Consider the following 57,434-nt stretch of genomic DNA (forward strand, 5'->3'; position numbering starts at 1 on the left):
CCGGTGGAGCGGATGATGCGGGACGCGAAGATCACCCAGATCTACGAGGGCACCAACCAGGTCCAGCGGATCGTGATGGCCCGCAACCTGCCGTAACGGACGGTCCGACAGGCCCCGACGGCCGGCCGGTTCAGCCGACCGGCCGTCCGGGCCGGCCCGTCGTGCCGATGCTAAGTTCCGGAGAATGAGCGAGAAGGAAGAGCAGGACCTGCCCATGAACGACGGGCCCTCGAAGCCGGCCATGCGCGAGGCGCTGGTGGCCGCGGCCTTCGAGCTCTTCCTGGAGCGCGGCTTCGAGCAGACGACGGTCGACGACATCGTCTCGCTCGCCGGCGTCGGCCGGCGCTCCTTCTTCCGCTACTTCCCGGCGAAGGAGGACGTGGTCTTCCCCGACCACGAACGCAGCCTCGCCGAGATGACCGAGTTCCTGGAGTCCGGCACCGGCGAGGAGGACCCGGTCAAGCACGCCTGCGCGGCGGCCCGCCTGGTCCTGCGGATGTACGCCGAGCAGCCCTCCTTCTCCGTCCAGCGCTACCGCCTCACCCGCAAGGTCCCCGGTCTGCGCGCGTACGAGCTGTCGGTGGTCTGGCGCTACGAGCACACCCTCGCCGCCTACCTGCGCGGCCGCTTCGCCGACCGCCCGGACGGCCCGCTGCGCGCCGATGTGATCGCCGCCGCCGTGGTCGCCGCGCACAACCACGCCCTGCGCACCTGGCTGCGCTCGGGCGGCGAGAGCGACTGGGTGGCCGAGGTGGACGCGGCGATGGCCTTCGTCACCTCCACCTGGAGCGACCGCCCGGCCGACGCCGCCCCGGAGGGCGAGGAGGCGGCCGATGACGTGGTGGTGCTGGTCGCCAGCCGCCGGGCCCCGCTCTGGCGGATGGTCCAGGGCATCGAGAGCGCCATCGGCGACACCCGCCGGGCCTGACGACGGCCACGGCCCCGGTCACGCCTCACAACTCACCTATCCAATCAGCCTCTTGATGGACCATCAGCACCATCTTCCGCTCGCCGCCGCCCGGTTGGGGCGACCGCCGACCCGGCGAACACGGTGAAGCCGGCGGAGGCGGACGCACGGGTGTGTTCTCCCCGGCGGTCCGCCGTTCCCTAAGGTGGTGCCACCCCGTCCGCGGGCGAGGGTCACGTCAGGTGACCGTCGACCCCGGCCCGAGAACACCTGGGTGAAGCTGTACGGCCAGGGGTGCCGGGGTGTGCCGGGGCGTGAGAGAGGAAAAGCGAACAGTGAGCCAGAACGAGGGCACTGCCGTGGAGTCGCTGTGGCCCGCCCCGGCGGCCCGGCTCCCGGGGGCGACCGGTCCGATGCTGCGCCAGGAGCGGGCCGAGCGGACGCGGGAGCAGATCCTGCACTGCGCGGCACGGATCTTCGCCGAACGCGGGTACCAGCAGACCAGCATCAAGGACGTCGCGGACGAGGTCGCGATGACCAAGGGCGCCGTCTACTTCCACTTCCCCAACAAGCAGGCCCTCGCCATCGCGGTGGTCGACGAGCTGTACTCGCGCTGGCCGGTGACGCTGGAGGCGGTCCGCGGCAAGGGGCTGTCCCCGCTGGACACCGCGATCGAGATGTTCAACGCGGCCAGCGTCGCGTTCCTGGACGACCCGATCATGCAGGCCGGAACCAGGCTGCAGAACGAGCGCGGCGCCGTCGACGTCGAACTGCCGCTGCCCTACGTCGACTGGACCAACCTGATCGCGACCCTGATGCACGAGGCCCGGGACCAAGGCCAGTTGGCCCCGCACATGGATCCGGACGTCGCGGCCCGGGTCGCCGTCGCGGCCTTCTTCGGCGCCCAGCACATCTCCCACAACCTGCACGGCCGCGCCGACTTCATCGAGCGCTGGCGCGAGGTGCGCGACACCCTCTTCCCCGCACTGCGCGCCCGCCCCTCGGCGTGACGGAAGCGCTGCGGTGCGTCACGGGCGGCCACTGCGGCCGCCGGAAGCCCCGGAAGTCCCGGAAAACAAAGAGAACCCCAGATCAACTGGGGTTCTCTCGTCGGTGTCCGAGGGGGGACTTGAACCCCCACGCCCGATAAAGGGCACTAGCACCTCAAGCTAGCGCGTCTGCCATTCCGCCACCCGGACCAGGTGTCGTCCTCGCGGCTTCCGATCTCTCGTCCGTCGCGCTGACAGATGTAACTGTAGCAAAGATCGGCTTGGGCTCCCAAAACGGCTCCGGAGCGGACGGCCGGGCTGGTGGCGGGGGCAAGGGGCGGCCTGTGGCGGGGGTGTGACCAGCGGGTTTCGAGGGCGTGCAGGGGGTGGATCGGGATCGAGGGCTGGGGGAGGATGGGCGGACGTGCTCGTACGGCCCGGGAGCAGATCCCGGGGGTGGCGCGCTGGTGCGTCGGTGCGGGCCCAAGACGAGGAGTGACCGTGAGCGAGCGGAGCGAGTCGGCGGCGCCGAAGGTGACGGCTGAGTCGGAGGTCGCCGAGATCTGTCGCGATCTGATCCGGATCGACACCAGCAACTACGGGGACGGCTCCGGCCCGGGCGAGCGCAAGGCGGCCGAGTACGTGGCCGAGCAGCTCGCCGAGTTCGGGATCGAGCCGCAGATCTTCGAGTCGGCCAAGGGGCGGGCCTCGACCGTCGTCCGGATCGAGGGCGAGGACCGGTCCCGCCCGGGCCTGCTGATCCACGGCCACACCGACGTGGTGCCGGCCAACGCCGCGGACTGGACGTACGACCCCTTCGGCGGCGAGATCGCCGACGGCTGCGTCTGGGGCCGCGGCGCGGTCGACATGAAGGACATGGACGCGATGACCCTCGCGGTCGTCCGCGACCGGCTGCGCACCGGCCGCAAGCCCCCTCGCGACCTGGTGCTCGCCTTCCTCGCGGACGAGGAGGCGGGCGGCACGTACGGCGCCCGCTTCCTGGTGGACAAGCACCCGGAGCTGTTCGAGGGCGTGACCGAGGGCATCGGCGAGGTCGGCGGCTTCTCCTTCACCGTCAACGACCAGGCCCGGTTCTACCTGGTGGAGACGGCCGAGAAGGGCATGCACTGGATGCGCCTGACGGTCGAGGGCCGGGCCGGCCACGGCTCGATGGCGAACGACGACAACGCGATCACCGAGCTGTGCGAGGCCGTCGCCCGGCTCGGCCGCCACAAGTTCCCGCTGCGGATCACCCCCAGCGTGCGGGCCTTCCTCGACGAGCTGTCGGACGTGCTCGGGTACCGGCTGGACCCGGAGGACATGGACGAGGTGGTCCGGGTGCTCGGCGGCATCGCCAAGATGATCGGCACCACGTTCCGCAACACCGCCCAGCCGACCATGCTCGGCGCCGGCTACAAGGTGAACGTGATCCCCGGTCAGGCCACCGCGCACGTGGACGGGCGCTTTCTGCCCGGCTACGAGGAGGAGTTCCTCGCCGAGCTGGACAGCGTGCTCGGCCCGCGCGTGAAGCGGGAGAGCCTGCACTCGGACCGGGCGATCGAGACCGACTTCGACGGCGCGCTGGTCGAGGCGATGCAGACCGCGCTGCGCGCGGAGGACCCGATCGCCCGCGCGGTGCCGTACTGCCTGTCGGGCGGGACGGACGCCAAGTCCTTCCAGGACCTCGGCATCCGCTGCTTCGGCTTCGCGCCGCTGCAGCTGCCGCCGGAGCTGGACTTCGCCGGGATGTTCCACGGCGTGGACGAGCGGGTGCCGGTGGACGGGCTGAAGTTCGGCGTCCGGGTGCTGGACCGCTTCATCGACGCCTGCTGAACCGCCTCGGCCCACTGATCAGGCGACTGGGTCGGCCCGCTCCCGGAGTGCCGGGGGCGGGCCGACCGCATTGTCGGAGCGCATGATTGTGGGACGGGTGGAAAGCGATCAACAGAAACGATTCTTCCCGTAATTCCGCGCCGGTCGTCTGTGCGAAGCATCACCGTTGAGGGTGAATGGGAAATCCACTCCGTACCCCGTTTGCCGCAGCGTCGTTCATCCCTGTGCAGCCCGCCGAACGGGTTGCGTTGTCCATACAGGAGGAATGATGAAGGTCAAGAAGATCGCCGCTGTCGCCGCCGCCACCGGTGGCCTGGTGCTCGCCGCCGCCGGTGTCGCGTCCGCTCACGGCGGTGCCGGTGCCGAGGGTGTGGCCGCGGGTTCCCCGGGTGTCGTCTCGGGCAACCAGATCCAGGTCCCGGTCCACGTGCCGCTGAACCTGTGCGGCAACACCGTCAGCGTGATCGGCGTGCTGAACCCGGCGTTCGGCAACCACTGCGCCAACGTCTGAGTCGGTCTCCGGGCCGCTGAGGCCCGTTGAGCCGGGCTCGGTACGGCCCCCGGGCGGCGGACGCGCCGCACCGGGGGCCTTCGCGTGCCCGTGCTCCATGCAGGGGCATGGCGGATCAGGGGCATGGCGGATCGGGGGCATGGCGGAGGGCTCGACAACATTCGAACACTCTGATCGCTCGATCGGGTGAAGCTGCGTCGTTCGGCTCAACCTCCCCGTTTGCCTCTCGTTAACTCCTGTGCAGTCAAAGGCCTTGCGCGATTTCCGGATATACGGAAATTCCGACTTTCATATGGGTTCATGCCAAGGTCGCCACGCCGTCTCGAATACGTCAGGGGAAAACATGAGGAATGTAGCCAAGAAGGGGATCCTCACTGCCGTGGCCACCGGCAGCGTGCTGGCCTCGACCGCCGGCTACGCCTACGCGGCCGCCGAGGCGCAGGGGGGAGCCGCGGGATCACCGGGTGTCGCCTCGGGCAACTCGGTACAGGTGCCGGTCGAGGTGCCGATCAACGCCTGTGGCAACACGGTCGATGTGATCGGAGCGCTGAACCCGTCGTTCGGCAACCACTGCGCCAACGTCAGCGGCGGTCGCCACGCCGCCCCGCGGCCGGGCCAGGGCGGCCACTCCGGTGACAGTGCGGGCTCCACCGCGGGTGCCACCCGCGGCTCCTCCGCCTCGGGGGCCTCCGCCGGCGGGACCGCGGCCGGTTCGCCCGGCGTGATCGCCGGCAACAGCGTCCAGGCTCCGGTGCACGTCCCGGTCAATGCCTGCGGCAATTCCGTGAACGTGGTCGGCGTCGGCAACCCGGCCTTCGGCAACGACTGCGTCACCGCGACCCATGCCGCCCCGAAGCCGACCGACGACTGCCCCGAGGGTCACACCCCCTCCGCCCCGCCGTCGACCGGTGGCGACACCGGCACCGGCAACCCGCGCAACGGCGGCTCGTCCGCCGGCGCCACCCCGAGCGCCCCGGTCGCCCAGCCGTCGAGCAACGGCGGCACCCAGGCGGTGCCGGCCGCCGCCCGCACCAACGCCCCGGCCGCTCCCGCCGCGCAGAACGTCGCCGCGAACAGCGAGCTCGCCCACACCGGCGCCGGTGACGTCGAGATGCTCGGCGCCGCCGGGCTCGCGCTGCTGATCGGCGGCGGCGTGCTCTACCGCCGCGCCCGCGCCGGCGCCCGCTGAGTCGGCGCCCGCTGAGTCGGCTCGCGCTGAGTCGGCTCGCGCGACCCCGCGAGCTGAGCACACGAGTTGCGTCCGTGAGCTGAGCCCGCGGGCCGAACCCACCCGCTGTGCCCCCCCGACCGCTCAGCGGCCCCCGTGGGTGAAGCGACCCGCCGACGAACAGAAGCACCCGCGGCCGCCCGGTGATCGGGTGGCCGCGGGTGCGTGAAAGCCCGGCGTGCGTTCGACTCGGGACGAGGCGCCGCCGCCCGTCACCAGCTCCGGACCTGCCGGATGATCCGCCGCTTCAACCGGACAGTCCGGCTGCCGTCGGGGAACAACCTCAGCCGGTCGAGCTCCCAGTGCCCGTACTCGGCGTGCTCGGTGAGCAGTTGGCGTGCCGCGTTGCGCGTGGTGCCACGCGGCATGCGCAGCGACTGGTACTCGTACTCCGGCTGCCGGACCGGCTTCGGTGGGGTCAAAACGCTCCTCCTGAGGATCACCTACGCGCAAGCCTACGGCCTGCCCAGGACACTCGGCCCGGGTATTTCCGGCCGACCTCCCGCTCCGGTGCGGCGGTTCGACGGCTCCCGCCCCGGACGCTCGTCTGACAGTGCATCAGTTCTGTTGCTGCTGTGGAGGGGATACCCCGGTACCGGCGCGCGACGCGGCACCCGGACGGCCCCGCCGGATCGGCTGTGCGCCCTCTGCGCCCGCCCCGCGCCGGTTCTGCCGGTGGACAGAACACTTTAAATCGGACATCGGGGAGGAAGTTGCGGTGAAATCGCGGGTGTAGGTGACAACCGCTGTGCGTACCGGCGCCGCGGGGAGATAGCGTCTGCACCATGTCTGATGCCGCGCAGCCCACCATTGCCGAGGTACGCGCCGCCGCTGAGGCGGTCAAGGCCGCCATCGACCGTCATCTGGAAGCGGTGTCAAGCCCCAACGCAGCTGATGATCCCGCCGTGACGGCTGCCTACGAGCAGCTCGCCACGGCGGCCATCGCCTACGACCAACTCCTCTACGAGGTCTACGACGAGGTCACCCCCTTCGAGATCCCGGGTGACGAGGGGCCGGGCGGCTACCACGGCCCGGAACAGCCCGAGGCGATCAGCGTGCTGATCCGCCGGGACTACCACGTGGTCGACCCCGAGCGGCTGCGCGCGCAGGCCGAACGGCTGGACGAGTCGCTGACCCCGGGCGGCGCCGGCGGCGTGAACGCCGCGATCGGCGTGCTGTTCGGCGAGTACGAGCCGGACGAGATCGCCGCCCGCAGCGAGGAGTTCGGCCTGGAGGAGGCGGACTCGACGCTCTGGGTCGCGGCGACCGAGCCGACCGATCCGGGGGAGTGGCTGCCGGAGCCCTTCGAGCACGCCGACCCGCAGCTGCTGATCTGCCGGTTCGACGTGAGCGAGGTCTACGACGACGAGGACCCGGACGACTGACATCGGACGGATGTGCGAAGGGCGGGCCCGGGAATCCGGGCCCGCCCTTCGCACATCCGCCGTCGGACCGGGCCGACCGGCGGGCGGATCAGTCCTCGACGACCGCGTTCTCCGCGAGGAGCGCCCTCAGCCGGGTGGTGCGCGGCTGCGCCGGGCGCTCGGCGACGGCCTGGGCGAGCGCCGGGCCCGCCGCGTGGACCACCGACAGGTGCCGCTCGCCGCGCCCGAACGCCGTGTAGACCCACTGCCGGGAGAGCGCCGGCCCGGCGTCCTCCGGGACCACGACCACCGCGGCGGGCCAGCGGCGGCCCAGCGCCTGGTGGACGGTCAGCGCCCAGCCGTGCCGCAGCCGGCCGGCTTCCGCGGGCGGGACGGTCCGGCGGGAGCCGTCCGGGTACTCCAGGTGCAGTCCGGTGGCGTCGCCGTCCAGCACCCGGGCCGGCCGGGTGATCCCCGGGGCGGGGGACTCCACCACCCGGTCGCCCGGGTCGAACCCGCCGAACCGGCCGGGGCCGGGGTTCAGCCGGGCCTTCGCGGCGGCGTTCAGGGCGCGGGTGCCGGCCGGGCCGCCGTGGCCGGGGGTGAGCAGCACCACCTGCTCGGCGGGGATGCCGAGCGCGCGCGGGATGGAGTCGGTGAGCAGCTGCACGGCGCGGTGGACGGCCTCGCCGCTGTCCTTGGCGGTAAGGATGACCACCTCCTTCTCCGGCGCCTCGACCGGCTGCAGCTCGCCGACGCCGACGCCGGAGACCAGCTCGCCGATCGGGCCGAAGTCGGGGGTGCGGGAGGCGACGGCCGGGCAGGCCTTGGCGGCCAGCAGGTCGGCGAAGAACCGGCCGGGGCCGGCCGACCAGAGCTGCCCGGGATCCCCGCTGAGCACCAGTCGGGTGCCGTCGGCGAGCGACTCCAGGACGGTGGCGGCCAGTTCGACGTCCAGCAGCGGCGCGTCCAGCACGACCAGCAGGTCCAGGGCGAGCGTGCCGTCGGCCGCGCGGCCGGGGCCGGCCGTACCGGACAGCAGCTCGGCGAGGGTCACCACCGGGGTCTCGGCCGCGGCGAGGGCGTCGAAGGAGTCCCGGCCCTGGTCGGTCCAGGTGGCGCCCCAGGCGCGCAGCCCGAGCCCCGTCGCGGCGGCGAGCAGCGCGGCCGGTTCGGCCCGGGCGGCCTCACCGCCGGTGTGCAGCACCAGGGCGCTCTCGGCGACGGCCCGGATCAGGGCGGTCGCGGAGGAGGACGGCGCCGCTTCGGCGGCGGCCGCCCAGGCGGCGGGGCCGGCGAAGGCGGGCGCCTCAGCCTCCGTGCCCGACTCCGTGCCCGACTCCGTGCCCGACTCCGTGCCCGACTCCGTGCCTGACTCCGTGCCCGACTCCGCCTCCGTCGACGGCTCCTCGGTGTCCGGCTCTTCGGTGTCCTGCTCGTCGACGTCCTCGCCCGGCACGAAGGTGGCCATCAGCTGGAGCAGCTTCTCGGCGAGGCTGTCCTCCGCCATCGCCAGCCCCTCCAGCGCGAGCAGCGTCCGGGTCGGCGGCTCGTCCTCGTCGCCGCCGGCCGTCTGCGCCTCGGGCCCGCTCAGCTCCTCCTGGAAGGGCAGCACCCGCCCGTCGGCGACGGCGTGCTGGACCGCGGCGGCCGGCTCCGGCATCCGGAGCCGTTCGAGCCCGGCGGCCACCTCGGACAGCTCCTGGGCGGAGTGCCCGCGCAGCGCCGCCTGCTCCAGCAGCCAGACCACCAGGGCCTGGGCCCGGCGGGCGTCGTCCGGACCGGCCTCGGCACCGAGCAGCCCGCGGGCGAAGTGGTCCGCGTGCTCGGGGCGCACCCCGGGCAGTCCGAGGACCGCCCACGGATCCGTGCGCAGCCGCTCGGCGGCGCCGTCGCCGAAGGCGGCCACCGCGGCGGCGGCCAGGTCGGCGGGGGCGCCACCGGCGGTCAGCACCTCGACGGTCTCCTGGAGCACGTCCTCGCTCGGCGCGGCGGTCCGCATCGGCGGGGCGGCCGGGGTCGCCGGCGCGGCCGCCGGAGGAGCCGTCGGCACCTCACCGGCGTCGGGTCGGGCCCCCCCGGGTCCAGAGCCCTCGGGCGCCGACTCCGACTCCACCGGCTCGGCCCCCGCCGGATCGGCGGCCTTCGGCGCGGAGGGCCCGAGCCGGTGCGCTCCCGGCTTCGCCTCCTGCTGCTCGATCCGGCGGATCCGCGCCACGATGTCCGCGATCGCCGCCTTGTCGGGCGCCGCCGCAGCCTCCTCCGGAGCGCCGTTGCCCGTGCCACTCATCGTCGTCCGCTCCAAAGCTCACTCCACTGCACGTTCTGCACCGCATGTCCTGCACTGCACGTTCCGCTCGACCACCCGACCCCGGGCCTACAGCTCCGTCCACCCCTGGTCCGGGTAGCGGTGCACCGGCGACGAGATGTCGTCCAGCGCGCCGCGGATCTCACCCGGAAGCGTAAGCGCCTCCACTGACAGTGCCGCCTGCAGCTGTGCCACCGTGCGCGCCCCGACCAGCGCGCTCGCCACCCCGGGACGGTCCCGGACCCAGGCCAGCGCGACCGCGAGCGGGCTGCTGGCGAGCCCGTCCGCGGCGGTGGCGACGGCGTCGACGATCCGCCGGGAGCGTTCCCCCAGGTAGGGCTGGACGAACCCGGACAGGTAGGGCGAGGCGCCGCGCGAGTCCTGCGGGACGGCGTGCCGGTACTTGCCGGTGAGCACCCCGCGGCCGAGCGGCGAGCCGGCCAGGATCCCGACCCCGGCGTCGAGGGCGGCGGGCAGCGCCTCGCGCTCGATGCCGCGCTGGAGCAGCGAGTACTCCAACTGGGCCGCGGCCAGCGGCATCCGGTCGTGGTGGGCGCGCTGCCAGGTGGCCGCCTTGGCGAGCTGCCAGCCGCTGAAGTCGCAGACCGCGGCGTAGCGGGCGCGGCCGGAGGAGACGGCGATGTCGAGGGCGCTGAGGGTCTCCTCGACCGGGGTCGCCGGGTCGAACGCGTGCACCTGCCACAGGTCGACGTAGTCGGTGCCGAGCCGGTGCAGCGAGGCGTCGAGGGCGGCGAGCAGGTGGCCGCGGGAGCAGTCGAACCGGCGGGCGGACTCCGGGACGCTGCCCGCCTTGGTGGCGATGACGAGTTCGGAGCGGGGGACGAGGTTGTCGGTGAGGCGGGAGATCAGGTACTCGGCGCCGCCGTCGGCGTACACGTCGGCGGTGTCGACCAGGTTGCCGCCGGCGTCGACGAACTCCTTGAGCTGCTCGGCGGCTTCGTGCTCGTCGGTGTCACGGCCCCAGGTCATGGTGCCGAGACCGAGGCGGGAGACCTGCAGGCCGGTACGGCCGAGGTGACGCTTTTCCATCGGACGGGCCCTCCACTGGCCGGTGGTACCGGTAGCCCCGGTAGCCCCGGTGAACGCGCAGGTGGGGAGTGCGCTCCCCACGTCGGCTGAGCGTAGCGGCCGGTCCCCGGGCAGGGGCGCAGACCCGCAGAACGATCAATGCGGCCGGTGTGACCCAGACCACCACTACCCGTCAGTAGCATGACCTGCGCGGACGCGGTTACGCTCGCCAGCAGGCCCGCCCGACGTGCTGGCCCGCCCGCCCGACCGGCCACGACGCCTGCCCGACTGGCCACCGGGCCCACCCGACTGGAAGGTTCGGCACATGCGACTCGGCATCAACCTCGGCTACTGGGGACTCGGCATGGACGCCGACAACATCGCCGTGGCCCAGGAGGCGGACCGGCTCGGCTACTCGGTCTGCTGGGCGGCGGAGGCGTACGGCTCGGACGCCGCGACGGTGCTGAGCTTCGTCGCCGCGAAGACCGAGCGGATCGACGTCGGTTCGGCCATCTTCCAGATCCCGGCCCGCACCCCGGCGATGACCGCGATGACCGCGGCGACCCTGGACACCCTCTCCGGCGGCCGCTTCCGGCTCGGCCTCGGCGTCTCCGGCCCGCAGGTCTCCGAGGGCTGGTACGGCGTGAAGTTCGACAAGCCGCTCGCCCGCACCCGCGAGTACGTGGAGATCATCCGCAAGGCGATGTCCCGCGAGCGCCTGGTGCACGAGGGCGCGCACTGGACCCTGCCGCTGCCCGGCGGGCCGGGCAAGCCGATCAAGCTGACCGTCCACCCGGTGCGCGAGCAGATCCCGCTGTACATCGCCGCGATCGGCCCGAAGAACCTGGAGCTGACCGGCGAGATCGCCGACGGCTGGCTCGGCATCTTCTTCTCGCCCGAGCACTCCGCGCTGTCCCTCGACGCGCTCACGGCCGGCCGGGCCAAGGCGGGGAAGACGCTGGACGGCTTCGACCTCTGCCCGACCGTGAACATCGCGGTCGGCGAGGACATCAAGGCCGGGGTCGACGGCCTGCGCTCCTACGCCGCGCTCTACATCGGCGGCATGGGCAGCAAGGAGAAGAACTTCTACAACCAGCTGACCCGGCGCATGGGTTACGAGCAGGCGGCCGACGAGATCCAGGAGAAGTACCTGGCCAAGGACTACGCGGGCGCCGCGGCCGCCGTCCCGCACGACCTGATCGACGCCACCTCGCTGATCGGCGACACCGCCCGGATCGCCGACCGGATGCAGGCCTACGCCGACGCCGGCGTCACCACGCTGACCCTGGCCCCGTCCGGCTTCACCCTGGACGACCGGATCCAGTCGCTGCGCACCGGCGTCGAGGCGCTGGAGCGGGCCGGACTCGCCTGATCCGCCGGAGGGGGCCGAGCGGCACTACAGCCAGTCGTGCCGTTTGAACACCCGGTGCAGCACCACGCAGACCAGCGCCATCAGCGACAGCACCGCCGGGTACCCCCAGGGCTCGTGGAGTTCGGGCATGTCGTCGAAGTTCATCCCGTACACGCCCGCGATCATGGTCGGTACGGCGGCCAGCGCCGCCCAGGCCGAGATCTTCCGCATGTCGTTGTTCTGCTGCACGCTCACCTGCGCCAGGTTGGCGCCGAGGATGTCGGACAGCAGTCGGTCCATGCCGTCCACCTGGTCGTTCACCCGGGCCAGGTGGTCGGCGACGTCCCGCAGGTAGGGGGCGGTCTCCGGCTGGACGAAGGGGACGCCGCGCTCCAGCCGCAGCATCGGCTCCAGCAGCGGGGAGACGGCCCGGCGGACGGTCATCACCTGGCGCTTGCAGCCGTAGATCCGCCCGGCGGTGTCGCGGCCGACCCGGCCGGGGGCGAAGACGTCCGCCTCCAGTTCGTCCAGGTCGACCTGGAGCGCGGTGGCCACCGCGACGTAGCCGTCCACCACCGTGTCGCAGACCGAGTGCAGCACCGAGCTGGGCCCGTAGCGCAGCAGTTCGGGTTGCTGTTCGAGCCGGGCCCGCAGGCCGCTGAGCGGAGTGTCCTCGCCGTGCCGGACGGTCATCACGAAGTCCGGGCCGAGGAAGACCATCACCTCGCCGCAGGTGACGGCGCGGGTGTCGGCGTGGTGGCCGAGGGTCTTGAGGGCGACGAACAGCGAGCCCTGGTAGGCCTCGACCTTGGGGCGCTGGTGGGCGCTGACGGCGTCCTCGACGGCCAGCGGGTGCAGCGCGAACTCCTTGCCGACCCGGTCGAGTTCCTCGGTCGTCGGTTCGAAGAGGCCCATCCAGACGAAGGCGCCGGGCCCGGCCTCGCGGGCGGTGGTGAGCGAGTCGGTCAGGTCCTCGGAGGCCCCGAGCCGGCGGCCGTCCCGGTACGCGGCGCAGTGGACGATCATGCGGGCCATTGTCACCCGGGGGCGCCCGCCGGGCCGGGAGCCGGGCCCGCAGGCGGAGGCGAGCCCCCGGCGGCGGGCTCCGCGCGCCGAACCCTGCGCAGGAACCGGGCACGGGCCGCACGTACGGGCCGCACGTACGAGCCCCGCGCAGCAGCCCCGGCCACCGGTCGCCGAACCGCACTCCACGGCGGAGTCCGGAGGCCGTAGGCTAAGCCCCATGCCCACCCTGCTGCTCGTCCGTCACGGCCGCTCGACCGCGAACACCGCCGGGATCCTGGCCGGTTGGACCCCCGGCGTGGACCTGGACGACACCGGGCGCGCGCAGGCCGCCGCGCTGGCCGGGCGGCTGGCCGGGGTCCCGCTGGCCCGCGCCGTCAGCAGTCCGCTGGAGCGCTGTCGGCAGACCCTGGAGCCGCTGCTCGCGGCCCGCCCCGAGCTGGGCGCGCCCGCCGAGGACGAGCGGCTGGGGGAGTGCCACTACGGCGAGTGGACCGGCCGCCCGCTGGCCGAGCTGGCCAAGGAACCGCTCTGGCGCACGGTGCAGGACCACGCCGCCGGGGCGGCCTTCCCGGGCGGCGAGTCGCTGCGCGAGCTGAGCCACCGTACGGTCGACGCGGTCCGGGAGTGGAACGCGAAGATCGCCGCCGAGCACGGCGAGGACGCGGTCTGGCTGGCCTGCTCGCACGGGGACGTGATCAAGGCGGTGGTGGCCGACGCGCTCGGCCTGCACCTGGACCACTTCCAGCGGATCAGCGTCGAGCCCTGCTCGGTCACCGCCATCCGCTACACCCCGCACCGGCCCTTCGTGCTCAGAATGGGCGACACCGGCGACCTCTCCTCGCTGGCGCCCAAGCCGTCCGCCGCCCCGGCCACCCCGGCCGGCGATGCGGTGGTCGGCGGCACGGCCTGAGCGGCGCCCTCCGCCGGGCACGCCCCGCCCGACACCCCCGGGCCGCCCCGCACACCCCGCCCGGACGGCGCGCGACACCGCCCGGGCCCGCGGGTGCCACCCCCTCCGCGGCCACCGGCTCGGCTCCCCGACCGGGGCCCGGAGGTCGTAGGGTGACTGGTGAGTGCCCCGCAGTTCGACCACCCGCCCAGCTGGACAACCCCGCGATCCCCCATGGCGGATCCGCACCGACCGACACGATCCGGAGCTAGAGCGTGCCCCGTCAGGTCTTCTTCTACGACCAGCCCGAACGGTTCGTGGCCGGCACCGTCGGCCAGCCCGGCGCCCGGGCGTTCTACCTGCAGGCCAGCGCCCGGGGCCGGATCACCAGCGTGCTGCTGGAGAAGAACCAGGTCGCCGCCCTCGCCGAGCGGATCGAGGAGGTCCTGGACGAGGCGCTGCGGCGCAGCGGGGGCGACGCCGCCATCCCGGCCGCCGCGCCCAAGGACCTGCTCGACACCGCCCCGCTGGACCTCCCGCTGGAGCAGGAGTTCCGGGTCGGCACCATGGCCCTGGCGTGGGACAGCGTGGACGCCTGCCTGGTGGTCGAGGCGCAGGCGCTGGTGGAGGTGGACGAGGAGGAGGACGGCGAGGAGCCGGTCTTCCAGGACGACGAGAACGGCCCGGACATGCTGCGGGTGCGGCTCTCCGGCGCGATGGCCCGGGTGTTCGCCAAGCGCGCGCTGGACCTGGTCGCGGCCGGCCGCAAGCCCTGCCCCTTCTGCAACCTGCCGCTGGACCCGGAGGGCCACCTGTGCCCGCGCGCGAACGGCTACCGGCGCTGAACACCGAGACCCCGCCGCAGGCCGACCCGGCCGCGGCCGCCGCCCTCGCCGCCGACGTGCCCACCGCCCTCGCCCTGCTGCGCCGGGGCGGGCTGACCGTGCACGGCCGCCTCACCGAGGCCTCCAACGCCGCGCTGTACTGCAGCGTCGAGCACGACGGGCTGAGCGCCCAGGCCGTCTACAAGCCGGTGGCCGGGGAGCGCCCGCTGTGGGACTTCCCGGACGGCACGCTGGCCGGGCGCGAGGTCGCTGCGTACGAGGTGTCCGCGGCGACCGGCTGGGGGCTGATCCCGCCGACCGTGCTGCGCGAGGGGCCGCACGGGCCGGGCATGGTGCAGCTGTGGGTCGAGCCGGACCCGGAGGCCGAGCCGCTGCTGGCGCTCCAGGACCCGGCGGGCCCGGAGGAGGGCTGGCTGCCGATCGTCCGGGCCGAGGTCGAGGGCGGCCGCACCGCGCTGCTGGTCCACCACGACGACCGGCGGCTGCGCCGCCTCGCCGTGCTGGACGCGGTGCTCAACAACGCGGACCGCAAGGGCGGCCACCTGATCCCGGCCGCCGACGGCCGGGTGTACGGCATCGACCACGGCGTCACGTTCAACACCGAGGGCAAACTGCGCACCCTGCTCTGGGGTTGGGCGGGCGACCCGCTGCCCGCCGAGGCGCTGGAGGTGCTGGCCGGGCTGGCCGACCAGCTGGAGGGGGCGCTGGCCGAGCGGCTGGCCCCGCACCTGACCGCCGCCGAACTGGACGCCACCCGCGCCCGGGTGGCCGGGCTGCGCGGTTCGGGCAAGCACCCGCTGCCGTCGCAGGACTGGCCCGCGATCCCCTGGCCGCCGGTGTAGCCGGCGTTCCGCCGGGGCGGTCCCGGACGGGGCGGCGGCCGGTGGTCTGGACCTGTCGCCGGAACAGGTCGCACACTGCTCCGATGGACGTGCGACGGACCACCCCCACCCCCCGAACCGCGCCGGACCTGCCGTTGCACCGCCTGCAGGTCCCACTTCCCCACGTACTGCCCTTCGCGATCGGCAGTTTCGACGCGATCGGCCCGCTCTCCCGGGCCAACTTCCCCCACCGCCACTCCTTCCACGAGATCGTCCTGGTCACCGGCGGCCACGGCGCCCATGTCCTGGACCTGGTCCACCGGCCGCTGGCGCCACCGCAGTTGTGCGTGATCACACCCGGCCAGGTGCACCACTGGGCGGACCCGGAAGGGCTCGCCGGCCGGGTCGTCCTGTTCAACGAGGACTTCCTGCTGGGCCACCCGCAAGACCTCGCCGCGCTGCGCGCCCTGGCCACCCGCCCCGCCATCGGGCTCGGCGAACAGGCCGGTGCCATCGCCGGGTTGCTCGCCGACATGGAGCAGGAGTACCTGGCCAGGGCGCCCGGCTACCAGGGCGTGCTGCGGGCCAGCCTGCACATCCTGATCGTCCGGGCGCTGCGCGCCTGCACCCCGGACGACCGGCCGGCGGTGCCCACCCGGCCGGCCGAACTGGCCGCCGCCTTCACCCGGTTGATCGCCAAGCCGGGCGGCGTGCGGCACTCGGTCGCCTCCACCGCCCAGGAACTCGGCGTCTCCCCGGGGCACTTGCAGACCCTGGTCAAGCAGGCGACCGGCCGCACTCCGGGTGGACTGATCCGTCGGCAGCAGACCCTGGAGGCCAAACGGCTGCTCGCCTGCACGGATTTGACGATCCGTCAGGTCGCCAAGGAGGCGGGCTTCGCGGATCCGGCGTACTTCTGTCGCTTCTTCCGCCGGGAGACCGGGATGACCCCGGGGGAGTTCCGCGCCCGGGTCGACGGAAATCACCACGATCCCCGGATCATGTCCATCGCCGTCGCTCCGGACGGTCCGTAACGTAACTGCTGGCCACCGGCGGTCGGGCCAGCGCGCGGACGGCGGCCGGTTCGGCCCTTGTCATGCCCCCACCATGGCAAGGGCCACCCCCACCCCCACCCCCACCCCCAGTGAAGGATCCACCGGAAGGAGACGGCGCATGCCCCCGTCCGACGGCATGATCAGCCGCAAGACCGTCCTGAAGGCCGCCGCCGCGCTCGGAGTCGCGCCGCTGCTGGTCGGCGGCGGGGTCGCCCTGGCCAGGGAGCAGGCCGGCACCGGCCGCGCCCCCGGCCTGACCCCCGAGTGCCACGACGGAGACGACCCCACCATCGAGCAGACCGAGGGGCCGTACTTCAAGCCCGACTCCCCGCTGCGCAGCTCGATGGCGGACGACGGCCCGGGCACCCGGCTGACCGTCAGCGGATACGTCTTCGGCCGCGCCTGCCGGCCCGTCTCCGGTGTGCTGCTGGACTTCTGGCAGGCCGACGACGGCGGGAACTACGACAACGTCGGCTACACCTTCCGCGGCCACCAGTTCACCGACGCCAACGGCGCGTACCGGCTGGACACCATCGTCCCCGGCCTCTACCCGGGCCGCACCCGGCACCTGCACGTCAAGCTCCAGGCCCCCGGCCGCCCGATCCTGACCACCCAGCTCTACTTCCCGGGCGAGCCGCGCAACAACACCGACACCATCTACGACGCCCGGCTGTTGATGAACGTCCAGCAGAACGGGCCCGGCGAGACCGCCACTTACGACTTCGTCCTGGACGTGCCCCAGACCCCGGGCACCCCGAGCCCGACGCCCACGCCCACCGCCACCCCGACCGGCGGGCCCACCACGCCGCCGGGCGGCAGTTGGACGGCCGGTCGGGCGTACAACGCGGGCGACCGCGTCAGCTACTCCGGCGCCTCCTACGTCTGTCTCCAGGCGCACACCGCCATGGCGGGCTGGGAGCCGCCGAACGTGCCGGCCCTCTGGCAGCGGTCGTAGCGGCTCCGGCCGCGATCCCGGGGGGCCGGGCGCCCGGTCGGCGGCAGGGTCGACCGGGCGCTCACCCGTGTCCGTATCCGAATGGATCGAGCCATAAGCCCGGAACGGAATGCGCTCTATCAGTCAGGAAGCGGTCGGGCAACGACAGGAAGCGAATCCAGTCGATCTTTGTTACTGGTTAGGCTTTCAAATGTTCTCAAGGTTAAAGTCGATCCCATGCATGCCTGGCCCGCCTCCGAGGTTCCCGCCCTGCCTGGTCAGGGGCTTCCCCTCCGTATCTTCGACACCGCAGCGGGTGCGGTCCGCGAGGTGGTGCCGCAGGACGGCCCCGCCCGGATCTACGTCTGCGGCATCACTCCCTACGACGCGACCCACATGGGCCACGCCGCCACCTACAACGCCTTCGACCTGGTGCAGCGGGTCTGGAAGGACGCCGGCCACGACGTCCTCTACATCCAGAACGTGACCGACGTGGACGACCCGCTGCTGCAGCGCGCCGTCGAGACCGGCCAGGACTGGGTGGCCCTCGCCGAGCGCGAGACGGCCCTGTTCCGCGAGGACATGACCGCCCTGCGGCTGCTCCCGCCGGCCCACTACGTCGGCGCCGTCGAGTCGATCCCGTGGATCGTCCCGATCGTCCAGAAGCTGCTGGCCTCCGGCGCCGCCTACAAGGTGGACGAGGACATCTACTACTCGGTCGACGCCGACCCGCACTTCGGCGAGGTCTCCGGCCTCAGCCGCGAGGCCATGCGCCCGGTCTTCGCCGAGCGCGGCGGCGACCCGGACCGCCCCGGCAAGCGCAACCCGCTGGACGCCCTGCTCTGGTTGGCCGCCCGCCCGGGCGAGCCCGCCTGGGACACCGAGCTCGGCCACGGCCGCCCCGGCTGGCACATCGAGTGCGTCGCCATCGCCCTGCAGTACCTGGGCATGACCTTCGACATCCAGGGCGGCGGCAGCGACCTGTCCTTCCCGCACCACGAGATGGGCGCCTCGCACGCCCAGACCGCCACCGGCTCCCACCCGTACGCCAAGGCGTACGTGCACGCCGGCATGGTCGGGCTGGACGGCCAGAAGATGTCCAAGTCCCGCGGCAACCTGGTCTTCGTCTCGGCCCTGCGCCGCGAGGGCGTCGACCCGGCGGCGATCCGCCTGGCGCTGCTCTCGCACCACTACCGCGCGGACTGGGAGTGGACCAAGGCCGTCCTGGACGAGGCCGTCGAGCGCCTCGCCCGCTGGCGGGCCGCCGTCTCCCGGCCGGACGGCCCGGCCGCCGAGCAGCTGCTCGCCGAGGTCCGCACGGCGCTGGCGGACGACCTGGACGCGCCCGCCGCGCTGGCCGCCGTCGACCGCTGGGTCGGCCGGCAGGAGACCGCGGGCGGCACCGACACCGGCGCGCCCGGCCTGGTGTCCCGCACCGTGGACGCCCTGCTCGGCGTCGCGCTGTAGGCCTGGTCGAGCACAGCAACGCCGAAGGGGCGCCGGGACTTCGAGTCCCGGCGCCCCTTCGGCGTTCCATGGTCCGCGCGGACCGGGGCGGGGCCGGTGGGGACCAGGGCAGGCCCTACTCCTCCTCGGCCCCCTCCTGGGTCTCCCGGGTCGTGCCCGGTCCCTCCGGCTCGGCCGGCCGCTCGGCCGTCGCGTGCCCGGACACCGGCTTCTCGCCGGTCGGGCCGACGTTCTCCCGGCGGCGCAGGTAGCGCTCGAACTCGCGCGCGATCGCGTCCCCGGAGGCCTCCGGCAGTTCCGCGGTGTCCTGCGCCTCCTCCAGCTGCTGGACGTACTCGGCCACCTCGCTGTCCTCGGCGGCCAGCTGGTCCACGCCCAACTGCCAGGCCCGGGCGTCCTCGCCGAGCTCGCCCGGCGGGATGCGCAGGTCCAGCAGGTCCTCCAGCTTGTTGAGCAGCGCCAGCGTGGCCTTGGGGTTGGGCGGCTGGGCGACGTAGTGCGGCACCGCGGCCCACAGCGTCACGGCCGGCACCCCGGCGTGGGTGCAGGCCTCCTGCAGCACCCCGACGATCCCGGTCGGGCCCTCGTAGCGGCTCTCCTCCAAGTCCAGCCGACGGGCCAGGTCCGGGTCCGAGGTGACCCCGCTGACCGGCACCGGGCGGCTGTGCGGGGTGTCGCCGAGCAGTGCGCCCAGGATCACCACCAGCTCGACGCCCAGCTCGTGGGCGAAGGCGAGCAGCTCGTTGCAGAACGAGCGCCAGCGCATGCTGGGCTCGATCCCGCGGACCAGCACGACGTCCCTGGTCACCGGCTCGGTCACCCGGACCACCGAGAGCCTGGTGGTCGGCCAGGTGATCCGGCGGACGCCGCCGTCCAGCCAGACCGTCGGACGGTTGACCTGGAAGTCGTAGTAGTCCTCGGCGTCCAGGGCGGCGAACACCTTGCCGCCCCAGGTGTCGTCCAGGTGCGCCAGGGCCGCGGAGGCGGCGTCGCCCGCGTCGTTCCACCCCTCGAAGGCGCAGACCATCACCGGGTCGATCAACTCGGGAACATCTTCCAACTCGATCACCCAGCGTCTCCCTCCGGTCGGCGGTCGGACCGGCACCGCCTCGGCTGGCCTGCCGGGGCAACGACGGGCCGGCACCCGCCTGTCGAACCTCTCGTCTCCCATGGAACGGCTCGCTCCATGGTCCCTACCTGCCCAGCCTACGGGCTTTGATGCGCATGGCGGCCGGGCACCGGGACAGTCTGGGGGAGCGGGCTGCCGTGATCCAGCGGATATCCGGCCCGCGACGGCTGACGCGGTGTCAGGCCGCCCGGGGTGGACGCACGGTGCCTGACCGGCCACGCGGGGTCAGGGGGCGGGCCGGGTGCGGCGGCGTGATGATGGGGGGCGGGGGCCGGGCGGAAGGGGCCGACCGATGAACCGACGGCTGTGGATCGGCGCGGGTGCGGGTGCGGCGGCGCTGGCCGGGGCCGCGCTGCTGGCGGCGGACCGGGCCGGGCGCCGGCTGCCGGTCGAGCACGTCACCGAGGGCGGGCTGGAACTCGCCCAGCCGCCCGGCGCGGTCTGGGAGGTGCTGACCGACATCGACCTGTACCCGGCCTGGCGCCCGGGCCTCACCCACGTCGAGCGGCTGCCCGCCGGGGCCGGCGGCCGCCCGCGGTGGCGCGAGTACGACCGGCACGGGCACACCACCTACGAGGTGGTGGCCAGCGAGGCCCCGCACCGTCTGGTGACCGGCATCGCCGACCCGGACCTGCCCTACGGCGGCACCTGGACGTACCGGCTCACCCCGGCCGGGCCCGGCTGCTCGCTGACCGTCACCGAGCACGGCGAGGTCCGCAAGCCGCTGTACCGGGCCGTCGCCCACTACCTGGCCGGCGAGGACGCCACCGTGCACCGCTACCTGGGCGCCCTGGCCCACCGGATGGCGGCCTGAGCGCCGCGGAAGGCGCTGGGGGCCGCTAGGAGGCGTCCACCCAGCCCTGCCGGTACGCTGCCCAGTTCTCCGGCGTCGCGGCGAAGTCCACGTACAGCGCGACCCCGAAGTCGGCCCGGCCCAGGTCCTGCCGGCCCAGGCCCAGCCGGACGCCGCGGACGGCCGCCGGGACGGTCTCGGCGTCGCCGTGGTGGCCGGGCTTGTCGTCCCAGAAGAACGGCAGCCCGATCAGCAGGTCGACGTCCGTCGGGGTGGCCTCCAGCGCCAGCTCGGTCTGCTGCGCGACGTAGCCGCCGTACAGCGGTTGGGTCGGCATCGAGGTGTCATAGGTCATCACCGCGATCTGGTCGACCCGGCGGGCGGTCGCGCGGAAGTACTCCTGGTCCCACCACTTGCCGTGGCCGGTGAGCAGGATGCCGGCCGTGTGCAGGCCGGGCACCGGGTCGATCTGCGGGGCCGCGACCGACAGCTTCGCACCGCGGGCGGCCGTCACCGGGCGGACCTGGTCGAGCAGGGTCAGCCAGCCGGCGCTGCCCGGGCGGATCGGCTCCATGTCGAAGTGCACGCCGTCGAAGCCCTGGTCCAGCACCTGGCCGGCCGCGGCGGTGACCCGGTCCCGGGTGGGCGCGTCGTCGAGGTCCAGGGCGTCCCGCTCCGGCTTCACCTCGTCGCCCAGCCAGCCCTGCAGCCGCACCCCCGGCAGCGCCCGGTGGGCGGCCTCGGTGAACCAGCGGGCCCGCGGGTGGACGGACGGCGGCAGCGAGCCGTCGTGCTCCAGCGGGCCGGTGTGCACGTACAGGTCGCGCACGCCGGTGCCGGCCAGCTGCCGGGCCAGCGCGGCGATGTCGGCGTCGGTCTTGCGGCCGTCCACCCAGGCGTGGCCGAGCCAGACGGCGTCCCGGCCCCGGGTGCGGGCCTCGGCGGACGGTTCACCCGAGTAGTGCAGTCGGATCGCGATGAACACGGAGCCCAGCGCGGCGACCGGCACGGCCGCCGCCAGCACCAGCGCGAGCAGGGCCCGGCGCCACCAGGACCAGCGCCTCCAGCGGTCGCGCAGCGCCCGGAACGGAGCCGTCGTGGCCCGCCCGATCCGCCGCGCGCCGGTCCCGAATCGGGCCACGCGGTTGCTCCCCCCTTGCGGTCGAGCGCTCAGGATACGGAATGCACGGCAGGCCGGGCCGCGGGCCGGATACCCTGGCCACGTGTGGGCCCGAGCAAGCGGGCCCGCAAAGCCGACAGCCGTCGCACCAGGGAGACGCCCCATGGCCACTGCAGCCGACCCGTCCATCACTCAGCAGAGCCGCGCGAACGCGCTGCGTGAAGCGCTCGCCACCCGGGTGGTGGTGGCCGACGGTGCGATGGGCACCATGCTCCAGGCGCAGGACCCGACGCTGGAGGACTTCCAGAACCTCGAAGGCTGCAACGAGGTCCTCAACATCACCCGGCCGGACATCGTCCGCTCCGTGCACGAGGCCTACTTCGCGGTGGGCGTGGACTGCGTCGAGACCAACACCTTCGGTGCCAACTTCTCCGCCCTGGGCGAGTACGAGATCGCCGAGCGCATCTTCGAGCTGTCCGAGGCCGGCGCCCGGATCGCCCGCGAGGTGGCCGACGCCCACGCCGCCGACGGCCGCACCCGCTGGGTGCTCGGCTCGATCGGCCCCGGCACCAAGCTGCCGACCCTCGGCCACGCCCCGTACGAGACGCTGCGCGACGGCTTCCAGCAGAACGCGGCCGGCCTGATCGCGGGCGGCGCCGACGCGCTGCTGGTCGAGACCAGCCAGGACCTGCTGCAGACCAAGGCCGCGATCCTCGGCTCCAAGCGCGCGCTGGCCGAGGCCGGGCTGGACCTCCCGGTGCTGGTGCAGGTCACGGTGGAGACCACCGGCACCATGCTGCTCGGCTCCGAGATCGGCGCCGCGCTCACCGCGCTGGAGCCGCTCGGCGTCGACTACATCGGCCTCAACTGCGCCACCGGCCCGGCCGAGATGAGCGAGCACCTGCGCTACCTGGCCAAGAACGCGAGGATCGGCCTGTCCTGCATGCCGAACGCGGGCCTGCCGGTGCTCGGCAAGGACGGCGCCCACTACCCGCTCTCCCCGGCCGAACTGGCCGAGGCGCACGACGTGTTCACCCGGGAGTACGGCCTCTCGCTGGTCGGCGGCTGCTGCGGCACCACGCCCGAGCACCTGCGCCAGGTGGTCGAGCGGGTCCAGGGCCGTCCGATCGTGCGGCGCGAGCCGCAGCCGGAGCCCGCGGCCTCCTCGCTGTACCAGGCGGTGCCGTTCCGCCAGGACACCTCGTACCTGGCGATCGGCGAGCGCACCAACGCCAACGGCTCGAAGAAGTTCCGCGAGTCGATGCTGGCGGGCGACTGGCAGGCCTGCGTGGAGATCGCCCGGGACCAGATCCGGGACGGCTCCCACCTGCTGGACCTGTGCGTCGACTACGTCGGCCGCGACGGCGTCGCCGACATGAAGGAGATCGCGGGCCGGCTGGCCACCGCCTCCACCCTGCCGATCGTGCTGGACTCCACCGAGCCGCCCGTGCTGCGGGCCGGCCTGGAGGCGCTCGGCGGCCGCGCGGTGCTCAACTCGGTCAACTACGAGGACGGCAACGCCCCCGACTCGCGCTTCGGGCAGATCGCCTCGCTGGCCCGCGAGCACGGCGCCGGCCTGATCGCGCTGACCATCGACGAGCAGGGCCAGGCCCGCACCGCCGAGCTGAAGGTCGAGATCGCCGAGCGGCTGATCGCCGAACTCACCGCCGACTACGGCATCGACGAGGGCTCGATCCTGGTCGACTGCCTCACCTTCACCCTGGCCACCGGTCAGGAGGAGTCCCGCCGGGACGGCATCGAGACCATCGAGGCGATCCGCGAACTCAAGCGCCGCCACCCGAAGGTGCAGACCACCCTCGGCCTGTCGAACATCTCCTTCGGCCTCAACCCGGCCGCCCGCGTGGTGCTCAACTCGGTGTTCCTGCACGAGTGCGTGGAGGCCGGCCTGGACTCGGCGATCGTGCACGCCTCCAAGATCCTGCCGATCTCCCGGATCCCCGAGGACCAGCGCGAGGCCGCGCTGGACCTCGTGTACGACCGCCGCCGGGACGGCTACGACCCGCTGCAGCGCCTGCTGGAGCTGTTCGAGGGCGTGTCCACCGCCTCGGTCAAGGCCTCCAAGGCGCAGGAGCTGGCCGCGCTCCCGCTGGACGAGCGGCTGCAGCGCCGGATCATCGACGGCGAGCGCAACGGCCTGGAGGCCGACCTGGACGAGGCCCTGGCCGCGCGCCCGGCGCTGGAGATCATCAACGACACCCTGCTGTCCGGCATGAAGGTGGTCGGCGAGCTGTTCGGCTCCGGCCAGATGCAGCTGCCGTTCGTGCTCCAGTCCGCCGAGGTGATGAAGACCGCGGTGGCCCACCTGGAGCCGCACATGGAGAAGTCCGACAGCGAGGGCAAGGGCACCATCGTGCTGGCCACCGTCAAGGGCGACGTCCACGACATCGGCAAGAACCTGGTCGACATCATCCTGTCCAACAACGGCTACAACGTGGTCAACCTGGGCATCAAGCAGCCGGTCTCGGCGATCCTGGACGCCGCGCAGGAGCACAAGGCGGACGTGATCGGGATGTCCGGCCTGCTGGTGAAGTCCACCGTGATCATGAAGGAGAACCTGGAGGAGCTGAACCAGCGCAAGCTGGCCGCCAGCTTCCCGGTGATCCTCGGCGGCGCCGCCCTGACCCGCGCCTACGTCGAGCAGGACCTGCACGAGATCTACGAGGGCGAGGTCCGCTACGCCCGGGACGCCTTCGAGGGCCTGCGGCTGATGGACGCGCTGATCGCGGTCAAGCGCGGCGTGCCCGGCGCGACCCTGCCGGAGCTCAAGCAGCGCCGGCACGCCAGGGTCGAGGTGGCGGAGCCGGAGCCCGAGGTCAACCTCGGCCAGATCCGCTCGGACGTCGCGCTGGACAACGCGCTGCCCAGCCCGCCGTTCTGGGGCGACCGGATCGTCAAGGGCATCCCGTTCGCCGACTACGCCTCCTGGCTGGACGAGGACGCTCTGTTCAAGGGCCAGTGGGGCCTCAAGGCCGCGCGCAGCGGCGAAGGCCCGTCCTACGAGGAACTGGTGGAGACCGAGGGCCGGCCGCGGCTGCGGGCCTGGCTGGACCGGCTGCAGACCGAGGGCTGGCTGGAGGCGGCCGTGGTCTACGGCTACTACCCGGCCAACTCCAAGGGCGACGACCTGATCGTCTTCCACGAGGACGGCACCGAGCGGACCCGCTTCACCTTCCCCCGCCAGCGGCGTGGCCGCCGGCTCTGCCTGGCGGACTTCTTCCGCCCGGAGGAGTCCGGCGAGCGGGACGTGGTCGGCCTCCAGGTGGTCACCATGGGCAACCGGATCTCGGAGGCGGCCAACGAGCTGTTCGCCGGGAACTCCTACCGCGACTACCTGGAGCTGCACGGCCTCTCGGTTCAACTGGCCGAGGCGCTGGCCGAGTTCTGGCACGCCCGGGTCCGCTTCGAGCTGGGCTTCTCCGGCGAGGACCCGCAGGACGTCAAGGACATGTTCGCGCTCAAGTACCGGGGCGCCCGCTTCTCGCTCGGCTACGGGGCCTGCCCCGAGCTGGAGGACCGCGCCAAGATCGCCGAGCTGCTCAAGCCGGAGCGGATCGGCGTGGTGCTCTCCGAGGAGTTCCAGCTCCACCCGGAGCAGTCCACCGACGCGATCGTGATCCACCACCCCGAGGCGAAGTACTTCAACGCGCGGTAACCCTGACGCCCTTCTCCGTTCGCTCTTTCCGGGCGAAGCGGGCGTAAGCTGGATGATCCTGAACGGGCCGGTCCGCTCACCAGCGGGTCGGCCCGTGCCATCCCCGGGAACGTCCTGGGCGCAGCCGGAAGGACCCGCCATGACCACCAGTTCCACCGCCGTCCAGGCGCTCGACCACGGGTACGACCGAGGCCTGCAGGCGGTGCTGCTGGACATGGACGGGACGCTGGTGGACACCGAGGACTTCTGGTGGCAGGCCGAGGTCACGCTCTTCGCCGAGCTGGGCCACCGGCTGGACGAGCAGGACCGGGCGCACGTCGTCGGCGGCCCGATGACCCGGGTGATGGACTACCTGGTCGCCCGCACCGGGGTGGACATCGCTCCGGCCGACCTGGGCGTGCTGGTCAACCAGCGCTTCGTCGACCTGCTGGCCGGCGGGGTGCCGCTGATGCCGGGTGCCGAGCGGCTGCTCAACACCCTTGCCGCGCACGGGGTTCCGGCCGCACTGGTGTCCGCCTCGCACCGGCACGTGATCGACATCGTGCTGCGCTCGCTGGGCGCCGAGCGCTTCGCCTTCACCATCGGCGGGGACGAGGTGCCGCGCACCAAGCCCTTCCCGGACCCGTACCTGGAGGCGGCCCGCCGGTTGGGCGCGGAGCCGGCCCGCTGCGTGGTGGTCGAGGACACCCCGACCGGGGTGCGGGCGGGCGAGGCGGCGGGTTGCCCGGTGATCGCGGTGCCCTCGGTGGCGCCGATCGAGGAGGCCCCCGGACGGCTGGTGCTGTCCTCGCTGGAGCAGGTCGATCTCGAACTGCTGCGATCCCTGGTCGCCTCGCGGGTCTAACGGAGCGGGACCGAGAGCCGCCTCGTGGATGTGATTGTCATCTCATTGCCTTTCGCCCCTACCGGCCGGTAAGCGCCCGGGCGGGGCCTCCGCCGGCGGTCGGACGGGGAGAAAACGGGCATTGGCTGACAACTCGTCGGGCGCGCCGTGATGCCCCCAACGACCGTGTCCCAAACGTCATCTGCACGGGTATCGGTCGTGCGTGTTCGATATGGCACGCTACTCGGGTTCGCGACACCCCCGAAGGACGCTCCCTGTGAAGACTTCAGCTGAACGCCTGGCAGCACTCGGCTGCGCCGGTCTGGTCGCCGTGACGGTGGCCGGTTGCGGATCGGTCACCGACGCCGTCAAGGGGGGCAGCGGCGGCAAGTCGATCACCATGGGAACCGTCCAGCTGACCGGCGTGCTGGACCCCGCGGCCGTCTACGACTCCGGCTCCTGGCTGGTGCTGCGCAACAGCTTCCAGTCGCTGCTGACCTTCCCGGCCGCCGCCAGCACGCCCACCCCGGACGCGGCGAAGTCCTGCGACTTCTCCGGCGGCGAGGCCACCGAGTACCGCTGCACCCTGCGGCCCGGCCTGAAGTTCTCCAACGGCCACCCGCTGACCGCCGAGGACGTGGTGTTCTCGATCCAGCGGACCAAGAAGATCAACGACCCGAACGGCCCGGCCGGCCTGCTCGCCTCGATCAAGAGCGTCGAGGCCAAGGGCGACAGCGAGGTGGTCTTCCACCTGTCGACCCCCGACGCCACCCTGCCGGCCAAGCTGGCCTCCCCGGCCGGCGCCATCGTCGACCACCAGGTCTACCCGGCCGACAAGGCGCTCGCCAACGACAAGGTCGTCGGCTCCGGCCCCTACCGCCTCGACTCGGTCGAGATGGCCGGCGAGAAGCAGGTGGGCAAGGTCGTGCTGGTCCCCAACGACAAGTACGGCGGCGACGCCAAGCTGCGGAACGACAAGTTCACCGTCCGGTACTTCGACAAGCCCGCCGACCTCAAGGCCGCGCTGGACAAGGGCGACGTCGACGTCACCGACAACAGCCTGGAGCCCAACACCGCCGCCCAGATCCGCTCCGACCAGCAGGGCGGCAAGACCGACCTCCAGGTGGTCGAGGGCGACAGCAACGACACCCGCTCGCTGGTCTTCAACACCAAGGACCCGGTCCTGAGCAACGTCGGCGTCCGCCAGGCCGCCGCCGCGCTGCTCGACCGCAAGGCGCTCGCCCGCGACGTCTTCGCCCGCACCGTCCAGCCGCTGTACGCGATGGTCCCGGCCGGCGTCACCGGCCACACCACCGCCTTCTTCGACCGCTGGGGCGACCAGGACGTGGCCAAGGCCAAGAAGGCCCTGACCGACAACAAGGTCCAGACCCCGGTCAAGCTCACCCTCACCTGGTCCCGCTCGCGGGCCGGCAACGGCGAGGCCGAGACCATCAAGAAGCAGCTGGAGACCGGCGGCCTCTTCCAGGTGACGGTCCAGCAGGAGTCCGACTGGGACACCTACAAGAAGGGCTGGACCGAGGGCAAGTACCAGGCGTACATCGTCGGTTGGTTCGCCGACTACCCGGACCCGGACAACTACATCGCCCCGCTGCTGGTCGACGGCGGCATCTACCACACCGGCTGGGACGACCCGCGGATCAGCCAGAAGCTGATCCCGGACGGCCTCAAGCAGGCCGACCGCAGCGCCGCCTCGGCCGGCTACGCGCAGATCCAGCAGCTCGTCGCCGAGTCGGTGCCGCTGGTCCCGCTGTACCAGAACAAGTCCTTCTACGCGGCCCGCCCGGACATCACCGGCGTCGAGTCCACCGTCGACACCACCGGCTTCTTCCGCTTCTGGGAGATCAGCCGCAGCGGCAAGTAGCCCGCCACGCACGGCGGCCCGCCCGCTCCCCCTCGTACCACCGGGGGAGCGGGCGGGCCGCCGTCGTGTCGCCGCCCGCCGCCGGGCCGCCGACTACAGCGCGCCCGGCCGCACCAGGCCGCTCTCGTAGGCGTACACCGCCGCCTGCACCCGGTCGCGCAGCTGGAGCTTGGTCAGCACATGGCCGACGTGGGTCTTCACGGTCGTCTCGCTGACGAACAGCTCGGCCGCGATCTCCGCGTTCGACAGCCCGCGCGCCACCAGCTTGAGTACCTCCAACTCCCGCTCGGTCAGCGCGCTCAGCGCCTGCGGCGGCGCCTCCTCGCCGGACGGCAGCTTGGTGGCGTACATGTCCAGCAGTCGGCGGGTGATGCTCGGCGCCAGCATTGCCGCGCCGTCCGCGACCACCCGGATCGCCTGCACCAGCTCCTCCGCCGGGACGTCCTTCAGCAGGAAGCCGCTGGCACCCGCGCGCAACGCCTCCACCACGTACTCGTCCAGGTCGAAGGTGGTCAGCACCAGCACCTTGGCCGGACCGTCCCGCCCCGGACCGGCGATCCGGCGGGTCGCCTCGACGCCGTCCATCCGCGGCATCCGGATGTCCATCAGTACCACGTCGGGCTGCAGCGCCCGGACCTGGTCCAGCGCCTGCTGGCCGTCGCCGGCCTCACCGACCACCACGAGGTCGGACTCGGCCTCCAGGATCATCCGGAAACCGGTGCGCAGCAGCGGCTGGTCGTCGACCAGCAGCACTCGGATCGTCACCTAGGACTCCTCGCTCATCGGATCCCCCGTGGGATCGCTCTCATCCGACGTACAGGCCGGCACGGGCAGCGGGTACGGCGGCGGGGTGCCGCCGAACTCCGGGCAGCTGGCCTGGTGGTCGCACCAGTCGCAGAGCCGGTTGCGGGTCGCCGGGAAGTCCCCGGTGGCCACCGCCTCGGCGATCCGCTCCCACAGCGCCTGCAGCTTGCGCTCCACCGCGAGCAGGTCGGCCTCGTCCGGGTCGTAGCTGACCACGTCCCCGCCGCCGCCCAGGTACACCAGCTGGAGGCGCTTGGGGATCACGCCCTTCCAGCGCCACACCACCAGTGCGTAGAACTTCATCTGGAACATCGCCTTGCCCTCGAAGTCCCGCGAGGGCGCCCGGCCGGTCTTGTAGTCCACCAGCCGGACCTCGCCGGTCGGGGCGACGTCCACCCGGTCGATGTAGCCGCGCAGCAGCAGCCCCGACTCCAGGGCCGTCTCCACGTACAGCTCCCGCTCCACCGGGTGCAGCCGGGTCGGGTCCTCCAGCCGGAACCACTGGCCGACCAGCTTCTCGGCGTCCGCCAGCCAGCGGGTCAGCGCCGCGCCGTCCGGGTCGTCGGGGAAGAGCGTGCCCAGCTCCGGGCGCTCGCCCAGCAGCCGCTCCCACTGCGGGCGCAGCAGGCCCAGCGCCCGCTCCGGCGTCCGCTCGGCCGCCGGGCTGTCGAACAGCCGCTCCAGCACCGCGTGCACCAGGGTGCCCCGGGTCGCCGCCGAGCTCGGCGGCTCCGGCAGCCGGTCGATCACCCGCAGTCGGTACAGCAGGGGACAGGTGAGGAAGTCCCCCGCTCGGGACGGGGACAGCCCGGTCGGGGGCGCCGCCGGGCGCGCCGGGGCCCCGGCGACGCTGCTGGTGTCGGTCTGCTGCATGGCTACGACCCTATTGCCCTTTCCTGTCATCCCGCTGCCACCGTGCTGCCGCGGCGGCTTTCCCCGGAGTCCGGCCGAAGTCCGCCCGAAGCCCGCCCGGGGCCGGTCCGGGAGCGGCCCAGTGGGTATGAAGCCTGACAGAGGGGCGCGCGCCGCCAAGTGGCCGCGATCACGTAGCGTGGGCGCACCGGGGAGACACGACGGGCGGACGACCGAAGGGATCACGGTGAGCGACACCAGGGGGCAGCAGACCTCCGACCAGCCACCGCAGGACGGCGGACGCCCGAGCGGGCGTCCGCCGGAGCGCGGCGGCGGCCTCCTGATGGGGCGCCCCTTCGGCGTGCCCATCTACGTCACCCCGTCCTGGTTCGTCATCGCCGCCCTGATCACCTGGGTGTTCGGCGGGCAGCTCGGCGACGTGCTGCCCGAACTCGGCAGCGGCGAGCGCTACCTGCTCGCCTTCTTCTTCGCGGTGGCCTTCTACGCCTCCGTCCTGGTGCACGAACTCGCCCACACCCTGGTCGCGCTGCGCTACCGGCTCGGGGTTCGGCGGATCCAGCTGCAGTTCTTCGGTGGGGTCTCCGAGATCGAGAACGAGGCCGAGAGTCCCTGGCGCGAGTTCTGGCTGGCCTTCGTCGGCCCGCTGCTGTCGCTGGTGCTCGGCGGCGTCTTCTACCTCGCGCTGCGGGCCGTCGAACTGTCCAGCGTCCCCGGGGTGCTGCTGACCGGCCTGATGGTCTCCAACCTGGTGGTCGCCGCCTTCAACCTGCTGCCCGGGCTGCCCCTGGACGGCGGCCGGATGCTGCGCGCCGTGGTCTGGGCGATCACCGGCAAGGCGATGACCGGCACCGTGGCGGCCGCCTGGATCGGCCGGGCGCTGGCCGTCGCGGTGCTGTTCGGCCTGCCGCTGGTCAGCGCCTCCCGCGGGGCCGAGCGCACCACCACCGACACCCTGGTGGACGCGGTGCTGGCCGCCGTGCTGGCCGCGATCATCTGGAACGGCGCCACCGGGAGCCTGCGCAACGCCCGGCTCAAGGAGGCGCTGCCCGCCCTGCGGCTGCGCGAGCTCGCCCGGCGCACCGTCGAGGTCACCGCCGACACCCCGCTCGGCGAGGCGATGCGGCGCGCCCGCGAGGCCCAGGCCGGCGCCGTCGTGGTGGTGGACGGGCGGGGCGACCCGATCGCCATCGTCCGCGAGTCCGCGGTACGGGCCGTACCGGAGCACCGGCGCCCCTGGGTGGCCGTCGGCCCGCTCGCCCGCGACCTCGAACCCGGGCTGCGGCTGGACGCCGACCTCGGCGGCGAGGACCTGCTGCGGGCCGTCCAGGCCACCCCGGCGGGGGAGTACCTGGTGGTCGAGGCGGACGGCCGGGTCTACGGCGTGGCCGCGCTCAGCGACATCGAGCAGCGCCTCACCGCGGCCGTCTCCGGACGGTGAGCGGCCCGCTGAGCAGCCCCTGGTGAGGCGGGACGGCCCGCTTCCCTTAGGATTGGCCGCATGTCCGAACCGACCGGTGCCGCCCGCCGACGCGGGCCCTTCCAGGTCGGGGACCAGGTCCAGCTGACCGACCCCAAGGGTCGCCACTACACGTTCACGCTCCAGGCCGGGAACCAGTTCCACACCCACAAGGGTGCGTTCCCGCACGACGAGCTGATCGGCGCTCCTGAAGGCACGGTCGTGCGCACCACGGGGAACGTCCCGTACCTCGCGCTGCGCCCCCTGCTCCCCGACTACGTCCTGTCCATGCCCCGCGGCGCCGCCGTGATCTACCCCAAGGACGCGGGGCAGATCCTGGCGATGGCCGACATCTTCGCCGGTGCCCGGGTGATCGAGGCGGGTGTCGGCTCGGGCGCGCTCAGCATGTACCTGCTGCGCGCCGTCGGCGAGCAGGGCATGCTGGCCTCCTACGAGCGCCGCCAGGACTTCGCGGACATCGCGCAGGGCAACGTCGAGCGCTACTTCGGCGGCCCGCACCCGGCGTGGAAGCTGACCGTCGGCGACCTCCAGGACAACCTGGTCGAGACCGACGTCGACCGCGTCATCCTGGACATGCTGGCGCCCTGGGAGTGCCTGGACGTCGCCTCCAAGGCGCTCGTCCCCGGCGGCCTCATCTGCTGCTACGTGGCCACCACCACGCAGATGTCCAAGACCGTCGAGGCGCTGCGCGAGCACGGCACCTTCACCGAGCCGCAGGCCTGGGAGACCATGGTCCGCACCTGGCACCTGGAGGGCCTGGCCGTCCGCCCGGACCACCGGATGATCGGCCACACCGGCTTCCTGCTCACCGCCCGCCGCCTGGCGGACGGCGTCGAGCCGCCGCTGCGCCGCCGCCGCCCGGCCAAGGGCGCCTACGGCGAGGACTACGACAACGGGACGCCCGAGCCGTCCCTCCAGGAGCGCGCCGCGGCCCGCAAGGCGGCCCGCGACACCGACTCCGAGCAGCCCGACCTGGGCTGAGCCCGGCCCGAACACCGGGGGTGGTGCGAGCGTCACGCTCGCACCACCCCTTCGTTCTTCGGCCGGCTCGCCTCCGGGCGCTCCGACCCGGCGCCGACGTTCTTCGCTCGTCACTCGTCGCTTTCGGCACCGCCGCGTCCTTCGGCTCCCCGGCCGCCGGCCCGCGGGTTCCGTGTGGGACGATGCTCGCTCACACGCAGACCAGCTCCTGGAGCTCTGGAGGGGACGCCTGGTGGAGACCGCGGTCGGGACGACGGCGACGGCCGGACAGCAGACACCGCAGGGCCGCACCAGGCCCGGTCACGCGCGCACCGCACCCTGGCACTGGGCCCTCGCCCTGGCCGGCTGCGGCGCGGTGGTGGCCGCCGCCCTCGCCGCCTCCCCGGCGACCGGCACCCCGCTGCCCGCCCGCGGCGGCACCCCCAAGGCCCTCGCGGCGAGCGCCGCCCCCGATCCGGCCAAGGCCCAACTGCCCATGGACTGCGGCCCGTTCCCGGTCAGGACGGTGCTCAGCGTGCCGGCCGAACTGGGCGACGGCCGCCCGGGCACGGTCGTCGCCGTGCAGTGCGCCACCGATACCGGCAACCCGCCGGACTCCGTCTACCTGCTCGGCTTCGGCCCGGGCGAGCGCCCGGTGGTGGTCGCCACCCTGCTGACCGAGCGCGAGAACCTCACCCTGAGCCGGCTCTCGGTGCGCTCCGACGGCGCCATCACCGGCCGCGCGCAGGGGTATTCGAGCGACGAGGTGCCGCGCTTCCGCCCCGACCTCTCGCTCGACCTCACCTGGACGCACCGGGGCGGCGGCTGGGAACGCTCCCAGTCCGCCGCCCCGACCGGCGCGTCCTGAACCGGCCGCCGTCCTGAACTCCTATTCGGCGTCCGGTCCGTAGACCTCGACCCGGTCGGCGACCCGGCGCACGTGGATGCAGTCGCCGGGGCACTCCTTCGCCGAGTCCACCACGTCCTGAAGGAGCGTCAGCGGCACCGGGGCGGTCTCCCCGGGCTGCTGGCGCAGTTCGTCGTCCTCGCCCTTCACGTACGCGAGTCCGTCGATGTCCAGCTCGAAGACCTCCGGGGCGTACTGGACGCAGATGCCGTCGCCGGTGCACAGATCCTGATCGATCCACACCTCCAGCGCTTCGGCCGCCGCCGCGGTCTGCTCGGTCACCGACATGGTCCCCTGCCGTTTCTGTCCCGGGTCGCCCCTATTCCTGGAGCAATCCCGCCATTCGTACAACGATCGGACCCAGCACCGCGGTCGCGATCGGATATCACTTCGCTCGACGATACATCTGGCCCGCTTTGGGTGGTGCGCGGTGGGTATCCCCTTAGCAGAGGGGAAGCACGCTGGGGCGAAGATCGGACACGCCCGTTCCATCTTTCTTGATCTAGGGGTTTACGGACCCCTGGTCCCAGGTAGGGTCTGGAAGCGTCCAGCTCCCCGGAGGAGGTGAGGACCGTGGCAGCCCACGATGACGACTACAACCGCAGCACCGGCAGGCCCGCTCGTGGTTCCGACGAGGCCGCTCAGGTCTCGTACCTTGAGCAGGAAATCGCCGCACTGCGCCGCAAGCTCGCCGACTCGCCGCGCAATTCGAGGATCCTCGAAGAGCGGATCGTCGAGCTCCAGACCAACCTGGCCGGTGTGACCGCCCAGAACGAACGACTCGCCTCCACCCTGCGCGAGGCCCGCGACCAGATCGTGGCCCTCAAGGAGGAAGTGGACCGGCTGGCACAGCCCCCGGCCGGATTCGGCACCTTCCTCGAGGCGAACGAGGACGGTACCGCCGACATCTTCACCGGCGGTCGTAAGCTCCGCGTCAACGTCAGCCCGAACGTCGCCCTCGACGAACTGCGGCGCGGCCAGGAAGTGATGCTCAACGAGGCCCTCAACATCGTGGACGCGATGGCCTTCGAGCGCATCGGCGAGATCGTCACCCTCAAGGAGGTCCTCGAGGACGGCGAGCGCGCCCTGGTCATCGGCCACACCGACGAGGAGCGGGTGGTGCGCCTCGCGGAACCGCTGCGGGACATCACCGTCCGGGCGGGGGACGCCCTGTTGCTGGAGCCCCGCTCCGGCTACGTGTACGAGGTGGTGCCGAAGTCCGAGGTCGAGGAACTGGTCCTCGAGGAAGTCCCGGACATCGACTACCGCCAGATCGGCGGCCTCAGCAACCAGATCGAGCAGATCCGCGACGCGGTCGAGCTGCCGTACCTGCACGCCGACCTCTTCAAGGAGTACGAGCTGCGCCCGCCCAAGGGCGTGCTGCTCTACGGCCCGCCCGGTTGCGGCAAGACGCTGATCGCCAAGGCGGTCGCCAACTCGCTGGCCAAGAAGGTCGCCGAGGTGACCGGCCGCCCCCAGGGGAAGAGCTACTTCCTCAACATCAAGGGCCCGGAGCTGCTCAACAAGTACGTGGGCGAGACCGAGCGGCAGATCCGCCTGGTCTTCCAGCGGGCCCGGGAGAAGGCGAGCGAGGGCACGCCCGTCATCGTCTTCTTCGACGAGATGGAGTCCCTGTTCCGCACCCGCGGTTCCGGTGTCAGCTCGGACGTGGAGAACACCATCGTCCCGCAGCTGCTCGCCGAGATCGACGGCGTGGAGGGCCTGGAGAACGTCATCGTCATCGGCGCCTCGAACCGCGAGGACATGATCGACCCGGCGATCCTGCGGCCCGGCCGCCTGGACGTCAAGATCAAGATCGAGCGCCCGGACGCCGAGGCCGCGAAGGACATCTTCTCCAAGTACCTCAAGGACTCGCTGCCGTTCCACCCGGACGACCTCAAGGAGCACGACAGCTCCGTCGGGGCCACGGTGGCGGCGATGATCCAGTCGGTCGTGGAGCGGATGTACTCGGAGACCGAGGAGAACCGCTTCCTGGAGGTCACCTACGCCAACGGTGACAAGGAGGTCCTGTACTTCAAGGACTTCAACTCCGGGGCCATGATCCAGAACATCGTGGACCGGGCGAAGAAGATGGCCATCAAGGACTTCCTCGACCACGGTCAGCGCGGTCTGCGCGTCTCCCACCTGCTCGCCGCCTGCGTGGACGAGTTCAAGGAGAACGAGGACCTGCCCAACACCACCAACCCGGACGACTGGGCCCGCATCTCCGGCAAGAAGGGCGAGCGGATCGTCTTCATCCGCACGCTGGTCACCGGCAAGCAGGGCGCCGAGTCCGGCCGCTCGATCGACACTGTCGCCAACACGGGGCAGTACCTGTAAGCACGCCGTTCATCCGGGCCGGCGACGGTCCCCGGAGCTGTACGCACCCCGTCCGGCTGTGGCGCCTCGCGGCCCCGCAGCCGGACGGCGCGTCTCGGGGCCCGCCGGTCGGCGCCGGGTTCTAGGCTCGACCCACCGTCCGCGGGCAGACCGCCGGCGCGGTGTTGTTCAGCGGTACGTCAGCGTGTTCCGCCCGTCGGGGGCGGGGCACCGGGCAAGGAGGGCCGCATGACCGTACGGCGCGTGATGGGCATCGAGACCGAGTACGGGATCTCCGTGCCCGGGCACCCCAACGCCAACGCCATGCTCACCTCGTCCCAGATCGTCAACGCGTACGCGGCGGCGATGCACCGGGCACGGCGGGCCCGCTGGGACTTCGAGGAGGAGAACCCGCTGCGCGACGCGCGGGGCTTCGACCTCGCGCGCGAGGTGGCGGACGCCAGCCAGCTGACCGACGAGGACATCGGTCTCGCCAACGTCATCCTGACCAACGGGGCCCGGTTCTACGTGGACCACGCGCACCCCGAGTACAGCTCGCCCGAGGTGACCAACCCGCGCGACGCCGTGCTCTGGGACAAGGCCGGCGAGCGGATCATGGCGGCCGCGGCGCAGCGCGCGCTGGAACTGCCCAACGGGCAGACCATCCACCTGTACAAGAACAACACCGACAACAAGGGCGCCTCCTACGGCACCCACGAGAACTACCTGATGAAGCGGGCGACGCCGTTCGCCGACATCGTCCGCCACCTCACCCCGTTCTTCGTCTCCCGCCAGGTGGTCACCGGCGCCGGCCGGGTCGGCATCGGCCAGGACGGTTCCTCGAACGGCTTCCAGATCAGCCAGCGGGCGGACTACTTCGAGGTCGAGGTCGGCCTGGAGACCACCCTCAAGCGCCCGATCATCAACACCAGGGACGAACCGCACGCCGACGCCGAGAAGTACCGCCGGCTGCACGTGATCATCGGGGACGCCAACCTCTCCGAGATCTCCACCTACCTCAAACTGGGCACCACCTCGCTGGTCCTGTCGATGATCGAGGACTCCTTCATCGCCTCCGACCTCGCCGTCGACCAGCCGGTGCGCACCCTGCACCGGGTCTCCCACGACCCGACCCTCAAGCACCTGATCACCCTGCGCAACGGGCGCAAGCTCACCGCGGTCCAACTCCAGCTCGAGTACTTCGAACTGGCCCGCAAGTACGTCGAGGACCGCTTCGGCACCGACGCCGACGAGCAGACCACGGACGTGCTGGCCCGCTGGGAGGACGTCCTGGGGCGGCTGGAGCGCGACCCGATGTCGCTCTCCAAGCAGCTGGACTGGGTCGCCAAGCGGGAGATCCTGGAGGGCTACCGCACCCGGGACGCCCTGGACTGGGACAATCCGCGGCTGCACCTGGTCGACCTCCAGTACAGCGACGTACGGCCCGAGAAGGGCCTCTACAACCGCCTGGTGGCCCGCGGCAGGTTCGAGCGGCTGCTGACCGAGGCGGAGGTCGAGCGGGCCGTCTCCAAGCCCCCGGAGGACACCCGGGCGTACTTCCGCGGGCGCTGCCTGGAGCAGTACGCGGAGCACGTCGCGGCGGCCTCCTGGGACTCGGTCATCTTCGACCTGCCGGGGCGGGACTCGTTGCAGCGGGTGCCCACCCTGGAGCCGCTGCGCGGCACCCGCAACCACGTCAAGGAGCTGCTGGACCGCTGCCGCACGGCGGAGGACCTGCTGCGCGTCCTGTCCGGCGGGTAACTTTTCGATCACCACGGGTGAACGGCCGCGGAATGGGAATCATCCGGGGTGGCAGCGGGTGTTGGACAGGAAGCGCCACCGCCAAACCGGGAGCGGCAGTCGCACCTTGTGTATAGGGTCGGTGCCAACGGGCAACGACCGACCGACCAAACCGTGCCAGACGATTCGAGCGGGGTGAGGGAAATGGCGAGCAAGGACACCGGCGGCGGCCAGCAGCGGGCAAACCGCTCCTCCGAGGAGGTCGAGGAGCAGGTCGCGGAAAGCCAGAATTCCGAGGACCTCAAGGAACGCCAGGAAAAGCTCAGCGACGACGTCGACGCGGTGCTCGACGAAATCGACGAAGTGCTCGAGTCGAACGCCGAGGATTTCGTCCGGGGATTCGTGCAGAAGGGCGGGCAGTAGCCCGCACCCGGTAATCGGGAATTCACGGTCGCGACCGTTCGGGACGGTCGGGCGGCGCCGTCCGCCCGGCCGTCCCGGCACCGGCCCCTCCGCGCGTGGGCGTTGATCGTCGGCGGGTAGGGTGCGGGCAATGCGCGCTTCAAGCTACCTGGAAGGAATCGTGTGGAAGCCAACACTCGTGGCACCGGGCGTCTACCGGCTGCCTTCCTGACCCCGGGGTCGTCCTCGTTCCTCGACTTCCTCGCCGAGCACAAGCCCGAGCTGATCCCCGGCCTGCGGGGGCTCCCCGAGGGCGTGGTCGTCGAGGCGCCGCACGGGACCACGATCGTGGCCGCGGTCTTCGACGGCGGCGTGGTGATCGCCGGTGACCGCCGGGCGACCATGGGCAACGTCATCGCCCAGCGCGACATGGAGAAGGTGTTCCCGGCCGACGAGTACAGCGCGGTCGGCATCGCCGGCACCGCCGGCCTCGCGATCGAGATGGTCCGGCTGTTCCAGCTGGAGCTGGAGCACTACGAGAAGATCGAGGGCGCGGTGCTCTCCCTGGAGGGCAAGGCGAACCGGCTGACCACCATGATCCGGGGCAACCTCGGCATGGCGATGCAGGGCCTCGCGGTGGTGCCGATCTTCGCCGGCTACGACCTGGACCTCGGCCGCGGCCGGATCTTCAACTACGACGTCACCGGTGGGCGTTCGGAGGAGCGCGGCTTCGCCGCCACCGGCTCGGGCTCGGTCTTCGCCCGCGGCTCGATGAAGAAGCTCTACCGTGAGGGCCTGACGGCCGATCAGGCCTCGACCCTGGTCGTCCAGGCGCTCTACGACGCGGCGGACGACGACTCCGCCACCGGCGGCCCCGACCTCACCCGCAAGATCTTCCCGCTCGTCTCGCTGATCACCGAGGACGGCTTCCGCCGCCTCACCGACGCGGAGGTCGCCGCGATCGCCGTCTCGATCACCGACGAGCGGCTCGTCCACCCCAACGGCCCGCAGGCCCCGCTGCTCTAGCCACCACCTCACAGGAAAGGGACGACCGCCGGTGTCGACACCGTTCTACGTCTCGCCCCAGCAGGCCATGGCGGACCGCGCGGAGTACGCCCGCAAGGGCATCGCTCGCGGCCGCAGCGTGGTCGTGCTCACCTACGCCGACGGCATCGTCTTCGTCGCGGAGAACACCTCCAGGGCGCTCCACAAGGTCTCCGAGATCTACGACAAGATCGCCTTCGCGGCGGTCGGCCGCTACAACGAGTTCGAGAACCTGCGCATCGGCGGCGTCCGCTACGCCGACCTGCGCGGCTACTCCTACGACCGGGCCGACGTCACCGCCCGCGGCCTGGCCAACGTCTACGCCCAGACCCTGGGCACCATCTTCTCCTCGGTCGGCGAGAAGCCGTACGAGGTCGAGCTGGTCGTGGCCGAGGTCGGCCGCACCGGCGACGACGACCAGATCTACCGGCTCACGCCGGACGGCTCGGTCGTCGACGAGAAGAACTACGTCGTGGTCGGCGGCAACGCCGACTCGATCGGCAACTACCTGGGCCAGCGCCACCGCGTCGGCCTGAGCCTCACCGAGGCGGTGAAGGTCGCGGTCGACTCGCTCGCCCGCGACCCCAACGGGGGCAGCCCGCGCGCCCTCACCCCGGAGCAGCTGGAGGTCGCGGTCCTCGACCGCCAGCGGTTCCAGCAGCGCAAGTTCAAGCGGATCCTGGGCAACCAGCTCGGCCGGCTGCTCGACGGGGACCAGTCCGCCGAGGCGGACGACGACGAGAACCCGGCGGGCGGCGCGCCGTCGGACGGGTAGTACGGAGGAGTCCCGTAGGACGGCGCTGCCCGCCGTCCTACGGGACTCCGACCCCCTGCGGTGGCCTGCGCGACCTCGCGGAGGTCGAGAGAACTCCAACCAGATGGGAGTGCTCGTGACTCCTCCCCAACGGCTGGCGCCGTGGAGCTTCAAGCCGACCTGACGGCTGGCCCCGGACAAGCCCTGCCCGCCGCCTGACGGCAGGTGATCAGGCTACTGCGCTGTGTCGCTCTGCGACGCCAGTTTCAGGATTCGATTCGGCCACTGGCTGAGGTTGGTGGATTCCTCGAAAGAAGGTGCTCATGGACCGCCGGATTTTCGGGCTGGAGAACGAGTACGGCGTGACCTGCACGTTCCGCGGGCAGCGGCGGCTGTCGCCGGACGAGGTTGCGCGGTACCTGTTCCGCCGGGTCGTCTCCTGGGGCCGCAGCAGCAATGTCTTCCTGCGCAACGGTGCCCGGCTCTACCTCGACGTCGGCTCCCACCCCGAGTACGCCACCCCCGAGTGCGACGACGTGACCGAGCTGGTCACCCACGACAAGGCGGGCGAGCGCATCCTCGAAGGACTCCTGGTGGACGCCGAACGGCGGCTGCACGAGGAGGGCATCGCGGGGGACGTCTACCTCTTCAAGAACAACACCGACTCGGCCGGCAACTCCTACGGCTGCCACGAGAACTACCTGGTGGCCCGGCACGGCGAGTTCTCCCGGCTGGCCGACGTGCTCATCCCCTTCCTGGTGACCCGGCAGCTGATCTGCGGCGCGGGCAAGGTGCTGCAGACCCCGCGCGGCGCGGTGTACTGCGTCAGCCAGCGGGCCGAGCACATCTGGGAGGGCGTCAGCTCCGCCACCACCCGCTCCCGCCCGATCATCAACACCAGGGACGAGCCGCACGCGGACGCCGAGCGCTACCGCCGGCTGCACGTGATCGTCGGCGACTCCAACATGTCCGAGACCACCACCCTGCTCAAGGTGGGCTCCACCGACCTGGTGCTGCGGCTGATCGAGGCAGGCGTGGTGATGCGCGACCTCACCCTGGAGAACCCGATCCGGGCGATCCGCGAGGTCAGCCACGACCTCACCGGCACCCACCAGGTGCGCCTGGCCAACGGCCGCGAGGCCAGCGCGCTGGACATCCAGGAGGAGTACTACACCAAGGCCCTGGAGTTCGCCGACCGCAAGGGCATCAACACCGGCACCATCGCCCAGGTGCTCGACCTCTGGGGCCGCACCCTGGAGGCGGTGCGCAGCGAGCGGCTGGACACGGTGGCCACCGAGATCGACTGGATCATGAAGTACAAGCTCATCGAGCGCTACCGCGAGAAGCACGAGATGAGCATGTCCAACCCGCGGGTGGCCCAGATCGACCTCGCGTACCACGACATCCACCGTCGGCGCGGGCTGTTCTACCTGCTCCAGGGCAAGGGCCAGGCGAAGCGGGTGACCACCGACCTCAAGACCTTCGAGGCGAAGTCGATCCCGCCGCAGACCACCCGGGCCCGGCTGCGGGGGGACTTCATCCGCCGGGCGCAGGAGCAGCGCCGGGACTTCACGGTGGACTGGGTGCACCTCAAGCTGAACGACCAGGCGCAGCGCACCGTGCTGTGCAAGGACCCGTTCCGTTCGGTGGACGAGCGGGTGGAGAAGCTGATCGCCGGCATGTGACCGCCGGCAGATGATCGACTGCTGAGCCCCAGGCGTTGACCGGCCCCGGTGGTGTCTACCGGGGCCGGAGGCGTGCCGGGCATACGCTGTCCGTCGAGTCAGGAGAGCCGACTTCGACCGACAGTTAGGACCCCCGTGCGTCGCACCGCCGGTTTGCTTCTCACCCTGCCGTTGCTGCTCGCGGTCGCCTGCAGCAGCTCCACCAAGGCAGCCGGACCGGCGACGCCGTCCACCGCGAGCGCCGCCCCGACGGTGCCGGCGCCGGTGGGCGAGGCCTCCCCGATGCCCACCCTTTCGGGCGGCGGTTTCGGCAGCAAGGCCACCATCACCATCCCCGAGGGCCAGCAGCCCAGCGGCCAGTTCGTGGTGAACACGGTGACCGACGGCGAGCGGTCGACGGTCAACAAGGGCGACTGGGTGACGGTCAACTACACGGCGAAGGACTGGACCACCGGCAAGGACCTGCCCAGCTCCTACGACGACAACGGCAAGCCGCAGCTCTACCAGGCCGGCAGCGGGCAGCTGGTGCCGGCGCTGGACCAGAGCGTGATCGACAAGAAGGTCGGCACCCGGCTGCTGGTGGTGGCCCCGCCGGCGGCCGCCTTCGGCGAGCAGGGCTCGACCCAGCTGGGCGTCAACAAGGGCGACACCGTGGTGTTCGTGCTGGACATCGTGGAGGCGCTGCCGCAGGACTCCACGCTGACCGGGAACATGACCGAGCCGGCCGCGACGCTGCCGCAGGTCAAGGACAACGGCAAGGCGGCGGCGGGGATCACCGTCCCGGCCGGGCAGGCCGCCCCGACCGACCTCCAGCAGGCGGTGCTGATCAAGGGCGAGGGCAAGCAGGTCAAGTCCGGGCAGACCCTGATCGTGCAGTACACCGGGGTGCTGTGGAGCAACGGGCAGCAGTTCGACACCTCCTGGACCCATGGCGGCGCCCAGGCCGTGCAGATCGGCACCGGCAGCGTGATCGAGGGCTGGGACAAGGGACTGGTGGGGCAGAACGTGGGCAGCCGGGTGCTGCTGGTGGTGCCGCCGGCACTGGGGTACAAGGACCAGGCGCAGGGCTCGGTGCCGCCGAACTCCACGCTGGTCTTCGTGATCGACATTCTGGAAGCGGTCTAGCGGGCGCTCTAGGAAGTCGCCGGGAGGATTCCGTACGCTTGGGCGGACGCTCGTACAACGAAGCGTCCGCCCTCATCCTGAGCTGTCATACTGCCCTCGCACTGTGGCAGGCGCCGCCCGGCGCCGAGGTCCGGGGCGGACGGGTACGGCGGCAGGCCGGCGCTCACCACGCCGGGCGCAGACCTGGAAGACCTCGTGGCGAGATGGATGGGGAGTCATGACTGAGAAGACGCCGAGCCCGGGCGGGGCCGGCACCGCGGCGAACGACGGTTCTGCGGGTGACCCGACCGCCTCTCGCCCCGGCGGGCAGATCGCGGCGGACCGCGAGTCGATCGTCGTGCCCCCGGCGATCCTCGCGCAGCAGGCGGGCTGGGCGCAGCCCGGCGAGAAGCCGCGCGTGACCGGGACCAAGTCGGAGGACGAGGACGCCCCGCAGATCTTCGCCAGCAATGTGCGCAAGGCCGACAGCTCGGAGGCCGGGTACGACGAGAACCCGCCCGGTGTCGGCAAGCTGGGCGTGATCCTCGGCACGGTGCTGGCCGTGCTGCTGGTCGGCAGCGGCATCACGCTGTACCTGGTGAACAAGGACTCGTCGAAGGACACCGCCGCGGCGGCCCAGCCGGACACGACGAAGTCCGCGCCGCCCACGCCGACCGCCGCCCCGGTGCCGCCGATCAAGGACAGCGCCAAGGTGCTGCCGACCGTCACCGGTGACTTCGGCAAGAAGGCCGACATCCAGGTGCCGGGCGAGGCCTCCGACGGCTCCTTCGTGGTGAAGGTGCTGTCCGAGGGCAGCGGCCCCAAGGTCGACAAGAACAACTGGACCTCGGTGGACTACACCGCCAAGGACTGGAACACCGGCAAGGACATCCCGAGCTCGTACGACGACAAGGGCAAGCCGCAGATCTTCCAGGCCGGCACCGACGCGCTGATCCCCGCGCTGGACCAGGCCGTGATCGGCAAGAAGGCCGGCAGCCGACTGCTGGTGGTGGCCCCGCCGGCGGCCGGTTTCGGCGACCAGGGCAAGCCGGACATGTCGATCGGCGCCAAGGACAACCTGATCTTCGTGATCGACATCCGCAACACCAATGCGCCCGACGCGGTGGTCAGCGGCACCGTCACCCCGCCGCCGGCGGACTTCCCGCAGGTCAAGGACAACGGCAAGAAGCCGGCCGACATCACCCCGGTGGCCGGCGCCAAGGACCCGACCGAACTGAAGACCCACGTCCTGATCAAGGGCACCGGTCCGGTGGTGGAGAAGGGCGAGAAGGTCGTCGTCCAGTACACCGGCGCGCTCGCCAAGGACGGCAAGATCTTCGACTCCTCGCTCAGCAAGGGCCAGGCGTTCTCCTTCCCGGTCGGCGGCGGCCAGGTCATCCAGGGCTGGGACCAGGGGCTGACGGGTCAGACCGTCGGCAGCCGGGTCGAGCTGGTGATCCCGGCCTCGCTGGGATACGGCGACAAGGGCCAGGGCGACATCCCGCCCGGCTCGACCCTGGTCTTCGTGGTGGACATCCTCGACGCCGGTCAGGGCTGATCCACTTTTCGGGGACAATGGACCGTGTGTGACCTTCGGGGGCGGCCGCGTGGCCGCGTCCCGACGGGCGGCGGGTGACCGTACTGTGGTCCGTCCGGGCTGAGGCCTGGACGGGCCGGGTGCGGGCGCCCGCCGCTTGGTCGTGTAGGGAATTGCGAACGTGAGAAGAGGGACCATGGCTGTGAACCTGAACGAGAAGCCCGAGATCGACTTCCCGATCGGCGACGCCCCGACCGAGCTGCAGATCCGCGACATCGTCGTCGGTGACGGCGAGGAGGCCAAGCGGGGTCAGAACGTCAGCGTCCGCTACGTCGGCGTGACCTTCGAGACCGGCGAGGAGTTCGACGCGAGCTGGAACCGGAGCCCCAACGAGTTCCGCTTCCCGCTGGGCGGCGGCCGGGTCATCAAGGGCTGGGACCAGGGTGTCGTCGGCATGAAGGTCGGCGGCCGTCGCGAGCTGACCATCCCCTCGCACCTGGCGTACGGCGACCAGTCGCCGACCCCGGCCATCCCGGCGGGTTCGACCCTGATCTTCGTGGTCGACCTGCTGGCCGTCTGAGCCTGCTGTGACCTCGGGCCGGACCCCTTCGGGGGCCCGGCCCGAGGGCGTCTCCGGGCCCGGAGGGCACGCTGCGGGGACCAGTCGCGGGACGCGGCTTTTGCAGTGCGTACCGCTACCGGTACGGTCGGTCCCGCCGGGTGAGCATCGCCCGGTTGGCGAACCCCGCGCGCGGCGCGGCACACCGGAAGGGTCAGCGATGGCGATCGCCAAGGCAGAGCGGCTGATGAATCTCGCCCTGTGCCTGATGAACACCAGACGTCCGCTCTCCAAGAAGGAGCTGCGGGAATCCATCGAGGCCTACCGCGAAGCCTGGCAGAACAGCAGCGAGGACGCCTTCAACCGGATGTTCGAGCGGGACAAGGACGACCTGCGCGAGCTCGGCCTGGTGATCGACGTCGACGAGAGCGCGCTGGACGGCGAGCTCGGCTACCTCGCCCGGGCGGACCGCAACCGGCTGCCGGAGATCGCGCTGGACGCCGAGGAGGCCGCCGCGCTGACCCTGGCCGCCCGGGTCTGGCAGCAGGCCAAGATGTCCGGCGCGGCCAGCGGCGCGCTGCAGAAACTGCGCGCGGCCGGGGTGCCGTTCGGCGAGGCCGAGGGCCGCACCGCCCTGGAGCCGCGCATCCCCGCCCGGGAGGCCGCGTTCGAGCCGCTGCTCACCGCCGCCCGGGACCGCCGTCCGGTCACCTTCGAGTACCGCAAGGCCGGGGCCTCGGCCGTCGAGCAGCGCAGTGTCGAGCCGTGGGCGCTGGAGTGCTGGCGCGGGCACTGGTACCTGGCCGGGTACGACCGGGACCGCGGCGACGCCCGGGTGTTCCGGCTCAGCCGGATCACCGGCCGGGTCAAGGCCAGGAGCGGGGCCTTCCTGGGCACCGTGCCCGAGCACGTGGACGTCCGGGCCACCGTGGCCAAGTTCGCCGGCGAGGGGGCCACCGCCACCGCGACCGTCCGGGTCCGCCGCGGCGCGGGCTTCCCGCTGCGTACCAAGGCGCTCGGCACCACCCGGGTGGACGAGGTCTGGGACGAGCTGGAGATCCCGTACGGCAACGGGCTGGGCGCCGACCTCGCCGAGTTCGGGCCCGACGTGCTGGTGCTCGGGCCGGAGGAGCTGCGGGCTGATGTGGTCGACCGGCTGCGGGCGGTCGCGGGGCTGGACACGGAGGACGTTCGGGCATGAGCAATGCGATCGACCAGACGCGACGGATGCTGTCGCTGGTCACCTACCTGCGCGAGCGGCCCGGGGCCGAGGTCGCCGAAGTGGCGCGGGCGTTCGGGATCAGCGAGCGCGAGCTGATCGCCGACCTCAACGTGCTGCCGATGTGCGGTACCAGCTTCCGCGGCGGTGACCTGCTCGACATCGACACCGACGGCGAGCGGATCTGGTGGCACAACGTCGACGACGTGGCCCAGCCGCTGCGGCTGGCCGCCGACGAGGCCACCGCGCTGCTGGTCGCCGCCCGGGCGGTGGCCGGGCTGCCCGGACTGCGGGCCGGGGACCGCGAGGCCCTCACCCGGGCCGTCGCCAAGATCGAGAACGCCGCGGGGGAGAGCGCCGAGGGCAGCGCCCGGGTCGGCGTGACCTTCGAGGCCGAGAGCCACGTCTTCGCCGACATCGACCGCGCGCTCAGCGAGGGCCGTCGGCTCTGGCTGCGCTACTACTCGCACGGGCGCGGCGGGATGACCGAGCGCGAGGTCGACCCGATCCGGCTGCTCACCGAGGGCCACACGTACCTGGAAGCCTGGTGCCGGACATCGGAGGACCACCGGATGTTCCGGCTGGACCGGGTCGCCGAGATCCGCGTCCTGGACGTCCCCGCCGACCCGCCCCGGCGCGAGCCGCGCGACCTGAGCGGCGGGTTGGTCAACCCCGCTGCGGACGACCCGGAGGTGGTGGTCGAGGTCTCCTCCGGCGGCCGCTGGGTCGCCGAGTACTACACCCACGACCGGGCCGAGGAACTGCCCGACGGTGGGCTGCGGATCACCCTGCGCAGTGCCGACCCCTCCCAGCTGCGTCCGCTGGCGCTGCGGCTGGGCCGGGACGGCCGGATCGTCTCGCCGCCCGAACTGGCCGAGCAGGCGCGCTCGGCCGCGCGGGAGGCGCTGGCCGGCTACGGGGAGGGGCGGGTCTGAGCGGTGGAGCCCGGGACGAGATTCAAGGTGTACTGCTCGCAGTGCCGGGAGAAGGTCGAGCTCCCGGCCGAGGAGTTCCGGCTGACCCTCGGCCGGACCCCGGCGCAGGCGCACTACAGCTTCGGCTGCCCGCTCTGCGGGGCGGCGGTCCGGAAGGCGGCCGGCGAGAAGATCGTCGAGGCACTCACCGCGGCGGGGGTGCGCACCATGCGGCTCGTCCCGGTGGAGGGGTGACCCCCGTATAGGGTGGGGCGCATGTCCTGGATGCTCGTCGCCGCCGTCCTGCTCGCCACCGCGGGCCTGCTGGTCCTCGGGGTCCTCGCGATCCGGCTCTGGCTGGACGTGCGGGCGCTCGCCAAAGGCGTGGACGCGGCCTCCCGGGCGCTGGCCGAGGCGGCGGGGGAGCTGGCCGCGGCCGTCCCCAGCCGTTAGCGCGGCCGTCAGCCGTTAGCACAGCCGGGGCATCGGCGGGTACGGGGGCTGCTGCCCGGAGGTAGGGGCGGGTTACGCTCTTCAGTGGCTCCTGAACCGCCGACCGGGGGCCGCTGTCCTGTTCGGGCGGCCGTCGTCGGGGCGTCATTCGCAGCGGTTACCATCCGCCGCGGGCGGCCTGCCGGGCCGCGGATGCTGAAGGTGGTCGACGCATGCGCTTCTCGATGACCGCGATCGTGGTGGTCGTGGTGGTTGCCATCGTGCTGTTCGGGGCCAAGCGGCTGCCCGAGCTGGCACGTTCGTTGGGGCAGTCGATGCGGATCCTCAAGAGCGAGGCCAAGGCGATGCGCTCCGACGGTGAGCAGGACGGGAGCGCGCCGTCCGCCCGGTCGGCGGCCCCGCCGGAGGTCTCGGCGCCGACGGTCAGGACCGTCCAGTCGGCTCCCGGCGCCTCGGCGACGGCCCGTCCGGTGGCCGAGCCCGGCGCGCCCGACGGCGACCGGCCGCGCTGAGCGCGGCGCGCGTGACGCGTGTGACGCGTGTGACGTACGTGACCACGGGGGCCCGTCGACCGGCGGGCCTCGACGCACGAGTTGAGGACCGGGGTTGAGCAAGCTCTCCAAGGCGCCGAAGGCGGACAAGGATCCTGAGGGGCGGATGGCCCTCGCCGACCACCTGCGGGAACTGCGCAACCGCGTGGTCAAGTCGGTCCTGGCGATCGTGGTGATCACCGTCATCGCGGCGTTCTACCACCGGCAGATCGAGAACTTCCTGCTGCAGCCGCTGCCGCGCTGCACGGCGGAGACCGCCGAGAAGTACCACGGCAAGTGCGCCCAGGTCTCCAACATCGGCCTGACCGCCGGTTTCACCTGGATGCTGAAGGTCTCGCTGACGGCCGGTGTGGTCGCCACGGTGCCGATCTGGCTGTACCAGGTGTGGGCCTTTGTGGCGCCCGGTCTGCACAAGCACGAGAAGAAGTACGCGGTCGTCTTCATGCTCTGCGGGGCGCCGCTGTTCCTGGCCGGTGTGGGTGTGGCGATCCTGGTGCTGCCGACCACGGTCGACGTGCTGATCTCGTTCACCCCGGACAAGACCACGCCGATCCTGCCGCCCGAGGACTACCTCGACATCGCGACCCGGATGGTGCTGGTCTTCGGTCTGGCCTTCGAGTTCCCGCTGCTGCTGGTGATGATGAACCAGGTCGGGATGGTCAGTGGCAAGCGGCTGCTCGGCTGGTGGCGGGGCATGGTCATGGGCATCACGGTGTTCGCGGCCTTCGCGACCCCGAGTGCCGACCCGGTGAGCATGCTGACACTGGCCGCGCCGATCTGGGCGCTGTACTTCGTCGCGGTGGGCATCGCGATCATGAACGACCGGCGCAAGCGCCGGAACAACCCGGACGCCGACCTGGACGACGAGGAGGCCTCGCACGTGGACCTCTCGGTGCAGCCGGTGGCGGGCGCGGAGCTGGTCCAGGCCTCGTCGGCGCCGGCGGCGGGCGCCGCGCCGGTGCCGGGGGCGCGCCGGGAGCAGATGGACGACATCACCTGAGCCGATGAGCGGTCGAGCCGCGCCGCCGCCACCGTCCATGAGTGGTTCGGTCGGTGAACGGTTCGGCCGGTGAGCGGTCGAGCCGGTGGCCCCGGTCCTCGCTTCGTGCGGGGGCCGGGGCCGCCTGCTGTTCCGAGGGGGCCCGGCGCTTGGTGCTTGGGCTCGCGGCTCTTGGCAGGGTTGATGGCATGTGACATATTACTGACGTGCTGAAGACCTGGACACCTCCGCTGGACGTCGTCGTGGTCGGCGCCGGAGTCGTCGGCGCCGCCTGTGCCTACTACGCCGCCCGAGCCGGGCTCGCCGTCGCCGTCGTCGACCGCGGGTCGGTCGCCGGGGGTACCACCGGGGCGGGCGAGGGCAACCTGCTGGTCTCCGACAAGGAACCCGGGCCCGAACTCGACCTCGCCCTGCTCAGCGCCCGGCTCTGGCACGAACTCGCCGAGCAGCTCGGCCCGGCCGTGGAGTACGAGCCCAAGGGCGGCGTGGTGGTCGCCTCGACCGAGGCCGGCCAGCAGGCGCTGCGGGCCTTCGCCGCCGGGCAGGCCGCGGCCGGGGTGACCGCCGAGGAAGTCCCGGCCGAGCGGCTGCACGAGCTGGAGCCGCACCTCGCCCCCGGGCTCGCGGGCGGCTACCACTACCCGCAGGACGCCCAGGTGCAGCCCGCGCTCGCCGCCGCCCACCTGCTGCGCGCGGCCCGCCGGATGGGTGCTGAACTGATCACCGGCGAGGAGGTGACGGCCCTGGAGCGCGGCCCGGACGGCGCGGTGCGCGGCGTGCGGACCGTCCGGCGCCGACTGGCCGCCCCCGCCGTGGTGAACGCCACCGGCGCCTGGGGCGCCGAACTGGCCGCGCTGGCCGGGGTGCACCTGCCGGTGCTGCCCCGGCGCGGCTTCGTGCTGGTCACCGAGCCGCTGCCGAGGGTCGTCCGGCACAAGGTCTACTCCGCCGACTACGTCGCCGACGTGGCCAGCGGCTCGGCCGGGCTGCAGACCTCCTCGGTGATCGAGGGCACCCCGGGCGGGCCGGTGCTGATCGGGGCCAGCCGGGAGCGGATCGGCTTCGACCGGACCCTCTCCCAGGAGGCGATCGGCCGGCTGGCCGCCGAGGCGGCGCGGCTGTTCCCGGTGCTCGCGGAGGTCGCCGTGCTGCGCACCTACCGGGGCTTCCGCCCGTACCTGCCGGACCACCTGCCCGCGATCGGGGAGGACCCCCGGGTGCCGGGGCTGTACCAGGCCTGCGGGCACGAGGGGGCCGGGATCGGGCTGGCGCCCGCCACCGGGCTGCTGATCGCCGAGCAGCTGACCGGGAAACGGCCGGAGCTGGACCTCGCGCCGTTCCGGCCGGACCGGTTCCCGGCGCAATGACGGTGCGGGTGCGGGTGTGAGTGCGGGTGGCAGCGCGAGGGGCGCCGGTGGAGGGCCCTCGCGCGATGGATCGGATGAGCTGGACGACGGAGACGACGGAATGGAGCAGCCGGTGACGCGTCGCCGAACCCCTGCCGGGCTGGTCGGGGCCGAACCCGGGCCCGGCCACCACATCGAGTTCGACGGGCGGTCCGTCCGCGCCCTGCCCGGGCAGTCGATCGCGGCCGCGCTCTGGGCCGACGGCGTGCTCGCCTGGCGCACCACCCGGACCGGCGGACGCCCGCGCGGGGCGTTCTGCGGGATCGGCTCCTGCTTCGACTGCCTGGCCACCGTGGACGGCCGGGCCAACCAGCGCCTGTGCCTGCTGCCCGCCGAGCCCGGCACCGTCGTCACCACCCAGGAGGGTCACGGCCGTGCCGACCTCGCCGTCTGAGCCGACCCGGCCCCCGGAGGCCGTCGGATCCTTCGACCTCGCCGTGGTGGGGGCCGGGCCGGCCGGGCTGGCCGCCGCCGTCACCGCCGCCGACCTCGGGCTGCGCTGCGTCCTGCTGGACGGTGCGGACCGACCCGGTGGGCAGTACTACCGGCACCCGGCGCCCGGGCTCGGCGCGCGCCGTCCGGACCGGCTGCACCACCGCTGGCCGGTGTACGCCGGGCTGGCCGCGCGGCTCTCCGCCCACCCGCGGGCCGACTTCCGCGGCGGACACCAGGTCTGGGCGCTGGAGCGGACCGCGGACGGCTTCGCGGTGCACATCACCCGCGGACCGCGGCCCGAGGACCGGACCACCCTCCGGGCCGGGGCGGTGCTGCTCGCCACCGGGGCGTACGAGCGGCAACTGCCGTTCCCCGGTTGGACCCTGCCCGGGGTGGTCACCGCGGGCGGCGCGCAGGCCATGCTCAAGGCCGGGCTGGTGCTGCCCGGGCGGCGGATCGTGGTGGCCGGCAGCGGGCCGCTGCTGCTCGCCGCGGCCTCCTCGCTGGTCGCCGCCGGGGCTGACGTCCCGGCGGTGGTCGAGGCGAGCGACTACCTCGGGTACGCCCGGCGCCCCGGCGTGCTGGCGGCCGTCCCCGCCAAGCTGGTCGAGGGCGCCGGGCACGGCGGCGCGCTGCTGCGGCACCGGGTACGGCTGCGGCCGCGCAGCGCGGTGGTGGAGGTGCACGGGTCGGACCGGGTCACCGCCGTCACCGTCGCCCGGCTGGACGCCGACTGGCGGCCGCTGCCCGGCACCGAGCGGCGGATCGCCTGCGACGCGCTCGCCGTCGGCCACGGGCTGCTGCCGCAGATCGACCTGGCCACCGAGCTCGGCGCGGACACCCTCGCCGGGCCGGACGGCGGTGTCGCGCTGCGGGTCGACGCCCGGCTGCGCACCTCCGTCCCGGGTCTTTGGTCCGCGGGGGAGACCAACGGCGTCGGCGGCGCGGACCTCGCGCTCGTCGAGGGGGAGCTGGCCGCGCACGCGGTCGCGGGGGTGCTGCCCGGGCGGGCGCTGCTGCGCCGGCGGTCGCGGCTGCGCGAGTTCGCCGCGCTGATGTCGGCGGCCCACCGGCCCGGGCCCGGCTGGACCGGGTGGCTGCGGCCGGACACCGATGTGTGCCGTTGCGAAGAGGTGCCGGTCGCGCGGATCCGGGAAGCGGTGGAGGAGCTGGGCGCGGGCGACCCCCGGACCGTCAAGCTGCTCACCCGGGCGGGAATGGGCTGGTGCCAGGGGCGGATGTGCGGTCCGGCCGTGGCCTGTCTGTCCGGTGCCGCGGCGCCGGGGGCGGACCGGCGGCCGATGGCCTGTCCGGTGCCGCTCTCGCAACTGGCGGCCGGGTCGGCCGGTGTTGCCGGTGTTGCCGATTCGGCCGGTCCGGTCGGTTCGGCGGAGTAGGCCGGGGCGTCGGGTGCGGTCCCGGTCGGCGGGGCGCGCGCCCGATCCGTCGGAACGCGTCGGGCGGGGAGTCTTGTCTCCGGCCTGTCGCTGTTTATAAAATGTCACACCTCACCAAGGAGCCCAACGTGTCCATCACCCCGCACGACACCACCCGCCCCTGGCGCGGCATCATGGTCGCCACCGCGATCCCGCTGCGCCCGGACCTCTCCGTCGACTACGACGCCTATGCCGAGCACGTCCGTTGGCTGATCGAGTCCGGTTGCGACGGCGTCGTCCCCAACGGCTCGTTGGGCGAGTACCAGACGCTCACCGCCGAGGAGCGCGCCCGGATCGTCGAGGTGGCGGTCGAGGCCGCCGGCGACGGCTCCCGGGTCATGCCCGGGGTCGCCGCCTACGGCAGCGCCGAATCCCGCCGCTGGGCCGAACAGGCCGCCGAGGCCGGGGCCGGCTCCGTCCTGCTGCTGCCGCCCAACGCCTACCGGGCCGACCAGGCCTCGGTGCGGGCCCACTACGCCGAGGTCGCCCGGGCCGGCCTGCCCGTCGTCGCGTACAACAACCCGATCGACACCAAGGTCGACCTGGTGCCCGCGCTGCTCGCCCAACTGCACGGCGAGGGTTCGATCGTGGCGGTCAAGGAGTTCAGCGGGGACGTCCGCAGGGCGTACGAACTCGCCGAGCTGGCGCCCGGGTTGGACCTGCTGATCGGTGCCGACGACGTACTGCTGGAGCTGGCGCTGGCCGGTGCGGTCGGCTGGATCGCCGGGTACCCGAACGCGCTGCCGGAGGCCTCCGTGGCGCTCTACCGTGCGGCCGTCGGGCACGACCTGGAGACGGCGCTGCCGCTCTACAAGTCGCTGCACTCGCTGCTGCGTTGGGACTCCAAGACCGAGTTCGTCCAGGCCATCAAGCTGTCCATGGACATCGCCGGGCGCCCCGGCGGCCCGGTCCGTCCGCCGCGCGGGCCGCTGGAGCCGGAGATCGAGGCGGCCGTGCGCGCGGCCACCGAGAAGGCGTTGGCCGAGGGCCTGTCGTAGTTCAAGTCGTAGTTCAAGTCGTGGTTCCAGTTGTGGTTCCCGTCGGCAGTCCCTGCCGGCCGGCCGGCTGTGGGGGCAGCCGGCCTCAACCGACCGTACCGTCAGAGGAGTTGTGAGGAATGCGCAGCCGTCACGTGTTCCACGCCGTCGACTCGCACACCGAGGGCATGCCGACCCGGGTGATCACCGGAGGCTTCGGCGTCATCCCCGGCGCCACCATGGCCGAACGCCGGGTGCACTTCCAGCAGCACCTGGACCACTTCCGCACCCTGCTGATGTACGAGCCGCGCGGGCACGCCGCGATGAGCGGCGCGATCCTGCAGCCGCCCACCCGGCCGGACGCCGACTTCGGCGTGCTCTACATCGAGGTCTCCGGGCTGCTGCCGATGTGCGGGCACGGCACCATCGGTGTGGCCACCGTCCTGGTCGAGACCGGGATGGTGCCGGTGGTCGAGCCGGTCACGACGGTACGGCTGGACACCCCCGCCGGACTGGTGATCGCCGAGGTGCGGGTCGAGGGAGGCGCCGCCAAGGCCGTCACCATCCGCAACGTCGCCTCGTACTCCGTCGCGCTGGACCGCAAGATCGAGGTGCCCGGCTACGGCACCGTCGGCTACGACCTCGCGTACGGCGGCAACTTCTACGCGATCCTGCCGCTCGCCGAGCTCGGGCTGCCGTTCGAGCGCGAGCGCAAGCAGGAGATCCTGGACGCCGGCCTCGCCCTGATGGCCGCGATCAACGCGGGCCCCGACCGGCCGGTGCACCCGGAGGACCCGTCCATCCACAGCTGCCACCACGTCCAGCTGCTCGCCCCCGGCTCCACCGCCGAACACTCCCGGCACGCGATGGCCATCCACCCCGGCTGGTTCGACCGCTCGCCCTGCGGCACCGGCACCTCGGCCCGGATGGCGCAGCTGCACGCGCGCGGCGAACTGCCGCTGGACCGGGACTTCCGCAACGACTCCTTCATCGGGACGACCTTCACCGGCCGGCTGGTGGCGGAGACCGAGGTGGCCGGGCGGCAGGCCGTGGTGCCCACCGTCACCGGGCGGGCCTGGGTCACCGGCACCGCGCAGTACTTCCTCGACCCGGACGACCCGTTCCCGGCGGGCTTCCTGCTCTGACGCTTTGTCTTGAACGTGCTCTGAAGGGCTGGTAGTCGTGACCATCACCTCGTACAACCCCGCCGACCCGTCCGACCTCGTGGTCGCCGTCGAGGCGCCCGGCGCCGAGGCCGTGCGGGCTGCCGTCGGACGGGCCCGGACCGCCCAGCGCGGCTGGCTCGCGGCCGGGGCGGGCGCCCGGTCGGCCGCGCTGGGCCGGATCGCCGAGGCCGTCGAGGCGCACGCCGGCGAGCTCGCCGCGCTGATCGTGCGCGAGGTCGGCAAGCCGCTCGCCGAGGCCCGGGGGGAGGTCGCCCGGACGGCGGCGATCTGGCGCTACTACGCCCAGGCGCCGTACGAGCCGTCCGGGGCGGTGCACGAGACCGCCGCCGGGCCCGGGCTGCTGCTCACCCGGCGCCGCCCGCACGGGGTGGCCGGGCTGATCGCGCCGTGGAACTTCCCGCTGGCGATCCCGAGCTGGAAGGCCGCGCCGGCGCTGGCGGTCGGCAACACGGCGGTGCTCAAGCCCGCGCCGGAGGCGACGGCGTGCGCGCTGCGGCTGGCGGAGCTGGCCTCGGCCGCCGGGCTCCCCGAGGACGTGCTCACGGTGCTGCCCGGTGGTGCCGAGGAGGGCGCGGCGCTGGTCGACGCGGCGGACGTGCTGTCCTTCACCGGCTCGACCGCGGTCGGCCGGGCCGTGGTGCGGGCCGCCACCGGGCGCGGGGTGCCGGTGCAGGCCGAACTCGGCGGCCTGAACGCGGCGTTGGTGCTGCCGGACGCGGACGTGGAGCTGGCAGCTGGGCACATCGCGGCCGCGATCGCCGGGTACGCCGGGCAGAAGTGCACCGCCACCAGCCGGGTGATCGCGGTGGGGGCGGCGTACGGGCCGCTGCGCGAGGCCCTGGTGAAGGCGCTGTCGGCGGTGGACGACGCGGTGTGCGGGCCGGTGATCGCCGCCGCCGCGCGGGAGCGGATGGTCACGGCGGTCGAGTCGGCCGTCGCCGCCGGGGCGAGCGTGCTCACCGGCGGGCGGGTGCCCGAGCGGGCCGGCTGGTACGTCGAGCCGACCCTGCTCGCCGACGTCCCCGCCCAACACCCGCTGGCGCGCGAGGAGTTCTTCGGCCCGGTCGCGGTGCTGCACGCGGCGGCCGACCTGGATGAGGCCATCGCGCTCGCCAACGACACCCCGCACAGCCTCGCCACCTCGGTGCACACCCGCAGCCTGGACGCGGCCCTGGCCGCCGCCGAGCGGCTCGACGCGGGCATGATCCGGGTCAACGCGCCGTCCAGCGGCGTCGACTTCCACCTGCCCTTCGGCGGGACCAAGGGGGCGGCCCACGGCGAGCGCGAACAGGGCCGGGCGGCGCTGGAGTTCTACACCGTCAGCCGGACGATCAGCGTGCTGCCGGGCGGGGGGCTGTGATGCCGGGTGCGGGTGCGGGTGCGGGTGCGGGTGCGGGTGCGAAGGCGGGGCCGGTGCTGTGCGTGAGCACCGTCGACTACCACACGGCGGGTGAGCCGTTCCGGATCGTGCTGGACGGAGTGCCCCCGATCCCCGGCGACAGCGTCGCCGAGCGGCGGGCCATCGCGATCGGCGCGGGCGGCAGCGCGACCGCGCCCCGGCCGAGCGCGCTGGACGAGGTCCGGCAACTGCTCGTCCGGGAGCCGCGCGGGCACGCCGGGATGTACGGCGGGTTCCTGGTGCCGCCGGACGACGACGAGGCCCACCTGGGCGTGCTGTTCTGGCACAAGGACGGCTACTCGACCGCCTGCGGGCACGGCACCATCGCGCTCGGTGCCTGGGCCGTGGACTCCGGGCTCGTCCCGGCCCCCGCGGACGGCGTGGCCCGGGTGCGGATCGACGTGCCCTCCGGGCGGGTCACCGCCCTGGTGCACCGGGCCGCCGGGCGCACCACCGGGGTCACCTTCCGCAACGTGCCGAGCCGGGTCAGTGCCCTGAAGCTGCCGGTCGAGACCTCGCGGGGCACGGTCGAGGTCGCCGTGGCGCACTCCGGGGCGTGCTACGTGTCGGTGCCGGCGGCCGCGGTCGGGCTCGCCGTCGAACCCGGCCTGCTGCCCGAACTCGTCGCGGTGGGGCGGGAGGTCAGGGCGCTGCTGGCCGGCTCGGCGGCGGTCGCCCACCCGACCGACCCGCGGCTGTCCGGGGTGTACGGGGTCGTGCTGTACGACGAACTGCCCTCGGCCGAAGGGGTGTTGAACCAGCGGAACGTGGTGGTGTTCGCGGACGGGCAGATCGACCGCTCGCCCTGCGGCTCCGGCACCTCCGCGCGCCTCGCGGTGCTCGCCGCCGAAGGGCGGATCGCGCCGGGGGAGGAGCTGCGGCACGAGTCCGTCATCGGCACGGTGTTCACCGGGCGGGTGGTGGCGGGCGGCGACCCGCTGGGGGAAGGCGTCGTCACCGAGGTCGGCGGCACGGCGTTCCGGACCGGCGAGCACCTGTTCGTCCTGGAGCCGGGGGACTCGCCGGGGTTCCTGCTGTGACCGGGGCGGCGGCGTTCGGGCCGGTGCGGCCCGGCCGGGGGCCGTCGGGGCCGGTGCCGACCGGAAAGGGACCGCTCGAACAGGGACTGCCCGGTGCGGGGGCTGAGCCGCTCCAGTACACCGTGCCGGGCACCGGCGGAGTCGGGCCCGCCGGGGCGGTGGGGGCGATCGAGCGGGCGCTGCTGGACGGGCTGGACCCGGAGGCGGCGCCCGCCCGATCGGCCGTCCCCGTACCCGCCGGCGAGCTGCTGCTGATGCCCGCCGCCGCCGGGCCGTACGCCGGGGTGAAGATCGCCGGGGTCGCGCCGGCCAACCCCGCGCGCGGGCTGCCCCGGATCACCGGCAGCTACCTGCTGCTGGACGGGCCGACGCTCCAGCCGCTGGCGCTGCTGGACGGCGCGGCCCTCACCGCCCTGCGCACGCCCGCCGTGACGGCGGCGGCGCTGGCGCGGCTCGCGGTCCCGGAGGCCGGGCACCTGGTGGTGTTCGGCTCCGGGCCGCAGGCCTACGGGCACCTGGACGCGCTGCTCACCGTCCGGCCGCTGCGGCGGCTCACCGTGGTGGCGCGCCACGCCGGCCGGGCGGCCGCGCTGGTCGCGTACGGGCGGGGGCTCGGGCTGGCGGCCTCGGCGGGCGGGCCGGAGGCGGTCGGGCAGGCGGATGTGGTGGTCTGCTGCACGACCGCGCGCACCCCGCTGTTCGACGGCGCGCTGGTGCCCGCGCACGCGGCCGTCGCGGCGGTCGGCTCGCACGAGCCGGACGCCCGGGAGGTGGACGAGGTGCTGGTCGGGCGGGCCGAACTGTACGTGGAGGCACGGGCCGTGGCAGCCCGGGAGGCCGGGGACCTGCTGCTGGCGGGCGCGCTCGGGCGGCGGCAGGTGTGGAACCTGGCCGAGCTGCTGCGCGGCGACGCGCTGGTGCCGGACGGGCGGCCGCGGTTCTTCAAGAGCGTCGGGATGGCCTGGGAGGACCTGGCGGTGGCTGCGGAGGTGTACCGGGCCGGGGTGTCGTCGTCGCCGTAGCGCGACCGTTGTGCCGACGGGTGGTCGCTGCCACCATGAACGTCGGCGGTGTCGGCTCCGACCCGGCGGTTCGGATCGTGGACTGTTGCACGCTCAACGTAACGTGACATTGTACGCTGGTGTTCTGCACCCACCGGAGGAACACCATGGCCGAGCTCAAGTCCCGCACCCTGATCTCCGTGCAGGAGCGGCTCCGCGACCAGGTCGCCCACGCGCTCCGGGCCGCCCTGATCTCCGGCGAACTGCGCCCCGG

Annotated in this window: 54 protein-coding genes and 1 tRNA gene (1 of these 55 running past the window's edge); 45 read left to right on the forward strand and 10 right to left on the reverse strand. The window is 72.8% G+C overall.

What is annotated here, in order from left to right:
* The 3 genes from ABTY61_RS23755 to ABTY61_RS23765 all read left to right on the forward strand — a co-directional run.
* A partial coding sequence (locus tag ABTY61_RS23755) for an acyl-CoA dehydrogenase family protein (RefSeq protein ID WP_157849844.1) occupies nt 1-96 on the forward strand: 96 nt, incomplete at its 5' end.
* 145 nt (nt 97-241) lie between these two features.
* Nucleotides 242-928, forward strand: a complete 687-nt coding sequence (locus ABTY61_RS23760) for a TetR family transcriptional regulator (protein WP_350507181.1) — start codon at nt 242-244, stop codon at nt 926-928.
* Between the two features lie 314 nt (nt 929-1,242).
* Nucleotides 1,243-1,917 (forward strand): ScbR family autoregulator-binding transcription factor, encoded by a 675-nt coding sequence (locus tag ABTY61_RS23765; RefSeq protein ID WP_350507059.1) that lies wholly within the window; start codon nt 1,243-1,245, stop codon nt 1,915-1,917.
* 104 nt (nt 1,918-2,021) lie between these two features.
* On the opposite strand, the gene ABTY61_RS23770 is transcribed toward ABTY61_RS23765, so the two are convergent.
* Nucleotides 2,022-2,106 (reverse strand) — tRNA-Leu (locus ABTY61_RS23770).
* A 291-nt stretch (nt 2,107-2,397) separates the two neighbouring features.
* Here ABTY61_RS23770 and ABTY61_RS23775 point away from each other — a divergent pair.
* From ABTY61_RS23775 to ABTY61_RS23785, 3 genes are all read left to right on the forward strand, one after another.
* The gene (locus tag ABTY61_RS23775; protein ID WP_350507060.1) at nt 2,398-3,729 is read left to right on the forward strand and encodes a M20/M25/M40 family metallo-hydrolase; all 1,332 of its coding nucleotides are present in this window, start codon (nt 2,398-2,400) and stop codon (nt 3,727-3,729) included.
* 268 nt (nt 3,730-3,997) lie between these two features.
* Nucleotides 3,998-4,240 (forward strand): chaplin, encoded by a 243-nt coding sequence (locus ABTY61_RS23780; protein ID WP_387932693.1) that lies wholly within the window; start codon nt 3,998-4,000, stop codon nt 4,238-4,240.
* 343 nt (nt 4,241-4,583) lie between these two features.
* Entirely contained in the window at nt 4,584-5,429 is an 846-nt protein-coding gene (locus ABTY61_RS23785; RefSeq protein ID WP_350507062.1) for a chaplin, read from the forward strand.
* A 251-nt stretch (nt 5,430-5,680) separates the two neighbouring features.
* On the opposite strand, the gene ABTY61_RS23790 is transcribed toward ABTY61_RS23785, so the two are convergent.
* Nucleotides 5,681-5,890 carry a DUF5703 family protein gene (locus tag ABTY61_RS23790; RefSeq protein WP_033350848.1) on the reverse strand — a complete coding sequence of 70 codons (210 nt, stop codon included), beginning with the start codon at nt 5,888-5,890 and terminating at the stop codon, nt 5,681-5,683.
* Between the two features lie 363 nt (nt 5,891-6,253).
* On the opposite strand from ABTY61_RS23790, the gene ABTY61_RS23795 reads away from it, so the two are divergent.
* Entirely contained in the window at nt 6,254-6,853 is a 600-nt protein-coding gene (locus tag ABTY61_RS23795) for a hypothetical protein (RefSeq protein ID WP_350507063.1), read from the forward strand.
* Between the two features lie 88 nt (nt 6,854-6,941).
* Here ABTY61_RS23795 and ABTY61_RS23800 read toward each other — a convergent pair whose 3' ends face one another.
* Together ABTY61_RS23800 and ABTY61_RS23805 are read right to left on the reverse strand one after the other, a co-directional pair.
* Nucleotides 6,942-9,122, reverse strand: coding sequence for a helix-hairpin-helix domain-containing protein (locus ABTY61_RS23800; protein WP_350507064.1), 2,181 nt, complete (start codon nt 9,120-9,122; stop codon nt 6,942-6,944).
* An 87-nt stretch (nt 9,123-9,209) separates the two neighbouring features.
* On the reverse strand, nt 9,210-10,190 hold the full coding sequence (locus tag ABTY61_RS23805; RefSeq protein ID WP_350507065.1) for an aldo/keto reductase: 981 nt from the start codon (nt 10,188-10,190) through the stop codon (nt 9,210-9,212).
* A 304-nt stretch (nt 10,191-10,494) separates the two neighbouring features.
* Between ABTY61_RS23805 and ABTY61_RS23810 the strand changes: the two genes are divergently transcribed.
* Nucleotides 10,495-11,541: an LLM class F420-dependent oxidoreductase gene (locus ABTY61_RS23810; RefSeq protein WP_350507066.1), complete on the forward strand. Its 1,047-nt coding sequence runs from the start codon at nt 10,495-10,497 to the stop codon at nt 11,539-11,541.
* A gap of 24 nt (nt 11,542-11,565) precedes the next feature.
* On the opposite strand, the gene ABTY61_RS23815 is transcribed toward ABTY61_RS23810, so the two are convergent.
* The gene (locus tag ABTY61_RS23815) at nt 11,566-12,555 is read right to left on the reverse strand and encodes a magnesium and cobalt transport protein CorA (RefSeq protein WP_350507067.1); all 990 of its coding nucleotides are present in this window, start codon (nt 12,553-12,555) and stop codon (nt 11,566-11,568) included.
* Nucleotides 12,556-12,763: 208 nt separating this feature from the next.
* Between ABTY61_RS23815 and ABTY61_RS23820 the strand changes: the two genes are divergently transcribed.
* From ABTY61_RS23820 to mshC, 6 genes are all read left to right on the forward strand, one after another.
* Nucleotides 12,764-13,456, forward strand: coding sequence for an MSMEG_4193 family putative phosphomutase (locus tag ABTY61_RS23820; RefSeq protein ID WP_350507068.1), 693 nt, complete (start codon nt 12,764-12,766; stop codon nt 13,454-13,456).
* A gap of 254 nt (nt 13,457-13,710) precedes the next feature.
* Nucleotides 13,711-14,280: a DUF3090 domain-containing protein gene (locus tag ABTY61_RS23825; RefSeq protein WP_350507069.1), complete on the forward strand. Its 570-nt coding sequence runs from the start codon at nt 13,711-13,713 to the stop codon at nt 14,278-14,280.
* Nucleotides 14,250-15,122 carry an SCO1664 family protein gene (locus ABTY61_RS23830; RefSeq protein ID WP_502895418.1) on the forward strand — a complete coding sequence of 291 codons (873 nt, stop codon included), beginning with the start codon at nt 14,250-14,252 and terminating at the stop codon, nt 15,120-15,122. The genes ABTY61_RS23825 and ABTY61_RS23830 overlap by 31 nt, the downstream gene beginning before the upstream one ends.
* An 83-nt stretch (nt 15,123-15,205) precedes the next feature.
* Complete coding sequence (locus ABTY61_RS23835) at nt 15,206-16,135, forward strand: helix-turn-helix transcriptional regulator (protein ID WP_350507070.1); 930 nt, start codon at nt 15,206-15,208, stop codon at nt 16,133-16,135.
* A gap of 73 nt (nt 16,136-16,208) precedes the next feature.
* Nucleotides 16,209-17,111 (forward strand): dioxygenase family protein, encoded by a 903-nt coding sequence (locus ABTY61_RS23840; RefSeq protein WP_502895419.1) that lies wholly within the window; start codon nt 16,209-16,211, stop codon nt 17,109-17,111.
* Between the two features lie 216 nt (nt 17,112-17,327).
* Nucleotides 17,328-18,557, forward strand: coding sequence for a cysteine--1-D-myo-inosityl 2-amino-2-deoxy-alpha-D-glucopyranoside ligase (gene mshC, locus ABTY61_RS23845; protein WP_350507072.1), 1,230 nt, complete (start codon nt 17,328-17,330; stop codon nt 18,555-18,557).
* A gap of 115 nt (nt 18,558-18,672) precedes the next feature.
* On the opposite strand, the gene ABTY61_RS23850 is transcribed toward mshC, so the two are convergent.
* Entirely contained in the window at nt 18,673-19,626 is a 954-nt protein-coding gene (locus ABTY61_RS23850; RefSeq protein WP_350507073.1) for a PAC2 family protein, read from the reverse strand.
* Between the two features lie 352 nt (nt 19,627-19,978).
* Between ABTY61_RS23850 and ABTY61_RS23855 the strand changes: the two genes are divergently transcribed.
* Nucleotides 19,979-20,500 (forward strand): SRPBCC family protein, encoded by a 522-nt coding sequence (locus tag ABTY61_RS23855; RefSeq protein WP_350507074.1) that lies wholly within the window; start codon nt 19,979-19,981, stop codon nt 20,498-20,500.
* 25 nt (nt 20,501-20,525) lie between these two features.
* On the opposite strand, the gene ABTY61_RS23860 is transcribed toward ABTY61_RS23855, so the two are convergent.
* Complete coding sequence (locus tag ABTY61_RS23860; RefSeq protein ID WP_350507075.1) at nt 20,526-21,620, reverse strand: glycoside hydrolase family 18 protein; 1,095 nt, start codon at nt 21,618-21,620, stop codon at nt 20,526-20,528.
* 142 nt (nt 21,621-21,762) lie between these two features.
* On the opposite strand from ABTY61_RS23860, the gene metH reads away from it, so the two are divergent.
* The 3 genes from metH (at nt 21,763) to ABTY61_RS23875 (ending at nt 27,977) form a co-directional block, all read left to right on the forward strand.
* Nucleotides 21,763-25,272 carry a methionine synthase gene (gene metH / locus ABTY61_RS23865; protein ID WP_350507076.1) on the forward strand — a complete coding sequence of 1,170 codons (3,510 nt, stop codon included), beginning with the start codon at nt 21,763-21,765 and terminating at the stop codon, nt 25,270-25,272.
* 139 nt (nt 25,273-25,411) lie between these two features.
* Nucleotides 25,412-26,116, forward strand: a complete 705-nt coding sequence (locus ABTY61_RS23870; protein WP_350507077.1) for an HAD family hydrolase — start codon at nt 25,412-25,414, stop codon at nt 26,114-26,116.
* Nucleotides 26,117-26,372: 256 nt separating this feature from the next.
* Entirely contained in the window at nt 26,373-27,977 is a 1,605-nt protein-coding gene (locus tag ABTY61_RS23875; RefSeq protein ID WP_350507078.1) for an ABC transporter substrate-binding protein, read from the forward strand.
* A gap of 93 nt (nt 27,978-28,070) precedes the next feature.
* On the opposite strand, the gene ABTY61_RS23880 is transcribed toward ABTY61_RS23875, so the two are convergent.
* Complete coding sequence (locus ABTY61_RS23880; protein WP_063346919.1) at nt 28,071-28,742, reverse strand: response regulator; 672 nt, start codon at nt 28,740-28,742, stop codon at nt 28,071-28,073.
* A complete protein-coding gene (locus ABTY61_RS23885; protein WP_350507079.1) occupies nt 28,743-29,654 on the reverse strand; it encodes a RecB family exonuclease in 912 nt (303 codons plus the stop codon).
* Between the two features lie 226 nt (nt 29,655-29,880).
* Here ABTY61_RS23885 and ABTY61_RS23890 point away from each other — a divergent pair, with 226 nt between their 5' ends.
* The 3 genes from ABTY61_RS23890 to ABTY61_RS23900 all read left to right on the forward strand — a co-directional run bounded on the left by ABTY61_RS23890 (nt 29,881) and on the right by ABTY61_RS23900 (nt 32,959).
* Complete coding sequence (locus ABTY61_RS23890) at nt 29,881-31,092, forward strand: site-2 protease family protein (protein WP_350507080.1); 1,212 nt, start codon at nt 29,881-29,883, stop codon at nt 31,090-31,092.
* 60 nt (nt 31,093-31,152) lie between these two features.
* On the forward strand, nt 31,153-32,112 hold the full coding sequence (locus ABTY61_RS23895; protein ID WP_350507081.1) for a tRNA (adenine-N1)-methyltransferase: 960 nt from the start codon (nt 31,153-31,155) through the stop codon (nt 32,110-32,112).
* Between the two features lie 232 nt (nt 32,113-32,344).
* The gene (locus ABTY61_RS23900) at nt 32,345-32,959 is read left to right on the forward strand and encodes a hypothetical protein (protein WP_350507082.1); all 615 of its coding nucleotides are present in this window, start codon (nt 32,345-32,347) and stop codon (nt 32,957-32,959) included.
* A 21-nt stretch (nt 32,960-32,980) separates the two neighbouring features.
* Here ABTY61_RS23900 and ABTY61_RS23905 read toward each other — a convergent pair whose 3' ends face one another.
* Entirely contained in the window at nt 32,981-33,286 is a 306-nt protein-coding gene (locus ABTY61_RS23905) for a ferredoxin (protein ID WP_350507083.1), read from the reverse strand.
* 285 nt (nt 33,287-33,571) lie between these two features.
* Between ABTY61_RS23905 and arc the strand changes: the two genes are divergently transcribed.
* The 24 genes from arc to ABTY61_RS24025 all read left to right on the forward strand — a co-directional run.
* On the forward strand, nt 33,572-35,338 hold the full coding sequence (gene arc, locus ABTY61_RS23910) for a proteasome ATPase (RefSeq protein ID WP_350507084.1): 1,767 nt from the start codon (nt 33,572-33,574) through the stop codon (nt 35,336-35,338).
* A gap of 228 nt (nt 35,339-35,566) precedes the next feature.
* Nucleotides 35,567-37,078 carry a depupylase/deamidase Dop gene (dop, locus tag ABTY61_RS23915; RefSeq protein ID WP_350507085.1) on the forward strand — a complete coding sequence of 504 codons (1,512 nt, stop codon included), beginning with the start codon at nt 35,567-35,569 and terminating at the stop codon, nt 37,076-37,078.
* Nucleotides 37,079-37,261: 183 nt separating this feature from the next.
* Complete coding sequence (locus tag ABTY61_RS23920) at nt 37,262-37,480, forward strand: ubiquitin-like protein Pup (RefSeq protein ID WP_350507086.1); 219 nt, start codon at nt 37,262-37,264, stop codon at nt 37,478-37,480.
* 162 nt (nt 37,481-37,642) lie between these two features.
* On the forward strand, nt 37,643-38,485 hold the full coding sequence (gene prcB, locus ABTY61_RS23925; protein ID WP_350507087.1) for a proteasome subunit beta: 843 nt from the start codon (nt 37,643-37,645) through the stop codon (nt 38,483-38,485).
* Between the two features lie 31 nt (nt 38,486-38,516).
* Entirely contained in the window at nt 38,517-39,278 is a 762-nt protein-coding gene (gene prcA, locus ABTY61_RS23930) for a proteasome subunit alpha (protein ID WP_350507088.1), read from the forward strand.
* A gap of 302 nt (nt 39,279-39,580) precedes the next feature.
* Nucleotides 39,581-40,942, forward strand: coding sequence for a Pup--protein ligase (gene pafA / locus ABTY61_RS23935; protein WP_350507089.1), 1,362 nt, complete (start codon nt 39,581-39,583; stop codon nt 40,940-40,942).
* 135 nt (nt 40,943-41,077) lie between these two features.
* Nucleotides 41,078-42,067 (forward strand): FKBP-type peptidyl-prolyl cis-trans isomerase, encoded by a 990-nt coding sequence (locus tag ABTY61_RS23940; RefSeq protein WP_350507090.1) that lies wholly within the window; start codon nt 41,078-41,080, stop codon nt 42,065-42,067.
* Nucleotides 42,068-42,284: 217 nt separating this feature from the next.
* A complete protein-coding gene (locus tag ABTY61_RS23945) occupies nt 42,285-43,604 on the forward strand; it encodes an FKBP-type peptidyl-prolyl cis-trans isomerase (RefSeq protein WP_350507091.1) in 1,320 nt (439 codons plus the stop codon).
* Nucleotides 43,605-43,779: 175 nt separating this feature from the next.
* Nucleotides 43,780-44,163 carry an FKBP-type peptidyl-prolyl cis-trans isomerase gene (locus ABTY61_RS23950; RefSeq protein ID WP_350507092.1) on the forward strand — a complete coding sequence of 128 codons (384 nt, stop codon included), beginning with the start codon at nt 43,780-43,782 and terminating at the stop codon, nt 44,161-44,163.
* A 199-nt stretch (nt 44,164-44,362) separates the two neighbouring features.
* On the forward strand, nt 44,363-45,343 hold the full coding sequence (locus ABTY61_RS23955; RefSeq protein ID WP_350507093.1) for a helix-turn-helix transcriptional regulator: 981 nt from the start codon (nt 44,363-44,365) through the stop codon (nt 45,341-45,343).
* Entirely contained in the window at nt 45,340-46,296 is a 957-nt protein-coding gene (locus ABTY61_RS23960; RefSeq protein WP_350507094.1) for a helix-turn-helix transcriptional regulator, read from the forward strand. The genes ABTY61_RS23955 and ABTY61_RS23960 overlap by 4 nt, the downstream gene beginning before the upstream one ends.
* 27 nt (nt 46,297-46,323) lie before the next feature.
* On the forward strand, nt 46,324-46,530 hold the full coding sequence (locus ABTY61_RS23965) for a hypothetical protein (RefSeq protein ID WP_350507095.1): 207 nt from the start codon (nt 46,324-46,326) through the stop codon (nt 46,528-46,530).
* 21 nt (nt 46,531-46,551) lie between these two features.
* Nucleotides 46,552-46,728 carry a hypothetical protein gene (locus tag ABTY61_RS23970; RefSeq protein ID WP_350507096.1) on the forward strand — a complete coding sequence of 59 codons (177 nt, stop codon included), beginning with the start codon at nt 46,552-46,554 and terminating at the stop codon, nt 46,726-46,728.
* A gap of 212 nt (nt 46,729-46,940) precedes the next feature.
* Nucleotides 46,941-47,240 carry a Sec-independent protein translocase subunit TatA gene (gene tatA, locus ABTY61_RS23975; protein ID WP_350507097.1) on the forward strand — a complete coding sequence of 100 codons (300 nt, stop codon included), beginning with the start codon at nt 46,941-46,943 and terminating at the stop codon, nt 47,238-47,240.
* A gap of 145 nt (nt 47,241-47,385) precedes the next feature.
* Nucleotides 47,386-48,279: a twin-arginine translocase subunit TatC gene (tatC, locus tag ABTY61_RS23980; protein WP_502895423.1), complete on the forward strand. Its 894-nt coding sequence runs from the start codon at nt 47,386-47,388 to the stop codon at nt 48,277-48,279.
* 209 nt (nt 48,280-48,488) lie between these two features.
* Nucleotides 48,489-49,646, forward strand: coding sequence for an NAD(P)/FAD-dependent oxidoreductase (locus ABTY61_RS23985; protein ID WP_502895424.1), 1,158 nt, complete (start codon nt 48,489-48,491; stop codon nt 49,644-49,646).
* 100 nt (nt 49,647-49,746) lie between these two features.
* Nucleotides 49,747-50,079, forward strand: a complete 333-nt coding sequence (locus ABTY61_RS23990) for a (2Fe-2S)-binding protein (protein WP_350507100.1) — start codon at nt 49,747-49,749, stop codon at nt 50,077-50,079.
* Nucleotides 50,060-51,517 (forward strand): FAD/NAD(P)-dependent oxidoreductase, encoded by a 1,458-nt coding sequence (locus ABTY61_RS23995; RefSeq protein ID WP_350507101.1) that lies wholly within the window; start codon nt 50,060-50,062, stop codon nt 51,515-51,517. Before ABTY61_RS23990 ends, ABTY61_RS23995 begins: the two co-directional genes overlap by 20 nt.
* 173 nt (nt 51,518-51,690) lie before the next feature.
* Entirely contained in the window at nt 51,691-52,554 is an 864-nt protein-coding gene (locus tag ABTY61_RS24000; RefSeq protein ID WP_502895425.1) for a dihydrodipicolinate synthase family protein, read from the forward strand.
* A 119-nt stretch (nt 52,555-52,673) separates the two neighbouring features.
* Nucleotides 52,674-53,678 carry a proline racemase family protein gene (locus ABTY61_RS24005; protein WP_350507103.1) on the forward strand — a complete coding sequence of 335 codons (1,005 nt, stop codon included), beginning with the start codon at nt 52,674-52,676 and terminating at the stop codon, nt 53,676-53,678.
* Between the two features lie 37 nt (nt 53,679-53,715).
* Entirely contained in the window at nt 53,716-55,080 is a 1,365-nt protein-coding gene (locus ABTY61_RS24010) for an aldehyde dehydrogenase family protein (RefSeq protein ID WP_350507104.1), read from the forward strand.
* Nucleotides 55,081-55,142: 62 nt separating this feature from the next.
* Nucleotides 55,143-56,159, forward strand: a complete 1,017-nt coding sequence (locus ABTY61_RS24015; protein ID WP_350507105.1) for a proline racemase family protein — start codon at nt 55,143-55,145, stop codon at nt 56,157-56,159.
* A gap of 122 nt (nt 56,160-56,281) precedes the next feature.
* A complete protein-coding gene (locus tag ABTY61_RS24020) occupies nt 56,282-57,181 on the forward strand; it encodes an ornithine cyclodeaminase family protein (protein ID WP_350507183.1) in 900 nt (299 codons plus the stop codon).
* A 146-nt stretch (nt 57,182-57,327) separates the two neighbouring features.
* Nucleotides 57,328-57,434, forward strand: partial view of a GntR family transcriptional regulator gene (locus ABTY61_RS24025; protein WP_350507106.1) — the start only. The gene runs 604 nt beyond the window's last position; 107 of the gene's 711 nt are visible here — the first part of the coding sequence; the start codon lies at nt 57,328-57,330; its stop codon lies beyond the right edge, outside the window.

The organism is Kitasatospora sp. NPDC096128, assembly GCF_040303105.1.
GTDB lineage: Bacteria > Actinomycetota > Actinomycetes > Streptomycetales > Streptomycetaceae > Kitasatospora.

Coding starts and splice junctions, on each gene's coding strand:
- ABTY61_RS23760 (WP_350507181.1), top strand. CDS start 242: ATGCGCGAGGCGCTGGTGGCCGCGGCCTTCGAGCTCTTCCTGGAGCGC.
- ABTY61_RS23780 (WP_387932693.1), top strand. CDS start 3,998: ATGAAGGTCAAGAAGATCGCCGCTGTCGCCGCCGCCACCGGTGGCCTG.
- ABTY61_RS23785 (WP_350507062.1), top strand. CDS start 4,584: ATGAGGAATGTAGCCAAGAAGGGGATCCTCACTGCCGTGGCCACCGGC.
- ABTY61_RS23795 (WP_350507063.1), top strand. CDS start 6,254: ATGTCTGATGCCGCGCAGCCCACCATTGCCGAGGTACGCGCCGCCGCT.
- ABTY61_RS23800 (WP_350507064.1), bottom strand. CDS start 9,122: ATGAGTGGCACGGGCAACGGCGCTCCGGAGGAGGCTGCGGCGGCGCCC.
- ABTY61_RS23805 (WP_350507065.1), bottom strand. CDS start 10,190: ATGGAAAAGCGTCACCTCGGCCGTACCGGCCTGCAGGTCTCCCGCCTC.
- ABTY61_RS23810 (WP_350507066.1), top strand. CDS start 10,495: ATGCGACTCGGCATCAACCTCGGCTACTGGGGACTCGGCATGGACGCC.
- ABTY61_RS23815 (WP_350507067.1), bottom strand. CDS start 12,555: ATGGCCCGCATGATCGTCCACTGCGCCGCGTACCGGGACGGCCGCCGG.
- ABTY61_RS23820 (WP_350507068.1), top strand. CDS start 12,764: ATGCCCACCCTGCTGCTCGTCCGTCACGGCCGCTCGACCGCGAACACC.
- ABTY61_RS23835 (WP_350507070.1), top strand. CDS start 15,206: ATGGACGTGCGACGGACCACCCCCACCCCCCGAACCGCGCCGGACCTG.
- ABTY61_RS23840 (WP_502895419.1), top strand. CDS start 16,209: ATGGCAAGGGCCACCCCCACCCCCACCCCCACCCCCAGTGAAGGATCC.
- mshC (WP_350507072.1), top strand. CDS start 17,328: ATGCATGCCTGGCCCGCCTCCGAGGTTCCCGCCCTGCCTGGTCAGGGG.
- ABTY61_RS23855 (WP_350507074.1), top strand. CDS start 19,979: ATGAACCGACGGCTGTGGATCGGCGCGGGTGCGGGTGCGGCGGCGCTG.
- metH (WP_350507076.1), top strand. CDS start 21,763: ATGGCCACTGCAGCCGACCCGTCCATCACTCAGCAGAGCCGCGCGAAC.
- ABTY61_RS23870 (WP_350507077.1), top strand. CDS start 25,412: ATGACCACCAGTTCCACCGCCGTCCAGGCGCTCGACCACGGGTACGAC.
- ABTY61_RS23885 (WP_350507079.1), bottom strand. CDS start 29,654: ATGCAGCAGACCGACACCAGCAGCGTCGCCGGGGCCCCGGCGCGCCCG.
- ABTY61_RS23895 (WP_350507081.1), top strand. CDS start 31,153: ATGTCCGAACCGACCGGTGCCGCCCGCCGACGCGGGCCCTTCCAGGTC.
- ABTY61_RS23905 (WP_350507083.1), bottom strand. CDS start 33,286: ATGTCGGTGACCGAGCAGACCGCGGCGGCGGCCGAAGCGCTGGAGGTG.
- dop (WP_350507085.1), top strand. CDS start 35,567: ATGACCGTACGGCGCGTGATGGGCATCGAGACCGAGTACGGGATCTCC.
- ABTY61_RS23920 (WP_350507086.1), top strand. CDS start 37,262: ATGGCGAGCAAGGACACCGGCGGCGGCCAGCAGCGGGCAAACCGCTCC.
- pafA (WP_350507089.1), top strand. CDS start 39,581: ATGGACCGCCGGATTTTCGGGCTGGAGAACGAGTACGGCGTGACCTGC.
- ABTY61_RS23945 (WP_350507091.1), top strand. CDS start 42,285: ATGACTGAGAAGACGCCGAGCCCGGGCGGGGCCGGCACCGCGGCGAAC.
- ABTY61_RS23950 (WP_350507092.1), top strand. CDS start 43,780: ATGGCTGTGAACCTGAACGAGAAGCCCGAGATCGACTTCCCGATCGGC.
- ABTY61_RS23955 (WP_350507093.1), top strand. CDS start 44,363: ATGGCGATCGCCAAGGCAGAGCGGCTGATGAATCTCGCCCTGTGCCTG.
- ABTY61_RS23960 (WP_350507094.1), top strand. CDS start 45,340: ATGAGCAATGCGATCGACCAGACGCGACGGATGCTGTCGCTGGTCACC.
- ABTY61_RS23970 (WP_350507096.1), top strand. CDS start 46,552: ATGTCCTGGATGCTCGTCGCCGCCGTCCTGCTCGCCACCGCGGGCCTG.
- tatA (WP_350507097.1), top strand. CDS start 46,941: ATGCGCTTCTCGATGACCGCGATCGTGGTGGTCGTGGTGGTTGCCATC.
- tatC (WP_502895423.1), top strand. CDS start 47,386: ATGGCCCTCGCCGACCACCTGCGGGAACTGCGCAACCGCGTGGTCAAG.
- ABTY61_RS23990 (WP_350507100.1), top strand. CDS start 49,747: ATGGAGCAGCCGGTGACGCGTCGCCGAACCCCTGCCGGGCTGGTCGGG.
- ABTY61_RS24000 (WP_502895425.1), top strand. CDS start 51,691: ATGGTCGCCACCGCGATCCCGCTGCGCCCGGACCTCTCCGTCGACTAC.
- ABTY61_RS24005 (WP_350507103.1), top strand. CDS start 52,674: ATGCGCAGCCGTCACGTGTTCCACGCCGTCGACTCGCACACCGAGGGC.